Genomic DNA, 56,847 nt, shown 5'->3' with positions numbered 1-56,847 from the left:
GGCGGCGAGCGCGGCGTGATCATCAATACCGCGTCGGTGGCGGCGCAGGACGGCCAGATGGGCCAGGCCGCGTACTCGGCATCGAAGGCCGGCGTGGTCGGCATGACGCTGCCGATCGCGCGCGACCTGGCGGGCGAAGGCATTCGCGTCAACACCATCCTGCCGGGCATCTTCAATACCCCGCTGCTGCAGGGCGCGGCAGAGAACGTCAAGGCCGCGCTGGCGGCTTCGGTGCCGTTCCCCAAGCGCCTGGGGCAGCCGGAAGAGTTCGCCTCGCTGGCCGTCGAGATGTGTCGCAACGGCTATTTCAACGGCGAGTCGGTGCGCCTCGACGGCGCCATCCGCATGGCGCCGCGCTGAGCGTAGCGCCAGCACATCGTCGTGTCCGGGCCCCGCGCACCGCTGGTCCGGACACTCTCAAAATCAGGAGACGCGGATGGACTTCAGCTATCTGACGACACTGCCCCACGCGGTACGCCACTTCGCGCGCCTGCGGCCCGAGGCGGTGGCGTATGCGTTCGAAGGCCGGCAGACCACCTATGCCGGGTTCGAGCGGAACACCAATCGCGTGGCCCAGGCCCTGCTGGCTGAAGGCGCCGGGGTCGGCGAGCGCATTGGCTATATCGGCAAGAACAGCGACCACTATTTCGAGCTGCTGCTTGGCGCGTCCAAGATCGGCGCGGTGATGACGCCGGCCAGCTGGCGCCTGGCGCCGCCCGAGGTGGAATTCATCCTCGGCCATTGCGATGCCGTGGTGCTCTTCGTCGGGGCGGAATCGGCGGCAATGGTCCGGAACCTGCTGCCCGCGCTGCCGATGGTGCGCAAGGTGGTGGTGATGGAGCCGTGCGCCGGGCAAGGCGAGTGGCAGTGCTACACCGATTGGCGCGACGCGCAGCCGGACACGCCGCCCGCGCACCAGCCAGCCGCGCATGACGTGCTGCTGCAGCTGTACACATCCGGCACCACCGGCCGGCCCAAGGGCGCGATGCTCACGCACCGCAACCTGACCATCGGCACCGAAGTCAGCGAGCGCGAGAACCTGCTCTGGTCGCACTGGGTCGCCGACGATGTTTCGCTGGTGGCGATGCCGGTGGCGCATATCGGCGGCTCCGGCTGGGGCCTGCGCAACCTGCTGTCCGGTGCCAAGGGCGTGGTCGCGCGCGAGTTCGATCCGCGCGCGGTGCTCGACTTTATCGAGAAGGAACGCATCAGCAAGCTGTTCCTGGTGCCGGCCGCGATGCAGATCGTGCTGCGCGACCCGCGCGCGCGCCAGGTGGACTACTCGCGCCTGAAGTACCTGCTGTACGGCGCCGCGCCGATTCCCGCGGCGCTGCTGCGCGAGGGCATCGAGGTGTTCGGCTGCGGCTTCGTGCAGCAGTACGGCATGACCGAGACCACCGGCACCATCGTGGCGCTGCCGCCCGAGGACCACACCACCGAGGAAGTGCCGCGCATGCGTGCCGCGGGCAAGCCGCTGCCTGGCGTGGAGATCAAGGTGGTCGACTATGAAGGCCGCCAGCTCGCGCCCGGCGAGGTCGGCGAGCTCGTGGTGCGCTCGCAGCACAACATGGCCGGCTACTGGAAGCAGCCCGAAGAGACCGCGCGCACCATCGACGCCGAAGGCTGGCTGCGCACCGGCGACGCGGGCTACTTGGATGCCGAGGGCTACCTGTACATCCATGACCGCGTCAAGGACATGATCATCAGCGGCGGCGAGAACGTCTATCCGGCCGAGGTCGAAAGCGCGATCTACGGCCACCCGCAGGTGGCCGACGTGGCGGTGGTTGGTGTGCCGGACGAGAAGTGGGGCGAGGCGGTCAAGGCCATCGTCGTGCTCAAGCCGGGACAGGCGCCGGACCAGGCCGGCATCATCGCGTGGACGCGCCAGCGGCTGGCGGGCTTCAAGGTGCCCAAGAGCATCGAGTTTGTCGAGGCGTTGCCGCGCAACCCATCGGGCAAGCTGCTGCGGCGCAAGCTGCGCGAGCCGTTCTGGGAAGGGATGAACCGGCGGGTGAACTGACGCCGGCAAGCAGCAAGCACGAGCCCGCCGTCACTGGCGGGCTTTTGCATTGGCGGGCAGGGAGCGGGGCGCCCGCTATAATCCGCGCAGGCACTGTGCCGCCTCACCACGTCCACTCGCAATATTGCGCGACCACATCCCCCAGCCATGTCCAAGGACCCCGCGCAAGCCCGCCTGACCCGCCGCTATGTCGAAAAGCGCGAGGCCATCCTGGACGCCGCCGCGCGGCGCTTCAATCACCAGGGCGTACGGGGCACCACCTTGTCGGATGTGGCGGAGGACGTGGGCCTGAGCACCAACAGCATCACGTACTACTACCGCAAGAAGGAAGACCTGGTGGTGGCGTGCCTGCTGCGCGCCATCGGCGAGATGGTGGACATCGCCAGTGCGGCCCAGCAGCAGCCGGCGCCGCGCGAACGGGTAAAGGCCTTCATCGCGCTGTTTTTCGAGCGCCTGGCGCGCACCGCCACCGGCGAGCGGCCTGAACTGATGAGTTTTCGCGAGATCCGGGCGCTGCCGGACAGCCATGCCGATATCGCATTCGACGCCTACACCGACATGTTCCGCCGCATCCGCCAGCTGCTGCGCGAGCGCCCGCCGGCCGATCCGGCGCAGCGCAGTGCGCTGAGCGCGCGCGCTCACCTGCTGCTGTCGCTGGCGACCGGCGCGATGTCGTGGGTGGAGCGCTATGAGCCCGAGGACTATCCGAAGGTGGCGCAGACCGTGGTCGACGTGCTGCTGCACGGCATTGCCGCGCCGTCGGCCCGCTGGCATGCGCAGATGGACGTATCCGCGCTGCTGCCTGCGCCGGACAGGCCCGAGACCACGCAGGAGGCGTTCCTGCGCGCCGCGACCGAGCTGCTCAACGAGCAGGGCTATCGCGGCGCGTCGGCCGACCGCATCTCGGCGCGGCTGAACCTGACCAAGGGCGCGTTCTATCACCACAACGAGAACAAGGACGACCTGATCTCGGCCTGCGTCGACCGCATGTTTGCAGTGATCCGCAATACCCAGACGCTGGTGGAGAACGGCCCGGGCACTGGCTGGGACAAGCTGTGCGCGGTGTCGCGGGCGCTGGTGCAATACCAGTTCTCCAGCCAGGGGCCGCTGCTGCGCCTGACCATCTATGGCGCGCTGCCCGAGGACATGCGCAAGGAGAAGATGCTGACCATGAGCCGGCTGTCGGCGCGGATCGTGCGCTTCCTGGTGCTGGGCATGCAGGATGGCTCGATCCGGGCACTGGACCAGTCCATTGCCGCGCTGCAGGTCAACGGCATGATCAATGCCGCGGTGGAGTTGTCCCGCTGGGTGCGCGATGCCCATGCGGACAACGCCGCTGACCTGTTCGTGCGGCCGTTGCTGATGGGGATCCTCTCGGAGCCCTGAGCGCTAGCACACGCTCAAGTGTAGAGGTGGCAGGCCACCATCTGGCCATCCGGCTGCGCCAGCAGCGCCGGGTCTTCGCTGCGGCAACGCGCCATCGCCACCGGGCAGCGGGTATGGAAGCGGCATCCCGACGGCGGATTCATCGGGCTCGGCACCTCGCCCTGCAGCACGATGCGCTTGCGGCTGCGCTCGCCTTCCACGCTGGCCACCGGCACCGCCGACAGCAGCGCCTGGGTGTAGGGATGGCGGGGGCGGGCGTAGAGCGCCTCGCGGCTCGCGATCTCGACGATGCGGCCCAGGTACATCACCGCGATGCGGTCGCTGATATGCCGCACCACGGCCAGGTCGTGCGCGATGAACAGGTAGGACAGGCCAAGCCGCCGCTGCAGCGACATCAGCACGTTGACCACCTGCGCCTGGATCGACACGTCGAGCGCCGACACCGGCTCATCGCAGACGATGACGCTGGGCCCGAGCGCCAGCGCGCGGGCGATGCCGATGCGCTGGCGCTGCCCGCCGGAGAACTCGTGCGGGTAGCGGTCCGCCATATAGGGCAGCAGCCCGACCATGTCCAGCAACTCCGCCACGCGCGCGCGGCGGGCGCTGCGACCGCCGGGGAAATCATGCACCTCCAGCGGTTCGCTGATGATGTCGCTGACCTTCATGCGCGGGTTCAGGGAGCCGAAGGGATCCTGGTAGACCATCTGCACGCTGCGCCGGAATTGCTGCTCCTGCGCCCGCGTGAAGCTGGCCAGGTCGGCGCCGCGGAAGGCGATGCGTCCGGCGCTGGCGGCCAGCATCTTGAGGATGGCAAGCCCGGTGGTGGACTTGCCGCAGCCGCTTTCGCCGACCAGGCCCAGGGTCTCGCCACGGCGCAGCGTGAATGACACGCCGTCGACCGCCCTGACCGAGCCCACCTGGCGCTTGAGCAGCACGCCGCGCGTGACCGGGAAATGCACCTTGAGGTCGTCGACGCGCAGGATCTCATCGCCACTCTGCACGTCGGCCCGCACGTCATGCTGCATGCCCGCCTGCACACCGCCGTTGCCCGTTGCCGGCTCCGCTATCGCTTCAATGGAGTTCATGGAGGAAGCACGCCTTGAAATGTTGGTCGGAAAGCTGCCGCGTGGCCGCGTCCGGCACGCCGAGCAACGGTGGCCGGGCGCTGCGGCACTGGTCGATCGCCTGCTTGCAGCGCGGCAGGAAGGCGCAGCCCGGGCCCAGCGCAGTCAGGTCGGGCGGCTGGCCTTCGATGGGAACCAGCGGCTCCCGGGTGTCGCCGTCAATGCGCGGCACGGAGGCCATCAGCCCGCGTGTGTAAGGGTGGGCGGGCTGCCGGTACAGGGCCTCGGCGGAGGCGGTTTCCACCAGCCTGCCGCCGTACATCACGGCAACCCGGTCGGCATAGCGCGCCACCACGCCCAGGTCATGCGTGATCAGGATCAGTGCCGTGCCCATGCGCTCGGCCAGGTCCTTCAGCAGGTCCAGGATCTGGGCCTGCACGGTGACGTCGAGCGCGGTGGTGGGCTCGTCGGCGATGATCAGCCGCGGCTCGCAGGCCAGCGCCATGGCAATCATCGCGCGCTGCCGCATGCCGCCCGAAAACTGGTGCGGATAGGCTGAAAGCCGGCTCTGGGGCTCGGGGATCTGGACCTTGTCGAGCAGCTCGCCGGCCATCCCCAGCGCGGTCTTCCAGGGCAGTCCGCGATGCAGGTGGATGGGCTCGGCAATCTGCTTGCCGATGGTGAGCGCCGGGTTCATCGATGACATCGGCTCCTGGAAGATCATCGCGATCCGGTTGCCGCGGATGGCACGCATGCCGCGGGGGCCGAGCCTGAGCAAGTCCTGGCCCTCGAACACGATCTCGCCGGAGTCGATCGAACCGCCCGGGGCGGGGATCAGGCCCAGTATCGACAGCGCCGTCACGCTCTTGCCCGAGCCGGATTCGCCGACGATGGCCAGGGTCTCGCCCGGGGCCACGTCGAACGAGACCTGGTCGACCGCGGTCACCACGCCGCGATCGGTGCGAAAGCGCGTGGTGAGGTCCCTGACCTGCAGGATGGGCTGCGTCATGCGTGTCTCCTCGGGTGGCGCGGCTCAGAAGCCAAGCTTCTTCTTCATGTCCTGGTCGATCCACATGCGTGCATAGATCGGCCCGGGCCGCACCGCGCCCGCGCGCAGCTCGCCGCCGTAGTTGCGCACCCATGGCCACCAGGCGGTGTACATGTAGGGCGTGGGCAGCCAGATATAAGGCGCCTCGGCCAGGATGTCGCGCGTCAGCCCGCGCAGCGCTTCCTGCCGCTTGCCGAGATCGCGCAGCTCAAAGGCGGCTTCGACCCGCTTCGTGTAAGCGTCGTTGCCCCACTGCGCGGCGTTCCATACCTGTCCCGGCACGAAGCTCTTGCGGATCGTGGTGGTGGGATTGGTATGGCCGTTGGCCATCATGTAGCCGGGCGCATTGGTCCGCGTCGTCATCGCGGACAGGAATGCGCCGTACTCCATCGGCTGGATCTCGATGCGCACATTGACCTGTTCCAGGTACGCGGCAATCAGCGGCAGCAGCTCCATATGGTCCGGCGCGCAGGCGCATACCTGCACCTTGAACTTGAAGCCCTTGGGGTAGCCGGCCTCGGCCAGCAGCTTGCGGGCCTTGTCGGGGTTGTAGGTGAAGAGCTCCTTCACGTTCTCAGGCATGGCGCTGAGCGGCTCGAAGTAGCCCTCGTAGTCCGGGTGCTGCGGATAGGCAAACAGCTCCGCGTTGCCGCCGTAGTACTGCTTGACGATCTCCTGCTTGTTGACCGCCATGTTGAGCGCGCGGCGCACGCGGATATCGTTGAAGGGCTTGGTGTCCACGCGCATGGCCAGGTATTGCCCGGTGAAGGACAGCCAGCGCGACCACTGCAGCTGCGGCGCGCTCTTCTTCAGCTCTTCCACCGAGGTCCAGCGTATGCCTTCCATGACGTCGAGCTTGCCCGTGCGCAGCATGGTGTTGCGCGTGGCTTCATCCTTGATGGTGCGCAGTACCATCTTGTCGACGAAGGGCAGCTTGAAATCCTTGCTGCCCACCTTCTCGGTATCCCAGTACAAGGCGTTGCGCGTATAGGTGCTGGCGTTGCCCTGCACGAACTGGGTCAGCTGGAACGGGCCGCTGCCATTGACGTGCTTCCAGTTGCCGGCGCCGGCGGTGGCCACCTCCTTCGGCATGATGCCGGAGTAGTAGCCCCAGCCGAAGCGGTAGTCCCACTCGGCGTTGTACTTGCTGAAGCGGAACAGCACCGTATGCTTGTCCTTCGCTTCCACCTTGGCCAGGTGGTCGAAATAGGTGGGGATCTTCTTCGCGCTTTCGGCCTGGCGCGTGTAGCTGAAGACCACGTCGTCCGCCACCAGTTCGCGCTCTTCCATCACGCCGGGCTTGGCCGGGAACCTGACGCCCTTGCGCAGCCTGACTTCCAGCGTCTGCGGATCGAGCCACTTCCAGCTTTCGGCCAGTTCGCCGCGGATGGCGTCCTCGGGCAGCCACGCGTCGGCCTGGAAGCTGTACTTGCCGCCGAGGCGCCTGGACTTGGACAGGTCGGCCACGAACAGCTGCTCGTAGACCTGGCCGGTGTCGTAGTTCTGCTTCCAGTTCCAGTCGGCGAGGTCCCATGACAGTGCCGAGATGGTCGGGTAGACCGAGCCGATCTCCAGCGTGCCGCCGTATTTGGGCGCGTCGCTCTGCGCGTTGGCCGTGGCCGCGCACAATGCGAGCACCACGCCCGCCAACATCGAGGATGCCTGTGTGTTCAAACCGAAGCCCTCCGTGGTCGACTGCCGTTGGCCCGGCGGCATCGCCGCCGGGAGATTCCGTGCCCCACCGCGCTAGCGGCAGGGGACTGCAATTCGGGACAGGTGCTAGCGTGTGCCGCGCATGCGCGGGTCCAGCAGGTCGCGCAGGGCGTCGCCGTAGATGTTGATCGCGTAGACCACGATGGTGAGGCAGATGCCCGGCGCCAGCGCCAGCCAGGGGCCCTGGAACATGAAGGTGCGCCCATCGCCGGACAGCATGCCGCCCCAGGTCGGCGCGGGCGGCGGCACGCCCAGGCCCAGGAAGGACAGGCCCGATTCCGCCAGGATTGCCGTGCCGACCCGGGTGGTGAACAGCACGATCACCGGGGGCAGCACATTGGGCAGGATATGGCGCCACAGGATGCGCGTGGTGGACGCGCCCATCGACTGCGCGGCGTGGACATACATGTTCTCGCGCACCGAGACCACCGCGCTGCGCACGATGCGCGAGCCGCCGATGCCAAGCAGCAGCCCCAGCGTGCAGACGATCTGCCAGCTGCCCGGGCCCAGCACCGAGACCACCACGATCAGGATCACGAGGTCCGGGAAGCTCATCCAGGCATCGACCATGCGCTGCACGATCAGGTCCAGCTTGCCGCCGAGGTAGCCGGTCAGGATGCCGAGCAGCACCGAGATCGCCGTGGCCAGCGTGGCCGCGCTCAGGCCGATCACCACCGACAGCTGCGCGCCGTACAGGCAGCGCGACAGCATGTCGCGGCCAAGGTTGTCGGTGCCGAACGGATGCGCCCAGGAGGGCGCCTGCAGCCGCTGCAGCATGCTGATCTCGTTCATGCCGTACGGCGCCAGCAGGTCGGCGAACACGCCGCAGAACAGGAAGATGGCGCAGATGACGGCGCCGGCGGCGCCCAGCGGCTTGTCGCGGAACAGCCGCCTGAGCAGCCCGCGGCCGGGCACGGCGCGCCGGACCGGTGCGGCAGCGGCCGCGGGGGCGGCGGGATTGGGGTGCAGGGCGGGCTTGGCCATCAGCGGTGCCTCACTTTCGGATCGAACAGCCCGTAGCTCAGGTCGACGAGCAGGTTGATCAGCATCACCGCGACACCCACCACCAGGAATACGCCGGTGATGACCGGATAGTCGCGCTGGTGCACGGCGTCGAGCAGCAGCAGGCCCATGCCGGGCAGCGCGAAGATCTGCTCGATGATGACCGCGCCGCCGATCAGCAGCGGCGCCTGCAGCCCGATCAGCGTCACCACCGGGATCAGCGCATTGCGCAAGGCGTGGCGCAGCACCACCAGGCGCTCGCTCAGGCCCTTGGCCCAGGCCGTGCGGATATAGTCCTGGCGCAGCACCTCCAGCATCATGGTGCGCGTCATGCGCATGGTGATGGCGGACAGCGCCATGCCCAGCACGATGGCGGGGATCAGCATGTTGCGCACATGCTGCACCGGGTCTTCATGGAAGGGCACGTAGCGGGCCTCGGGCGACCAGCCCCACCAGACCGACGGGAACACCATCACCATGGTGCCTAGCCAGAAGCTGGGGATGGCCAGCATCAGGATGGAGAACGAGCGCGCGATATAGTCGGCGGCGCTGTCCTGGCGGATGGCCGACAGCACGCCGATCGGCAGCGCCACCGACAGCGCCACCACCAGCGCGATCACGCCCAGCGAGAAGGTGGCGGGAATGCGCGCGGTCACCATCGACAGCACCGGCTCGCCCTGCCACAGCGACTGGCCCAGGTCGCCGCGCAGCACGATGCCGCCGACCCAGTGCACATACTGCTGCCACATCGGGCGGTCCATGCCGAGGGCGCGGACCAGGTCTTCACGGGTACGGGTATCGGCGCTGATGTCGTTCTGGCTCAGCATCAGGTCGACCACATCGCCCGGCACCATGCGCACGATGGTGAAGACGATCAGGCTGGCAAACAAGAGCGTGGGAATCAGCGCCAGCAGCCGGCGCAGCACGTAGGCGCTCATCGCAGCCCTGCCTTGGCGCGGCTAGCCGAAACGGAAGATACCGGCAACACGAATCTGCATGATGCTTGGTACATGTCGTCTCCTGTCTCCCGATCCCCTTGCATCCGCCAGCACCGGATCATGCTGCTGAGGGGGGGTGATTTCTTGATATTGCGCCAGTGGCGAAATACCGTTGCGGGTGGTCTTGCGAGGCCGTGATCCCAGCATACTGATCGTTCGAAACGAAAACAACCCGATTGCCGCGCGGAAAAGCTAGTGGTTTTCCATGGTCCCGCGGCGGTGTGCGGGACGCGCCGGCTAGTAGCCGCGCAGCGTCGCCCAGCGCTGCAACTGGACGTTGGTATCGCCGAGCAGTTCCTGGGCGGTGCGTGCCCGCTTCATGAAGAAGCCGATCTCCAGCGCGTCGGTCATGCCGATGCCGCCATGCATCTGCACGCCCTCCTGCACGGCCAGAGTCGCGGTGGTGCCAGCGCGCCTTGGCCACGCAGACCAGGCCGGCGGTGTCGTCCGTGCCGGCATCGAGCCGCTGCTGGCACTGCAGCACGGCGGCGCGGGTGATCTCGATCTCGGTGAACAGGTGCGCGGCGCGGTGCTGCAGCGCCTGGTACTCCCCGATGATGCGGCCGAACTGGCGGCGCTCCTTCAGGTAGGCAAGCGTGCGGTCGAAGGTTTCGTCGGCGATGCCGAGCAGTTCGGATGCCAGCACGGCGCGGCCCACGTCCAGCACGCGCTCCAGCATGGCGGCGCCATTGCCGGGGGTGCCCAGCACAGCGGCGGCCGGCAGCCGGACCTCGCGCAGGGTCACGCGCGCCGCATTGGTGGCGTCGGCCATGACCGTGCGCTCGATCGAGAGGCCGGCGCTGCCGGCGGGCACCAGGAAGAGCGTGATGCCGTCGCGGTCGTCGCGCGCGCCGGCGGTGCGCGCCGCCACGATCAGGGTGTCGGCGACGTGGCCATCGACGACAAAGACCTTGTCGCCATCGAGGCGGAAGCCGTCGCCGTCGGCGCTTGCGCGCAGGGCATGGCGCGTGGGCCGGTGCCTGGCGCTCTCTTCCAGTGCCAGCGCGGTCAGGTGCTGGCCGGCGGCGATGGCGGGCAGCATCGCCGTGCGCTGCGCATCGCTGCCGTAGTGGCTGAGCAGCGCCGCGCCCAGCACGGCGGTGGACAGGAATGGCGAGGGCGCCAGCGTGCGCCCGATCGCTTCCATGATGACGCCGGCCTCCACTACGCCCAGGCCGCTGCCGCCATATTGCTCGGGCACCAGCACGCCGGCGAAGCCGAGTTCAGCGAGCTGCTGCCACAAGGCGCGGGAGAAGCCGGTCTCGTCGCGGGTATCGCGCAGCGTGCGCAGCGCGGAGATCGGGGCGGATTCGCGCAGGAAGGTCAGGGCGCTGTCGCGCAGCATTTCCTGCGTCTGGTTCAGTACGATGGGCATGGGCGGACTCGTGTCTGGGTACGGGGCAGCGGGGGAAGCGCACGGGGCCGGGCTCAGGCGCCCGGCAGGCCGAGCAGGCGCTTGGCGACGATGTTGAGCTGGACCTCGCTGGTGCCGCCCTCGATCGAGTTCGCCTTGCTGCGCAGCCACGCGCGTGCCAGCGCGCCCTGCTGGCTGCGCTCGCTTTCCCATTCCAGCGCGTCGCTGCCGCCGATCGACATCAGCAGCTCGTAGCGGCGCTTGTTCAGTTCCGCGCCGTAGTACTTGAGCACCGACGAGAACGCCGCGATGCCCTCGCCCTGGCGGGCCAGGTCGCGCACCCGCTCGCCGGCCGCGGCAAAGGCGGCTTCGTCGATCTCGAGCTGTGCGACGTGTGCGCGCAGCATCGGCTCGTCGAGCCGGCCGGCGGCGTCCAGCCCGATGGCCTTTGCCGCATGCGCGCCAAGCGGCTGCCGCATGCCGCGGCTGCCGATGGCGCTGATCATCTCGCGCTCGTGGGTGAGCAGGTACTTGGCAATCTCCCAGCCGCCGTTGAGCTCGCCGACCAGCTGTGCGCGCGGCACCGCGACGTCGTCGAAGAAGGTCTCGCAGAAGGGGGATTTGCCGGAGATCAGCAGGATGGGCCGGGTCGTCACACCCGGCGTTTCCATGTCGAACAGCAGGAAGCTGATGCCGGTGTGCTTTTGCGCCGCAGCATCGGTGCGCACCAGGCAGAAGATCCAGTCGGCCTGGTCGGCATAGGACGTCCACACCTTCTGGCCGTTGACCAGGAAATGATCGCCGCGGTCCTCGGCGCGGGTCTGCAGCGCGGCCAGGTCGGAACCGGCGTTGGGCTCGGAGTAGCCCTGGCACCAGCGGATTTCGCCGCGGGCGATGCGGGGCAGGTGCTCGCGCTTCTGGGCTTCGGTGCCGTACCTGAGCAGGGCGGGGCCAAGCATGGAGATGCCGAAACTCTGCAGCGGCACGCGGCAGCCGAGCCGGGCCATTTCCTCGCGCAGCACCTTGGCCTGCTCGCGCGCCAGGCCGGCGCCGCCGTATTCCGTGGGCCATTCGGGCACGGTCCAGCCCTTGTCGGCCATGCGGCCAAGCCACTGTCGCTGGGCCTCGGACTGGAAGCGGAACCTGCGCCCGCCCCAGCAGATGTCGTCTTCGTTGCGCACCGGCTGCCGCATCTCGGCCGGACAGTTCTGCTCCAGCCAGGCGCGCGCTTGCTGCCGGAAGGTCTCCAACTCGTCCACGCGTGTCTCCTTGTGCTCAGGTGCCTTTCGCTGGACGCCTCTTTCTCTGGCGCGCTGCCGGTGAGGTCGCCCGCACCTGGCTGGTCGGCCAGGCGGCGTATCCCGTTATACAAGTCGCATCTGGCAGCGTCAATACTCAATTACCTAAAATGGATGTGGCGGGAGCAGCGGCCGGATCTCCGATGTGCGTGCATTGCAGGCCATGGGTCATGTCTGAGGTTGCGCTGCAGCACGAAAAATCCGGGGAAATAAGCGGTAAATCGACGTAGTCACCCAGTGAAAGGAAGGCCGGTCGTTGAAGATGTTTCCTGTGGTAGCATCCATTCAAAACATACTGTTATCACTAAAAAACGGGATGCGCCGGTTGCGTGCGATGCCGGACAGGCAGCTTGCCAACGCAGACCGGTGCCATAGGGAGACCAAGCCGTGCCCGTCGTCATGCCTTCGCTCGACCAGCGAACCGTTTCGTATCCCGGTGCCCGGGCGCCGGACCGCGTGCGCTGGGTGGATTCAGGCGGCACAGGTCTCGGCGCATGACAGGCGAGCGGACCCCCGAGCGGGTAGCCGGCCCCGACGAGGGGCCTGACCTGAGCGCGCATGAACAGGCTGAGCGGTGCTATCTCCAGCATGTCGACCAGCACCTGCCGCGCAACGCCCGCGCGTACCTGGCGCACGGCATGCTGGGCATGACCGGGTTCCGGCTGGTGACCGCGCCCACCTTCGTGCCGGCCTACCTGTACCTGCTGTCCGGCTCCAAGCTGACTGTCGGCATCGTGCTGTCCGCGCAATATGCGGGCATGGCCGCGTCGTCGATCTGGGGCGCCACGCTGATCGAGCACCGCCCGCGCGTCTTGCCGCTGATCTATCTGGTGGGCTGGCTGGTGCGCGCGCAGATCCTGGGGCTGGCGCTGTCGGCGCTGTGGCTGTCGGGCGAGGCGGCGCTGGTCGCGGCGGGCATCTTCCTGCTGCTGTTCGGGCTGCTCAACGGCGTGCAGAACGTCAGCTTCAACTACCTGACCTCCAAGATCATCCCACTGGCGCGCCGCGGCCGGCTGACCGCGCTGCGCAATTTCTGCGGCGGGCTCACCGCGGCCGCGGTGGCGTGGCTGGGCGGGCGCTACCTGGTGGGCAACCAGGTGCTGGGCAACGGCTATGCCGCCACCTTCCTGGCGGCCTTTGTGCTGACCAGCATCGGCATTTCAGCGCTCACGCAGATGCGCGAGCCGACCCTGCACGACGTGCGCCTGCCGGCGGGCTTCCTGCGCCGCCTGGCCGAGGTGCCGGCGCTGCTGCGTGCGGACCGCGATTTCGTGCGCTTTTTCGTGGCGCGCGCGCTGGTGGCGTCCGGCATGATGGCGATGCCGTTCTATGCGATCTATGCCGGCACCCATATCGACCTGTCCGGTGCGGTGCTGGGCTACATGAGCCTGGCCTACCTGCTGGCGCAGACCACCAGCAGCCTGGCCTGGGGCCGCATCGCCGACCGCCACGGCTACCGGCTGGTGTTCCTGGCCAGCATCGCGCTGTGGGTGGCGGCAACGCTGCTGCTGTTGTGCGGCACCACGCTGCCCGGCTTCCTGCTTGCCTTCTGTGGGCTGGGGGCCGCCTTTGGCGGCTTCTTCATCTCGGCTGACAACCTCGTGATGGAGTTCGGCAGCCGCAAGGACCGGCCCATGCTGCTGGCGGTGTCCGATACCGCCACCTACGCGATGATGGCCATCGGCCCGGTCTGCGGCGGCCTGCTGGCCCAGGGCGTGCGCTTCTGGGTGGTGTTCGCGCTCGCCATCGTGGTCAAGTGCGCCGCCTTCGTGCTGGCCCTGCGCATTGTCGACCCGCGCCGGCGCAGGGCGGCGCTTGAGCATCCGCCGGGCCTGCACCGGCACCCCACACCGATTCAATCCAGGAGAACCGATCCATGACCGCCATCAACGCCGTGACCGACCTCACGGTGGACGCCGATATCGCCGTCCTGAGCCTCGACTCGCCCCCCGTCAATGCACTGTCCGCCGCCGTGCGCAGCGGCATCCGCGACGGCATGGCGCGCGCGCTCGCCGACGATGCCGTCAAGGCCGTGGTGCTGATCTGCGCCGGCAAGACCTTTGTCGCGGGCGCGGACATCACCGAGTTTGGCAAGCCGCCGGCGGGCCCGTCGCTGGCGGAGGTGCAGGCCATGATCGAGGACGCGCCCAAGCCGGTGGTGGCTGCCATCCACGGCACCGCGCTCGGCGGCGGGCTGGAGCTGGCGCTGGTGTGCCACTACCGCATTGCCACGCGCTCGGCAAAGTGCGGGCTGCCGGAAGTCAATCTCGGCCTGCTGCCGGGGGCGGGCGGCACCCAGCGGCTGCCGCGTATCGTGGGCCCGGAACAGGCGCTGGAGATGGTCACCTCGGGCACGCACGTGGCGGCCAGCGCAGCGGCGGAGATGGGTCTGGTCGACCTGCTGACCGATGGCGCCTCGTTGCGTGCCGACGCGGTGGCGTTCGCACGCAAGGTGGTGGCCGAGAAGCGGCCCCTGCGCAAGGTGCGCGAATCCGATGACAAGGTGGCGGCCGCGCGCGGCAAGCCGGAACTGTTCGCAGTCTTCCGCAAGGCCAATGCGCGGCGCTTTCGCGGCCTCGATGCGCCCGAGTTCAATATCCGCTGCATCGAGGCGGCGGTGGAGCTGCCATTCGAAGCCGGCCTGAAGCGCGAGCGCGAGCTGTTCACCGAACTGCTCAACGGCACGCAGTCGGCGGCCCAGCGCTACTACTTCTTTGCCTCGCGCCAGGTATGGAACGTGCCGGATGTGGGAGCCGACACGCCCGCCCTTGCGGTCAGGCGCATCGGCATCGTCGGCGCGGGCACCATGGGCGGCGGCATCGCCATGAACTTCCTCAACGCCGGCTATCCGGTGACCATCGTCGAGTCCTCGCAGCAGGCGCTGGACCGCGGCCTGAAGACGATCCGGGCCAACTACGACAACACCGCGCGCAAGGGGCGCCTGAGCGCGGCCGATGTCGAGGCCCGCATGGCGCTGCTCACGCCCACGCTGGACCTGCAGCTGCTGGCCGATGCCGACCTGATCATCGAAGCGGTGTTCGAGAACATGGAGGTCAAGCAGGAGCTGTTCGGCAAGCTGGACCGGATCGCCAAAGCGGGCGCCATCCTTGCCACCAATACCTCGGCGCTGGACGTGAACGTGATCGCGGCCGCGAGCTCGCGCCCGGAGGCGGTCATCGGCCTGCATTTCTTCTCGCCCGCCAACGTGATGAAGCTGCTGGAAGTGGTGCGCGGCGACAAGACCGCAAAGCCGGTGATCCGCACCGCGATGGAACTCGCGCGCAAGATCGGCAAGGTCGCGGCGCTGGTCGGGGTATGCCCGGGTTTTGTCGGCAACCGCATGCTGGCCCAGCGCCAGCGCGAGGCCCAGAAGCTGGTGCTGGACGGGGCGCTGCCGTGGGACGTGGACCGCGTGCTGTACGACTTCGGCTTTCCGATGGGCCCCTTCGCCATGAGCGATCTCGCCGGGCTTGACCTTGGCTGGGTGCGCGAGAAGTCCAGCGGCTCGACGCTGCGCGAGGTGCTGTGCGAGATGGACCGCCGCGGGCAGAAGGCCGGCGCCGGCTACTACGACTACGACGAACAGCGCAACGCGAAGCCGTCGCCGGTGGTCGAGCAGGTCATTCGCGACTTCGCCGCGAAACAGGGCAGGAACAGCCGCGTGGTGTCGGAGCAGGAGATCCTGGAGCGCTGCATCTATCCGATGATCAACGAAGGCGCGAAGATCCTGCAGGAAGGCAAGGCGATCCGCGCCTCGGACATCGACGTGATCTGGGTGAACGGCTACGGCTGGCCGGTGTATCGCGGCGGCCCGATGTTCTATGCCGACACCATCGGGCTGGACAAGGTGCTGGCGGCGATGCGGCGCTATGAGGCGCTGTATGGCGCGGACTTCGCGCCGGCGCCACTGCTGGAGGAACTGGCGGCGCAGGGGCGCAGGTTCGCCGATCTCTAAGGCAGCAAGGGCTGCCTCGGCCGGCCGGTGCCATGCGCCGGCCAGGCGCTTACTTCTTCTTGACCACGCTGACCTTGCCGTCGGCCTCCAGGTACAGCGCCTTGACCTCGTCGATCGATTCCAGGCCCTCCTGCCGGTACTTGGCTTCGAGCTCTTCGTCGGTGATGGATTCGCGCCGCATGTTCTCGCGCAGCTTGGTGCCATTGCGCACCAGCAGCACCTTCCTGGGTTCGGCAAAGCGCTGGAAAGCGGGGGAGTGGTAGGCCAGCAGGTCGATCAGCCGGTTCCAGGCGATCAGCGTGACCACCAGCAGCACGGCATCGGCGACGCTCTCGCCGTTGCCTGCCATGCCGTTCTGCGCGGCGTCGGCGACGATCACCACCAACAGCAGGTCGGCGATGCCCAGCGAGCCGATGTCGCGCCGGACCACGAAGCGGAACAGCAGGAACAGCACCCAGTACATCAACGTGCCGCGCACGATGATCTCGAGCGGGGACAGGGTCAGGAGGAGGGTTTCGCGCCAGTCGAACGACAGGTCCATGCGCGCTACCCAGCAACTTCCGGGCCACTTTGCAACGATGGCGGCTGTGGCGCGGGAGTCGCCGCGCCGCGGGTAATTCTTACACCTGGTGCGTACGGTTTGCTGCGCTGAAAGCCAGGCGTCCCGCACGCGGCGGGGACGCCTGGCGGTCCGGCCTCAGGCTAGTCCGCCTGGATGCCGAACTCCTTGACCACCTTGGTGTAGCGGGCGGTGTCGGCGGCGATCAGCTTCGACAGCACCGCCGGCTCGCCGCCCGCAGGCGTGACCGCGATGGTGGCCATGCGCGCCACCACGTCGGGCATCTTCAGGATCTCGTTGACGTGCGTGTTGAGCGTGCGCACCAGGTCGGCCGGCATGCCCTTGGGTCCGAGCAGGGCCTGCCAGGCGCCGATTTCCACGTCCTTGTAGCCCAGCTCGGCCAGCGTCGGCACGTTGGGCGCGAACGGCGAGCGCTTCTGGTCCGCAACCGCCAGCGGCACCAGGCTGCCGTTGCCGACATACTGCGAGATTGCGCCATAGGTGACGTAGGTCACCGGCACCTGCCCGCCGATCACGTCGACGATGGCCGGCGCCAAGCCGCGGTAGGGCACCTGGCTGATCTTGATGCCGGCGGACTTGTTGAACATTTCGCCCATGATGTGCATCGGCGAGCCATTGCCGGGCGTGGCATAGGTTTCCACCTTGCCGGCCTTGGCGCGCGCGACCAGCTCGCTGACCTTGGTGATGCCGCTGCCCTTGTTGACGACCACGAACAGCGACTGCGTGCCGATCTGGCTGATGGGAGTGAGGTCGTGCTGCACGTCATAGCTGGCGCCGGTGCCGGCCTTGAGCACCAGCGGCGCGAGGGCGACGGTGTTGGGGGCCAGCAGCAGGGTGTAGCCGTCCGGGTTGGCGCGCGCCACGTAGGCGCTGCCGATGGTGCCGGCGGCGCCGGTGCGGTTTTCCACCACCACCGACTGCTTCAGGCGCGGGGCGAGCTTTTCCGCGAACAGGCGCGCCAGCACGTCGACGTCGCCGCCGGCCGGATAGGCTACAACGATGGTGATGGGCTTGTTCGGGTACGCACCCTGGGCCAGGGCGGTGCCGCCGGTGGCAGCGACCAGGGCGGTCGCGGCGGCCAGCGTGGCGAGTACTTTGCGGCGTACGGACTTCATGATGTTCAGACCTCTGTAAGACGTGGCGCCCGGACGGGCCGGGGCCAATGGCTGTGTTGGCGTGCGGCGCCTTGCATGCGCCGGACGGTACCGCCGGGGGGCGCGGAGGAAATCAGAAAACGTGCTTGATGCCGATCATCGAGCCCCACTGGTTCTCGCCCGGGCGCGGGTTCGAGCCAGGCGAGCCGCCGCTGACCGACATGGCCAGCTGGCCGCCGTTGTTGATGAAGCCGGCGGTGGCGTACACCGAGGTGCGCTTGCTGAAGCTGTACATCGCGCGCAGCGTATACAGCATGGCCTGGTTGTCGCTGCCGTGGTAGTTCAGGAAGTAGACCTGGCCGGCCAGGTTGACCGCGGGGGTGATGTCGTAGGACGCGCCGGCGTAGTACAGGTCGCTGATCGGGGTGGGGCTGCCCTCGTTGTCGCGGCGGATCCAGCCGGCGCCGATCTTGGTGCGCTGGAACAGCATGTAGCCGCCGAGAGACAGGCGGTCGTCGGTCAGGTTGCTGTTGGTCAGGCCGCCGAAGGCGCCCGGGCCGCCGCGCTGCGAGTCATACGCGGCGGTGACGCCCCAGGTCTTGTTGTCGTAGCCGAGCATGGCCGACCACTGGCGGCACGCCTTCTTGTCGGTGGCGTTCTCGCCGGCGCAGTTGGTGCCCGAGGGGCTGGGGCCGGCGTTGACCGCATCGCGCCCGAAGCTGTAGGTGGCGCCCACCACGAAACCGCTGAAGTTGGCCTTGTACGACACCGCGTTGTCGGCGCGCGTATTGGGCAGGTAGCTGTCGAGCGAGCCCGAGCCGTACACGTTGGGCCCCAGGACATCGCTGTCGAGCGTGGCCCAGAACAGCATGGTGTACTGGCGGCCGAACGACAGCTGCCCGTACTGGTTGCTCAGCCCGACCAGCGCCTGGCGCCCGAACAGGCGGCCGCCCTGGTTGGAGGTGCCCGAATCCGGCGAGAAGCCCGACTCCAGCACGAAGATGCTCTTCAGGCCGCCGCCAAGGTCTTCAGTGCCGCGGATGCCCCAGCGCGAGGGCACGGTCGCGGTCAGGTTGGGCATGCGCACCAGGCCGTCGCCGTTGGCGCCGACATTGCTCACATACTCGACGCCCGTGTCGATGACCCCGTACAGGGTGACCGAGGATTGTGCCGAGGCCAGCAGGGGGAAAGCCGCGGCCAGGCCTGCGGCGATTCGTGCAAGTTTCATCTACCAGTTTCCTTCCGTTTTCCGTTTTCCGTTTTGTCGTCTTGTAGTCCGCTGCCACTGCGGATGGCGGCTGCGGATGCTGTTTCGGTCTCTTTTGTGTTTTATATATGAAACATCAAACAACATAAGAAACGTCAAGCAAAATATAGCTGCGAGTTTCCACAAGATGTGAGGAGGGTTATCCCTAGTGAGGCGACGCCGCGACGGCTAACGCCGGCTCTGCGCGGAGGTTTCCGATCTTTCTATCGTTAACCCTCATCCCGGCTGGGCTCCGACACGCCTATGCTTTAAAAGTTTTATTCTCAAACCTAAGTTTTATATATGGAACAAAATCAGCCCCACATCCTGGCCGAGCCAGACCGGCAGTTGCTGGAAGCCCTCGACAGCGGGTTTGCCCAGCGCGTGGTGCAGGTGGGCGCGGACGGCGAGCGCGTGGCTTACCGCAGCGGCGGGAGCACGGGCCCTGCGGTCGTGCTGCTGCACGGCATCAGTTCCGGGGCGGCGTCGTGGCTGCCGTGCGCGAGCCTGCTGGCCGCGCACGCGCGGGTGATCGCCTGGGATGCGCCGGGCTATGGCGATTCGTCGCCGCTGCCGCAGGCGCGGCCGCTGGCGTCGGACTACGCGCAGCGGCTGGACCGGCTGCTGCAGGCACTGGGCGTGCAGCCGGCGTTGATCGTCGGGCATTCGCTGGGCGCGCTGATGGCGGCGGCCTATGTTGCCAACGCGCGCCAGCTGCCCGCGCGCCTGCTGTTGCTCAGCGTGGCGCAAGGCTACGGCGGCGCGGGCAGGGAGGCGCAGGCAAGGGAAGTGGCGCGGCAGCGGCTGGAGGCGCTGGAATCCCTGGGCGTCGATGGCCTGGCGCAACGCGGCCCGGCCCGGCTGCTGAGCGAGGAAGCCGACCCCGGCGCCCAGGCATGGGTGCGCTGGAACATGCAGCGGCTGAACCCGGACGGCTACCGCCAGGCGGTGGCGATGCTGTGCGGCGACGACATCCACGCCTACCTGGCGCGGCGCCCCGATGCCTTGCCCACGCAGATCGCCTGCGGCAGCCGCGATGTCGTCACCACGCCGCCAGCCTGCGGCACGCTGGCCGAACGCTTCGGCCTGCCGTTCTCGCTGATCCCCGATGCCGGCCACGCCTGCTATATCGACCAGGCCGCCGCCACCGCGCGGCTGATCCGCTCGGTGCTGGACGACGCCACCTGAAGCCACCGCGGCGGCGCCTGCCGCCGCATCCCGAGCGGTGTCGCGCAGCTTGCGCCACCCGTTCCAGATTTCGTATGCCGATCGCGGGTTAACCCCAGTCAATTTTTGCGGCCGCGTTGTCTATAGTCGTACCTGTGTTCAATATCTAAACCAGTGTTTCATTAGTAAAACGTAGCCAGGCGATCGCAAGACCGGTCGGCGAGGCACGCGGAACACGGTCCCCCCGCTGCAAGACATGGAGCAAAGCGCAATGGAAAGCCTCTCGTACAACCCGAACCTGGTGCCCTGGGAGCGTCCGGCGCCGAACAACGTGGCAGGCAAGGGCCATATCGAGCAGCCCGGCAAGGTCGCCAACATCGTCTGGCAGACCCGCGCCGCCGCGCCGACCGCCTATGAGAACGCGCTGGGCGATGCCCTCGAAGCCGCGTTCGAAGGCGGCGCGCAGAACCCGCAGGACATCGTGCGCGCCTTCAATGACGCCGGCTTCCTGGGCGTGGACGGCCAGCCCTGGACCGAAGAGCGCTTCCTGTCCGAAATGCGCCGGCTGGGTGCCTGAGCCCGCCCCAGTCCAAGTCCAGCCTCGAAGCGAGAAAACCATGGAATCGAACAAGCAAGCCCGCACCGAAGCCCGCCTGAACACCGGCCTGCGCAACTACTGGTACCCGGTCGCCGCCTCGTGGGCGGTGTCCCATGCCCCGATCGGCATTACCCGCCTGAGCCAGAACATCGTGCTGTGGCGCGACGGCGAAGGCCAGGTCCACGCCCTGGAAGACCGCTGCCCGCACCGCGGCGCGCGCCTGTCGATGGGCTGGAACCTGGGCGACCGCGTTGCCTGCTGGTACCACGGCGTCGAGGTCGGCGGCGATGGCCAGGTCAAGAGCGTGCCGGCGGTGGAAAGCTGCCCGCTGGAAGGCCGCACCTGCGTGCGCAGCTACCCGGTGCAGGAGAAGGCCGGCGCCATCTTCCTGTGGTTCGGGGACCAGGCCCCGCAAGGCGAGGGCAGCCCCGACGAACTGCGCCTGCCGGAAGAACTGGTCAGCGAGGAACACAGCAACTTCCTGTGCGTGGCGCACTGGGACTGCAACTACCGCTACGCCATCGACAACGTGATGGACCCGATGCACGGCGCCTACCTGCATGCGGTGTCGCACTCGATGGCCAGCGGCGAGAAGTCCGCCGTGATGCAGGTGCGCGAGACCGAGCACGGCCTGGTGTTCGAGAAGACCGGCCAGCGCGGCGTCAATTTCGACTGGGTGGAATTTGGCGAGACCGGCACGCTGTGGCTGCGCCTGGCGATTCCGTACCGCGCCAGCGTCGGCCCCGGCGGCCCGTTCGGCATCGTCGGCATGGCCACGCCGGTGGATGAAGACCACTGCATGGTGTTCTTCTGGCGTACCCGCCATGTGCAGGGCTGGGAGCGCGACGTGTGGCGCTTCCTGTACCGCAACCGCCTGGAGCAGCTGCACTGGGACGTGCTGGAGCAGGACCGCGTGGTGCTGGAAATGATGGCCCCGAACGCGCGCGACCACGAGATGCTGTACCAGCACGACGCCGGCATTACCCGCGTGCGCCGCCTGCTCAAGCGCCGCGCCGAGCAGGAAGTGGCCGACGAGCCCGTCGCCATGCTGCAACCCGCCGGAGCCGCCAGCCATGCCTGAGGCAAACACCAACAACACGCTGCTGGCCGGGCGCAAGGTGCTGGTCACCGGCGCCGCGCGCGGACTGGGCCTGGCCTTCGCCAAGGCGCTGGCCGAAGCCGGCGCCACCGTGGCCATGGCCGACATCCTGGCCGAGCGCCTGCAGCAGGAAGCCGACGCCCTGCGCGCCCGCGGCCTGAAGGTGGTGCCGGTCACGCTGGACCTGTCCGATCCGGCCTCGGTGCAGGCTTGCGCCGAGGCCGCGGTCAAGGCGCTGGGCGGGCTCGACGGCCTGGTCAACAACGCCGCCGTGACGGATTCCGGCGGCCGTGACGCCGCCGCCATCGACATCGCCACCTGGGACCGCGTGATGAACGTCAACGTGCGCGGCACCTGGCTGATGACCACCGCCTGCCTGCCGGCGCTGCGCGCCAGCGGCCGCGGCGCCATCGTCAACCTGGCTTCGGACACGCCGCTGTGGGGCGCGCCCAACCTGCTTGCCTACGTGGCGAGCAAGAGCGCCATCATCGGCATGACCCGTTCGCTGGCGCGTGAACTGGGCAAGGACCAGATCACGGTGAACGCCGTGGCCCCGGGCCTGACGCTGGTGGAAGCCACCGAATACGTGCCGCAGCACCGGCACGACCTGTACCGCGAGCAGCGCGCGATCACGCGCGAGCAACTGCCCGACGATGTTTGCGGCGCGGTGCTGTTTGCACTGTCCGACCTCGCCCGTTTCGTGACCGGCCAGACGCTGGCGGTCAACGGCGGCTTTGTCATGCATTGATCCAACCGATCCACTGAAAACAGAAGGAATCCAAATGAGCGATCTTTCTCAACCGCAAAACATCAAGCGTTCCTGGGACCAGCCGGAGAACGCTTCGTTCGACCAATGGATGGAAAGCCGCGTGGCGCGCTTCTCCACGCGCAAGTACGACTGGGACGCGCTGAAGTTCCAGGCCGACTACGACCCCAAGTACCGCCGCGCGCAGATGCGCTACCTGGGCACCGGCGGCACCGGCGTGGCCGCCGACACCAACACCGTGCCGAGCGAGCATTTCACCTTCTCCACCATGATCATCCCGGCCGGCCATGAAGGCCCGTCGCATATCCACACCGACGTGGAAGAGGTGTTCTTCATCCTGCGCGGCAAGGTCAAGCTGATCCTGGAAAAGGACGGCGAGCGCTACGAGACCATCCTGACCGACCGCGACCTGGTCTCGGTGCCGCCGGGCGTCTACCGCGAGGAAATCAACATCGGCGAGGAAGACGCGCTGATGTGCGTGATGCTGGGCGCGAAGAAGCCGATCACGCCGACCTACCCGCCCGAGCATCCGCTGACGAAGATCAAGCGCTGATGCCGGCGAACGTCCGTCAGCACGCATCCACCGAAGCCATGAGTAGCAACCCCATCCCGGCCACGTCCGCCGCCAGCGAAACCCCGGACAAGTACATCGTCCCGGGCCTGGAGCGCGGCCTGCGCCTGCTGAGCGAGTTCAGCAGCAAGGACCGCACCATGTCGGCAGCGGAACTGGCGCGCCGCCTGAAGGTGCCGCGCTCGACCGTGTTCCGCCTGCTGGCCACGCTGGAAATGCTGGGCTTTGTCGAGCGCGCCGATGGCGGCCGGGATTTCCGGCTGGGCATGGCCGTGCTGCGCCTGGGGTTTGAATACCTGGCGTCGCTGGAGCTGACCGAGCTGGGCCGCCCGCTGCTGGAGCGGCTGCGCGACGAGATCGGCTATCCCAGCAACCTGGTGGTGCGCGACGGGCGTTCGATCGTCTACGTGGCCAAGGCGGTGTCGCCGCGGCCGTTTGCCAGCTCGGTCAACGTCGGCACGCGCCTGCCCGCGCATGCCACGGTGCTGGGGCGCGTGCTGCTGGAAGACCTGTCGCTGGCGGAGCTGCGCACGCTGTACCCGGAGACGCAGCTTGCGGTGTTTTCCGAGAGCACGCCGCGCACCGTCGACGAGCTGCACGAGATCGTGCAGCGCGACCGCGAGCGCGGCTACGTGCTGCAGGAAGGCTTTTTCGAAGCCAGCATTTCCACCATCGCCGCGCCCGTGCGCGACCGCACCGGCAAGGTGGTGGCGGCGTTGGGCGCCACCATCCCCGCCGCGCATATCGATCCGGCGCAACTGGATGCGATGGTGGAGAAGGTCAGGGATACCGCGGGCGAGTTGTCGCGCCTGCTCGACTACCGCCCGTCGCTGCGCAGCAGCGGCGCCAAGGTGGTGAATCTGTATCGGGAGTGAGGACAATGTCCATGATTGAACTCGGCGGCAAGGTTGCCGTCGTCACCGGCGGGTCCTCCGGCATCGGGCTGGCGACCGTCGAGCTGCTGCTCGAAGCGGGCGCCGCCGTGGCCATGTGCGGCCGCGACGAGAACCGACTGCGCAGCGCCGAAGCGCAGCTGCGCGAGAAATTCCCCGGGTGCCGGCTCCATGCCGCCACCTGCGACGTGCTCAAGCCTGAACAGGTCGCCGCCTTTGCCGCTGCCGTGCAGGCCACGCTGGGCAACGTCGACATGCTGGTCAACAACGCCGGCCAGGGCCGTGTCTCCACCTTCGCCAACACCGAGGACGCGGCCTGGATGGAAGAACTGCAGCTCAAGTTCTTCTCCGTGATCCACCCGACGCGCGCGTTCCTGCCGCAGCTTGAGAAGTCAGGCCAGGGCGCCATCGTCTGCGTCAACTCGCTGCTGGCGCAGCAGCCGGAGCCGCACATGGTGGCGACTTCCGCCGCGCGTGCCGGCGTGCTTAACCTGGTGCGCTCGATGGCCACCGAGTTTGCGCCCAAGGGCGTCCGCGTCAACGGCATCCTGATCGGCCTGGTCGAATCGGGCCAGTGGCGCCGCCGCTTCGAGGCGCGCCCTGAAGCAGACCGCCACCTGGACTGGGCCGCATGGACCGCGCGCCTGGCCCAGCAGAAACATATTCCCCTTGGCCGCCTGGGCCTGCCGGTCGAGGCAGCCCGCGCCATCCTGTTCCTTGCCTCGCCGTTGTCTTCGTACACCACGGGCAGCCATATCGATATCTCCGGAGGACACTCCCGTCATGCCTAATCAACAACAGTACGAGCAACAGCAGGTCACCGTCGGTTGCGCCATCACGGCGTTTCTCGAGCAGTGCGGCGTCAAGGCCGCCTTCGGCGTGATCTCGATCCACAATATGCCGATCCTCGACGCCATGGGCGAGCGCGGCAAGATCCGCTTCGTGCCGGCGCGCGGCGAAGCGGGCGGCACCAATATGGCCGATGCCTATGCCCGCACCACCGGTGGCCTGGGCGTGTGCCTGACCAGCACCGGCACCGCCGCGGGCAACGCCGCCGGCGCCATGGTCGAAGCGCTGACCGCCGGCACGCCGATGCTGCATATCACCGGCCAGATCGAAACGCCTTACCTGGACCAGAGCCTCGCCTACATCCACGAAGCGCCGGACCAGCTCACCATGCTCAAGGCCGTGTCCAAGGCCGCCTTCCGCATCCGCAGCGCCGACACCGCCATCAGCACCATCAAGCTGGCCGTGCAGACCGCGCTGACGGCGCCGACCGGCCCGGTCAGCGTGGAGATCCCCATCGACATCCAGGCCGCGCTGATCGAGATGCCGGCCGACCTGCAGCCGCTGCCGGTGCCGCAGCACGTGCCGTCGGCACATGCGCTGGACGCGCTGGCCGAGCGCCTGGCCAAGGCCAAGCGCCCGCTGCTGTGGCTGGGCGGCGGTGCGCGCCACGCCAGCAAGCAGGTGCAGCGCCTGCTGGACCTGGGCTTCGGCGTGGTCACCAGCACGCAAGGCCGCGGCATCGTGCCGGAAGACGATCCCCGTTCGCTGGGCGCCTACAACCTGCATAAGCCGGTCGAGGCCTTCTACCAGACCTGCGACGCGATGCTGGTGGTGGGCTCGCGCCTGCGCGGCAATGAAACCCTGAAGTACGAACTGAAGCTGCCGCGCCCGCTGCTGCGCATCGACGCCGACCCGGCCGCCGAAGGCCGCTGCTACCTGAGCGACTACTTTGTCAGCGGCGACGCCGCGCTGGCGCTGGACGCCCTGGCGGATCGGCTTGAAAAGCGCATGCAGATCGACCCGGCCTTCGCCGCCGACCTGCGCCGCGCCCATGACACCGCCGTCAACAGCCTGGTCGACGGCCTGGGCCCGTACTCGGCGCTGGTGCAGGCGCTGCAGGGCGCGGTCGGCCGCAGCTTCAACTGGGTGCGCGACGTGACCGTGTCGAACAGCACCTGGGGCAACCGCCATCTGCGCATCTTCGATTCGCGTGCCGGCGTGCATGCGCTGGGCGGCGGCATCGGCCAGGGCCTGGCGATGGGCATCGGCGCCGCGATCGGTGCTGCGGCGACCGCTTCGGGCAAGAAGACCTTCACACTGGCCGGCGACGGCGGTTTTATCCTGAACCTGGGCGAACTGGCCACCGCGGTGCAGGAACGCGCCGACATGGTGATCGTGCTGATGAACGACAAGGGCTACGGCGTGATCAAGAACATCCAGGACGCCCAGTACGGCGGCCGCCGCCACTACGTGGACCTGCATACCCCGGACTACGCCACGCTGGCCAAGTCGCTGTCGCTGCGCCATGCGCGCGTGAGCAACCTGGCCGAGGTCGGCGCCGCGCTGGAAGCGGCCACGGTCGAGTCGGGCCCGTTCCTGCTGGAGATCGACATGCTGTCGATCGGTTCCTTCAAGACCATCTTCGCCGGCCCTCCGGTGAACAAGGACAACGAAGAGCCGGCGCGCGAACAAACCACTGTCACCGCCTGAGGGAGACCGGAGATGCTGCATGTGTCCATGGTTGGCTGCGGCGCGATCGGCCGCGGCGTGATGGAATTGCTCAAGAGCGATCCCGAGGTGGTGTTCGACGTGGTGATCGTGCCGGAGCACACGATGGACGAGGCCCGCGACGCGGTCACCGCGCTGGCGCCGGGCGCCCGCGTGGCGACGCACCTGGACGACCAGCGTCCCGACCTGCTGGTCGAGTGCGCCGGCCACCATGCGCTGGAAGAGCACATCGTGCCGGCGCTGGAACGCGGCATTCCGTGCATGGTGGTGTCGGTGGGCGCGCTGTCCGAGCCCGGCATGGCCGAGCGGCTGGAAGCGGCCGCGCGCCGCGGCGGCACCCAGGTGCAGCTGTTGTCAGGTGCGATCGGCGCGATCGATGCGCTGGCCGCGGCGCGTGTCGGCGGGCTGGACGAAGTCATCTACACCGGCCGCAAGCCGGCTCGCGCCTGGGCCGGCACGCCGGCCGAGCAGCTCTTCGACCTGGATGCGCTGACCGAGGCGACCGTGATCTTCGAAGGCACGGCCCGCGACGCGGCGCGTCTGTATCCCAAGAACGCCAACGTGGCCGCCACGGTGTCGCTGGCAGGCTTGGGGCTGGACCGCACCTCGGTCAAACTGCTGGCCGACCCGCATGCGGTGGAGAACGTGCACCACGTGGAAGCGCGCGGCGCCTTCGGCGGCTTCGAGCTGACGATGCGCGGCAAGCCGCTGGCGGCCAATCCCAAGACTTCCGCGCTGACCGTGTTCAGCGTGGTGCGCGCACTGGGAAACCGGGCGCACGCGGTATCGATCTAGTCCCGGCAGCCAACGCCCCACAGACTTAGCAGGCAACGACAATGAAGACGCAAGAAGTACTCCCCATCTGCATCGCGGGCGAATGGCGCCTGGGGACCGGCGACCGCTATGGCACCCGCTATCCGGCTACCGGCGAAGTGGTGGCAGAACTGAACGCCGCCAGCCTGGCGGACGTGGAAGAAGCGGTGCGGGGCGCCCATCAGGCCTTCCTCACCAGCGGCTGGGCCCAACGCAAGCCGCATGAGCGCGCCGCCGTGCTGTACCGCGTGGCCGGGCTGATCCGCGCCCAGGGCGAGCAGCTGGCCCAGCGCCAGCGCCTGGACAACGGCAAGCCGATCAGCGAGACGCGCGCCCTGGTGGCCAGCGCCGCCGGCACCTTCCAGTTCTTTGCCGCCGCCTGCGAGACGCTGGAAGAAACCATCACGCCGCAGCGCGGCGACTGCCTGACCATGAGCGTGTACGAGCCGATGGGCGTGGTTGCGGCGATCACGCCGTGGAACTCGCCGATCGCCAGCGAGGCGCAGAAGATGGCGCCCGCGCTCGCCGCCGGCAACGCCGTGGTGGTCAAGCCCGCCGAGGTCACGCCGCTGATGGCGCTGGAGCTGGCGCGCATCTGCGAAGAGGCCGGCGTGCCCAAGGGCCTGCTCAGCGTGCTGCCCGGCAAGGGTTCGGTCATCGGCGACGCCATCACCAAGCATCCGCTGGTGCGCCGCGTGTCGTTCACCGGCGGCACCACCACCGGCAAGCACATCGCCCATATCGCCGCCGACAAGATGATGCCGGTGTCGCTGGAACTGGGCGGCAAGTCGCCGACCATGGTGTTCGACGATGCCGACCTGGACCACGCGGTCAACGGCGTGCTGTACGGCATCTTCAGCTCGTCGGGCGAGTCGTGCATCGCCGGCTCGCGCCTGTTCGTGGCGCGCTCGCAGTACGAGGCCTTTATCGACCGCCTGGCCGCGGGCGCCGCGCACCTGCGCGTGGGCGACCCCGCCGACGAGCGTACCCAGATGGGCCCGCTGATTACCGACCGCCACCGCGACAGCATCGAGTCGTACGTGGCCGCCGGCGTGGAAGAGGGCGGCCAGCTGCGCACCGGCGGCCTGCGCCCAGACGTGGCCGGCCTGCCCAACGGCTATTTCTACACGCCGACCATCATCGAAGGGCTGGATAACAACGCCCGCATCTGCCAGGAAGAGATCTTCGGGCCGGTGCTGGTCGCAATCCCGTTCGACGACGAGGATGACCTGATCGCGCAGGCCAACGACAGCGTCTATGCGCTTGCCGCGGGCATCTGGACGCGCGACTACAAGCGCGCCTGGCGCGTGGCACGCGCCGTGCAGGCGGGCAATGTGTGGATCAACACCTACAAGCAATTCTCGATCGCGACGCCGTTCGGCGGCTGGCGCGACAGCGGCCTGGGCCGCGAGAAGGGGCGGCTTGGCATCCTGCAGTACATGGAGCAGAAGAGCGTGTACTGGGGCCTGAACGAACAACCGCTGCCGTGGGCCAACCACTGAACCCGGCAGGCTGGAGAGAAGCAATGATCAAGGTATTGGGGATCGACGAGATCGTCTACGGCGCGGATGACTTTGACGCCTGCCGTGGCTTTTTCACCGACTGGGGCCTGGCCATCAAGCGCGACGATGCGCAGGGCCTGGATTTTGAAACGCTGAACGGCTGCCGCGTGCTGGTGCGCCGCATCGACGATGCCACGCTGCCGCCCGCGATCGAGGCCGGCCCGACGCTGCGCGAAGTGGTGTGGGGCGTCGAGTCACAGGCCTCGCTGGACCAGCTCGCCAAGGCAATCGCTGATGCACCGGGCTTCGTGAAGCAAGGCGAGGGCGATACGCTGCGCGTGGGCTGCACCGATCCGAACGGCCTGGCCGTGCGTTTCCAGGTCACCCGCAAGCATGACGTGCAGGTCGAATGCGCGCTGATGAACACGTGGAACGACAAGCCGCGCCTGAACCAGCGCAGCCCGATCTACGACCATGCCACCCCGATCGAAGTGGGCCACGTGGTGTTCTTCGTCAAGGACGTCAAGGCCACTGAGCGCTTCTATGTCGAGAAGTTCGGCTTCGTGCCGTCGGACCGCTACCCGGACCGCGGCGCCTTCCTGCGCTGCACGCCCGAAGGCGGCCACCACGACCTGTTCCTGCTGCAGCTGCCGGAACCGAAGAGCGGCCTGAATCACGTCGCCTTCACCGTGCGCGACATCCACGAAGTCTTCGGCGGCGGCATGCATGTCTCGCGCAAGGGCTGGGATACGCAGCTCGGCCCGGGCCGGCACCCGATCTCGTCGGCCTACTTCTGGTACTTCAAGAACCCGGCCGGCGGCCTGATCGAGTACTACGCCGACGAAGACCAGCTCGACGAACACTGGGAGCCGCGCGCTTTCGAGCCGGGCCCGACCATGTTCGCCGAATGGGCGATCGAAGGCGGCATCGACGGCAACACCCGCCGCCAGAAGAACGCGGGCGGACCGGCAGGCAAGTTCCTGACCGAGAAGCGGTAAGTCAGCAGCAATCGAAGGAAGCAGCAATGAGTGCCCACCAGTCCCTGACCCTGCGCGTCCACGCCATGCGCTATGAAGCGCGCGGCGTGGTCAGCATCGAACTGCAAGATCCCGAAGGGAAGACCCTGCCCGAGTACAGCCCGGGCGCCCATATCGACCTGCACCTGGGCAACGGCCTGGTGCGCAGCTACTCGCTGTGCGGCGCGCCCGAAGCGCGCCGGCGCTATACCGTGGGCGTGCTGCTGGACCGCGGCAGCCGCGGCGGTTCGCGCTACGTGCATGAGCAGCTGCGCGTGGGCGCCACGCTGACCGTGGGGGCGCCGCGCAACAACTTCGAGCTGGACGAAAGCGCCGCGCACACCGTGCTGGTCGCCGGCGGCATCGGCGTCACGCCGATCGTCTGCATGGCGCGCCGCCTGGCCGAGCTGGGCAGGTCGTTCACGCTGATCTACTGCGCCCGTTCGCGTGCCGAGGCCGCATTCGTCGAACAGCTGTCGGCCCATGGCGATGCCGTGCACTTTCACTTCGACGACGAGGCCGGCGTGCCGCCGGACCTGAACGCGATGCTGGCCGGCCAGGAGGTGCAGACGCACTTCTACTGCTGCGGCCCCGGTCCGATGCTGAAGGCGTTCGAGGCTGCCTGCGAAGCGCATGGCTACCCGAACGTGCATATCGAGCGCTTTGCCGCCGACCCCTCGACCGAGGCGGTGCAGGAGGGCGAGTACACCGTGTCGCTGTCGCGCACCGGCACCACCGTCAAGGTGCCGTCCGGCAAGTCGCTGCTGGACGCACTGCTCGATGCCGGCGTGCAGATCGACTACAGCTGCCGCGAAGGCGTGTGCGGCTCGTGCGAGACCGCGGTGCTGGAAGGTTGCCCCGACCATCGCGACAGCGTGCTCAGCAACAGCGAGCGCGCCAGCAACAAGACCATGATGGTGTGCGTGTCGGGGTGCAAGGGCAGCAAGCTGGTGCTGGACTTGTAATTTCGCGATTGTGTTCTCCCCTCTCCCGCGCGCGGGAGAGGGGCGGGAGAGAGGGCCAGCGCACGCCGTAGCCGATGCGCTGTCGAATCCCGACTGCCTCTTCCCAGGCCGCCGGGCAAGCCGCGGCATCTGCCGTTATCAAGTGCCTGCCCTCTCCCCCGGCCCCTCTCCCGCAAGCGGGAGAGGGGAGCAACCCCCGAAGAATCAAACCGAGAAGCCCCGTGTTAACCCAGAGACAAGACGCAGCGTCCCCCGGCGCACCGGTGACCGCCACCGCAGGTATCGTGACCACGGCCGACAGCGCCGGCCAGAGCGCGGCGGCGGCCCGCAGCGGCCCGCTCACGCGCGGCAATATCGTTGCCCGCATCGAACGCATGCCGGGCAACGCCATGCATATCCGCGCCCGGCTGCTGATCGGCCTGGCCACCTTCTTCGATGGCTTCGACGTCATCGCCATCGCAGCCACGCTGCCGCTGCTGATCGCGCAGTGGTCGCTGACGCCGGGCCAGATCGGCGTGCTGATCGCTGCGCCTTCGGTCGGCCAGCTGGTCGGCGCGCTGCTGTTCCCGGGGCTGGCCGAGCGCTTCGGCCGGCTGCGCTCGATCGGCTGGAGCGCGGGCATCATCGGCCTGATGAGCATTGCCTGCGGCTTCGCGCCGTCGTTCGAGATCTTCTTGCTGCTGCGCATCGTGCAGGGCCTCGGCCTTGGCGGTGAGCTGCCGGTGGCCGCCACCTATATCAACGAAGTCACGCGCGCGCATGGCCGTGGGCGCTTCGTGCTGCTGTACGAGGTGGTGTTCCCGATCGGCCTGATGGTGTCCAACGGCGTTGGCGCCTGGCTGGTGCCGCACTACGGCTGGGAGGTGATGTACTTCATCGGCGGCGTGCCGCTGGTGCTGTTCTTCATCCTGCGCCGCGTGATCCCGGAATCGCCACGCTGGCTGGCGGAGAAAGGCCGTCTTGAAGAAGCCGATGCCGCACTGCGTGCGTTCGAGGCGCGCGCCAAGGATCCGCTGCCGCCGCCGGTCAATGCCGGCAGCTACGACCGCATGACCCAGCACCCGCGCCGGCGCGTGCGTGACCTGGTCAGCAAGGCCTACCTCGGCCGCACGCTGGCGGTATGGATGCTGTGGGCAACCTGCGGCTTTATCCAGTACGGGCTGTCGACGTGGCTGCCCACGGTCTACAAGACCGTCTACCACGCGCCGCTGCAGCTGGCGCTGAACCTTGCCGCCGGCGCCTCGGTGCTGGGCGTGGTCGGCTCGCTGGTGTGCGCGATGATTGTCGACAAGGTGGGCCGCAAGCCGGTGATCAACGTGTCGTTCCTGCTGTGCGCGCTGTCGCTGGTGCTGGCGGGGGTGTTCCACGCTTCGAACGTGTATGTGGTAGCGACCTTCTGCGCGCTGGCGATGGGCTTCCTGGCCAGCGGCTTTATCACCGCCTATGTTTACACGCCCGAGTTGTACCCGACCAGCGTCCGCGCGATGGGCTGCGGCCTGGGCGGCGCCTGGCTGAAGCTGGCGGCGATCTTCGCGCCTGGCCTGATCGCCAGCACCATTGGCAGCGGCAACCTCAGCGTCGCCTTCTTCGCGCTGTCCGTGGTGCCGGCGCTGGCGGCTGTCACCGTGCATTTCCTTGGCATCGAGACCAAGGGGCGGGTGCTGGAAGAACTGGAGGTCTGAACGGGCGTGCTGGTCCCGTTCCCTTCGGGCCGCCCCGCAATCCGGGTGCGGCCCTTTTTCTTTATTCCTGCGTGCGCAACAGCTTGCGCAGCCCCTGGTAAACCGCTTCCCGCTCCTCCGGCGACAACTGCCGGATCACCTGCGCCTGCCCCCGCCGCGCCAGCGGCATCACCTGGTCGTGCAGCGCGGCACCGGCTTCACTGATCGCGCAGATCAGCTTCTTGCGCGGCGTGTTGCCGGCTGAGGTCAGCCGCACCAATCCCCGATCCTCCAGCAGCCGCAGCGTGCGGCTCACCAGCGCCTTGTCCGAGGTCGACTGGGTCACCAGCTCGGCAAACGGCAGTTCGCGCGCGTGCGCCAGCAGCGCCAGGATGCGCCACTCCGGCACGGTCAGGCCGAACTGTTCCGCATAGGGCTTGGTCACCGTGCTGCGCAGCGCGGTGACCAGCTGGCTCAGCATCGTGGTCAGGAAATTGTCGACGGTCAGGCCGCTGCCGGCCTCGTCGAGGTCGGTCCACGGGCTGGTGTTGTCGGTGTCTGGCGCGGGCTGGCCGTTGGCGGGCGCGGCGTCACGGGGCATGCGTTCCTCTTGGTCAGGGTCTGCCGGCCGCGGAGTTCGGGCCGGTTGGCGGGCCCGATTGTCTCACAGGCGCTCGCCAATTCCGCCACCGGGTGTCGCTTTCGTGTCATGCAAGAGAATTAAACAAACTAAATAATGTCAATAGGTGTTTAACGTAAGTTGAGTTGTCAATATTTGCGACCTAGGATTACCAATGTTCCTGGTATGAACGTACGTTTTACTAATAAAACAACCGAAAGTGTTGTAACCCGAGCCAACCCTGTTTTCGCGGTGCGCACAACAGCCCACTCCAACCGCGAATGCGCCCCCACAGGAGCTGTTGATGAGACACGAACGCCCCCGCCGCCTTTTCCTTGCAGCCACTGCCATGGCCGCGCTTGCGCTTGCCGCGGGCAGCGCGCTGGCCACCGCCGCGTATCCGGCCAAGACCGTGACCATGGTCGTGGCCTATCCGCCCGGCGGCGACACCGACGCCATGGCCCGGCTCTATGCCGACAAGCTGTCGGCGCGCCTGAAGCAGCCGGTCATCGTCGAGAACCGCCCCGGTGCCGGCGGCGTGGTCGGCGCCAGCTTCGTCAGCCGCGCGCCGGCGGACGGCTACACGCTGCTGTACACGCCCAACCCTTTCACGCTGGCGCCGATGGTGCTCAAGCTGGCGCCGTCGGCCAGCTATGACCCGCTGCACGGCTTCACCCCCGTGATCCAGACCGCGGTGCAGGCGGTGCTGCTGGTGGCCAACCCGCAGGCCGGCATCAAGACCGTCGGCGAGATGATTGCCGTGGCCAGGGGCGGCAAGACGCTGACCTATGGCAGCCCGGGCGCGGGTTCGCCGATGCACATCGCCGGCGAGATGCTCAACCGCGCCGCGGGCGTGAAGATCCAGCACGTGCCGTACAAGGGCGTGGCGCCGGCGGTCAACGACGTGGTGGCGGGGCACGTGAACTTTGCCTACGTCACGCTGGGTCCGGTGGCGCAGTACATCAACACCGGCCGGCTGATCCCGCTGGCGATCACGGACGCAAAGCGCTCGCCGCTGCTGCCCAACGTGCCGACGCTGGCCGAGCTCGGCTACAAGGACGTGGTGGTCGGCGCCTGGCATGGCGTGATGGCGCCCAAGGGCACGCCGCCCGAGGTGGTCAAGGTGCTGAACCAGCAGCTCAACGACGTGCTGCGCCTGCCCGACGTGACCGAGAAGATGGCCACCTTCGGCGCCAGCCCGGTGGGCGGCGCCCCGGCCGCGCTGGAAAAGGTCAACGCGGCCGACTACGAGCGGCTGGGCAAGGTGATCCGCGACCTCGCGATCACGGCGGAATGACGCAGGGCAGCGCATCGCATTCATGCAACCAGACAAGCAGGAGGCCGGCATGAGCAAGGCCATCGTGGGAAGCTCCACGCCGCAGGTGACCGCGCGGGAAAAGGTCATGGGGCGCGCGCAGTATGCCGGCGACATCAAGTTGCCCGGCATGCTGCACGCCAAGGTGCTGCGCAGCCCGCACCCGCATGCGCGCATCGTGCGCATCGACACCTCCGCGGCGAAGGCGCTGCCCGGCGTCAAGCTGGTGGTGACCGGGCACGATGTGCCCGCCCGCAACTGGGGCCCGCACCGCAAGGAGCAGCGCATCCTGGCCTGCGGCGTGGTGCGCCACGTCGGCGAGGAAGTGGCCGCGGTGGTGGCGGTCAGCGAGGAGATCGCGCGTGATGCGCTGGACCTGGTCCGCATCGAGTACCAGGCGCTGCCCGCGCTGCTGACGCCGGAAGCGGCGCTGGCCGATGGCGCGCCCGAGATCCATGCCGGCACGCGCAATATCGGCCATGAGATGCACATCGTGCGGGGCGACGTGGATGCCGCGTTCGAAGCCTGCGCCGCGGTGCATGAGGCCACCTACGACATGCACTCGCAGTACCCGGGCTACCTTGAGCCGATGGCCTCGGTGGCAGCGCAGGACGGCAACGGGCGGCTCACGCTGTGGGCCTCGACCCAGTCCGTGTTCCTGGCGCGCGCGCGGCTGGCCGAGGCGCTGAACCGGCCGGTCTCGACCATCCGCGTGGTGCAGGCGACCACCGGCGGCGGCTTCGGCGCCAAGATCGTCGAGGAGAACAACAGCCTGATCTGCGCCTTCCTGGCCAGCCGGCTGGAGCGCCCGGTGCGGCTGGTCAACAACCGGCTGGAAGACTTCCAGGGCGCGCGCGCCAGCGTGCCGATGAAAGTGTGGCTGCGCATGGGGCTGTCCGCAGACGGCGTGATCCTGGCCAAGGATGTGCGCATCACGGCCGAATGCGGCGCCTACTCCGGGCTTGCCGGTGATGTGATGCACGTCACCGCCATGCGCAGCGACAACATGCACCGCGTGCAGAACGTGCGCTCGCATGCGGTCATGGCCTATACCAACAATCCGCCGCGCGGCGCCTTCCGCGGCTTTGGCGGGCAGCAGATGCAGTTTCCGCTGAACTGCCACCTGACCGTGCTGGCCGGCATGCTCGGCATGGACCCGGTGGAGGTGCACAAGCGCAATGCGATCGGCGCGGGCGAGACCAGCGTGCATGGCTGGAAGATCAGCAGCACCGGCATGGCCGAGTGCCTGGACATGACCCGCAAGGCCATCGGCTGGGACGAGAAGCGCGCCGCGCCGCGCGGCACCGGCACGCGCCGGCGCGGCGTGGGCATTGCCGCGGCCATGCACGTCAGCGGCAACCGCACGCTGGGCAACTGGGACGGCTCGACCATCCTGCTCAAGATCAACGAGGACGGGCGCGCGATGCTTCAGACCAGCGAGTGCGACATGGGGCAGGGCGCCAACACCATGCTCAGCCAGATCTGCGCGCAGGAGCTCGGCATCCCGCTGTCGCACGTGACCGTGATGGCGCCGGATACCGATACCGCGCCGTTCTGCCTGGGCTCGCTGGCGTCGCGCGTGACCATCATCGCCGGCAATGCGGTGCTGCGTGCCGCGCGCGAGGCGCGCCAGAAACTGCTGGCACTCGCGGCGGAGAAGCTTGGCGTGGACGCGGAACAACTGGCGATTGCCGATGGCCGCATCGCCGCGCCGGGCCGGCCCGATAAGTCCGCCACGCTGGCGGAGATCGCGCGGCTGCATATCTTCCGCCACGGCGGCGAGGGCATCCACGTGCGCGCCACCTATGACGCGCCCACGGTGATGCACGACGCCGACTACTACGGCAACGTCGCGCCCGCGCACTCCTTCGCGGCACAGGCGGTGGAAGTGGAAGTCGACACTGGCACCGGCCAGGTCACCGTGATCGACAGCTTTGTCGCCGACGACTGCGGCAAGGCCATCAACCCGCTCGCCGTGCACGGCCAGACCCACGGCGCGACCGTGCAGGCGATCGGCTGGACCCTGTACGAGAACCTGCAATACGAGGATGGCCGCCTGATGAACGGCAACTTTGCCGACTACACCATGCCGACCGCCGACGCGGTGCCGATGCTGCGCACCGACGTGGTGGAATCGAACGACCCCAACGGCCCCTATGGCGCCAAGGGCGCCAGCGAAACCGCGATCCTGCCGGGCGCGGCGGCGATCGCCAATGCCGTCTTCGACGCCGTGGGCGTGCGCATCCAGTCGCTGCCGATCACGCCGGAGAAGGTGCTGGCGGGCCTGCGCGAACTGAAGCAGAAGGACGCCGTCCATGCGTGACTTTGCCTTCCTTGAGCCGGCCACCGTGGCCGAGGCCAGCCAGATGCTGGCCGAGCTGGGCGACAGTTGCCGCATCCTTGCCGGCGGCACCGCGCTGATGCTCGGCATGCGCCAGCGCATGCTGACGCCTGGCCACCTGGTCTCGCTGGGCCGGCTCAAGGCGCTGCGCGGCATCACCTTCGATGCGCGCGAGGGCCTGCGTATCGGCGCGCTGACGCTGCATGCCGAGGTAGCGCGCTCGCCGCTGGTGCAGGCGCACTACCCGATGCTGGCCAGCATGGCCTCGCGCGTGGCCAATCCGCAGGTGCGCAACCAGGGCACCATCGGCGGCAACCTCTGCTATGCCGACCCCGCCACCGATCCGCCCGGCTGCCTGATGGCGCTGGGCGCGCGGATCGTGGTCAGCGGCCGAGGCGGCGAGCGCGAGATCGATATCGAGGACTTCCTGGTCGACTACTACGTCACGGCACTGGCGCCGGACGAGATCGTCACGCAGATCCGCGTGCCGGCGCCGGGTGCCGGCGCCGATGGCCGCTATGCGCGCTTCCTGCGCACCGCCGCCGAGCACCGGCCGCTCGCCAGCGTGGCACTGGCGGTGCGGCGCGAGGGCGCGTTCTGCGTCGAGGCGCGGCTGGCGGTGGGCGCGTCCACGCCGATCCCGGCCCGGCTGCGCCGCGCCGAAGCGCTGCTGGCCGGCAAGGCCGTCACCGCGGAACTAGCCGAGGAGACGGCCGCCATTGTCGCCGCGGACATCAACGCGGTCTCGGACATGCGCGGGTCCGAAAGCTACCGGCGCGAGATGGTGCGGGTAGTCGCGCGCCGCACCATTGCCGAGCTGTTCGGCGTGGCATCGGAGTAAGGAATCCCCATGAACCAAGTCAGCATCGAACTCACCGTCAACGGCGAGGAACACCAGGTGGAGGTGCCGGCGCGGCGCCTGCTGTCCGACCTGCTGCGCGACGACCTGAACCTGACCGGCACCAAGCGCGGCTGCGAGACCGGCATCTGCGGCGCCTGCTCCGTGCTGGTCGACGGCGAGGTGGTCAAGTCCTGCCTGATGCTCGCCGTGCAGGCGCGCGGGCGCCATGTGATGACGGTGGAGGGGCTGGCCGCCGACGGCCAGCTGCATCCGCTGCAGCAGTGCTTCATGGACAACGGCGGGCTGCAGTGCGGCTATTGCACGCCGGGCTTCCTGATGGCCTCGTGCGCGCTGCTTGCCAATAACCCCAACCCGACCGAAGACGAAGTCCGCCACGGCCTGAACGGCAACCTGTGCCGCTGCACCGGCTATGTCGGCATCGTTGAATCGGTCCTGTCCGCCGCGGAGAAAATGCGTGGAAATTGAAAAGACCCTGGTCACCGCGGCGCCGCCGGCGCGCGTGTGGGAGCTGCTGCTCGACCCCAACGTGATGGGCGCGTGCGTGCCCGGCATGGAATCGATCGAAGTGCTGAGCGATGTCGAGTACATCGCCCATATGGCGGTCAAGATCGCCTTCATCAACGCGCGCTTCCGGCTGCATACGAAGATCGTCGAGACGCGCGCGCCGCATTACCTGCGCACCGAGGGCACCGGCGAGGACGACTCGGTGGCCAGCTCGCTGCGCCAGTCGAGCGAGCTCTTCCTGACCGCCCTGGACGATGGCGGCACGCAGCTGCGCATCAGGGTGGAGGTGGACGTGCTGGGCCGGCTGGGCACTTTCGGCCTGAGCGTGATGAAGACCAAGGCCGATCGCATGTGGGACGAGTTTGGCGCCAACCTGCTGGCGCGGCTGTCGCCGCAGGGGGCGCAGGCAGCGCCCGAGCCGGCGGCGAAGTCCGCACCTGCGGCACCGGTTGCATCGGCCGCGGCTGCCAACGGCCATGCGGTGCTGCCGACACGGTCCGCGCCCGCACCCGCCGCCGGCGGGCTGTTCTCGCGGCTGTTCGGGCGCGGCGAGGCCGCGCGCGGGCCGCTGTCGGACATCTGCGTTGAGCTGCGCCGCAGCGACGAGACCATCGTGGTGCGGTGGCCCGCCGCCCAGGGCGAGCAATGCGCGGCCTGGCTGCGCGACTACCTGCGCCCAGGGGCATAGGCGGAGCCAGGGCGGGGTCTGCCGGCAATACGGGTACCCTACGGGGTGCAGGCGTGATATATGAGAGCGTTACGCCAAGACCGAATATTGCAGAGACAGACCATGACGACCGATTCGCCGCAGGAAGACACGCAGGAAAGCGGCCAGGAGGGCGCCCCGGAGAGCGCCCAGGAGAAGTACATCGTGCCGGGGCTGGAGCGCGGCCTGCGGCTGCTGGCCGAATTCAGCAGCCGTGAGCGCACCTTGTCGGCGGCCGAGCTGGCGCGCCGGCTCAAGGTGCCGCGTTCGACCGTGTTCCGGCTGCTGGCCACGCTGGAAATGATGGGCTTTGTCGAGCGCACCGACGGCGGGCGCGAGTTTCGCCTGGGCATGGCGGTGCTGCGGCTGGGCTTTGACTACCTGGCCTCGCTGGAGCTGACCGAGCTGGGCCGCCCGCTGCTGGACCGGCTGCGCGACGAGATCCACTATCCGTGCAACCTGGTGGTGCGCGACGGGCGCTCCATCGTCTATGTGGCCAAGTCGGTGGCCTCGCGCCCGTTTGCCAGCACCGTCAACGTTGGCACCCGGCTGCCGGCGCATGCGACCGTGCTGGGCCGCGTGCTGCTGGAAGACCTGTCGCTGGCGGAACTGCGCACGCTGTATCCGGAAGAACGCCTGGAGGTGTATTCCGAAAGCACGCCGCGCACTGTCGAAGAGCTGTACGACATGGTCCAGCGCGACCGCCAGCGCGGCTATGTGCTGCATGAAGGGTTCTTCGAGGCCAGCATCTCCACCATCGCGGCGCCGGTGCGCGACCGCAGCGGCAAGGTTGTGGCGGCGCTGGGCGCGACCATCCCGGCCTCGCGCATCGATCCGGACCAGCTCGACAATGTGGTGGAACAGGTCAGGCGGGCGGCGGCCGAGCTGTCGAGCCTGCTCGACTACCGGCCGGAGGTGCCGAAACCGTTCGCGTGACGGCAGCGCGCGCCGCCAGCCATCCATTGGGAAGCAATATGCAGCAACGCAAGACATACAACAGGCCGCCGCGCCGGCGGCAATGGCTGGCCGGCACGGCGCTGGCCGCTGCGCTGGCGGCGTGCGTGCCGTGGCAGGCGGCGCAAGCCGCCGGCTGCGCCAATGTGCGCATCGTGGTGCCGTTCCCGGCCGGCGGCCCGGCAGACCAGCTCGCGCGCACGCTGGCGCACGGGCTGCAGCAGCGGCGCGGCACGCCGTTCGTGGTAGACAACAAGCCTGGCGCCAACGGCAATATCGGCATCGACACGGTGCGGCGCGCGCCGGGCGACGGCTGCACGCTGCTGGTGGCCCCGGCCGGCAACCTGACCATCAACCCCACGCTGATGCCGGCGCTGAGCTACAACGTCGAGCGTGATTTCCGGCCGGTGTCGCTGCTGGCGGGCTCGCCCAACGTGCTGGCGGTGCATCCGTCAGTAAAGGCGAATTCCGTGCAGGACCTGGTCAGGCTGGCACAGCAGGCAGAGAAGTCCGGCAAGCCGCTGGGCTACGCCAGCCCGGGCGTCGGCAGCGGCCTGCACCTGGCCGGCGAGCTGTTCCGCAACAAGGCCGGCATCACGCTGCTGCACGTGCCCTACAAAGGCACCACGCAGGCGCTCAACGACGTGGTGGGCGGACAGGTGCCGATGCTGTTCGGCACGTGGCCGACGCTGGCGCCGTTTATCCAGTCCGGCGCGCTGCGCGCGCTGGCGGTGACGCAGTCCAGGCGCTCGCCGGCCGCGCCGAACGTGCCGTCGCTGGCCGAGCAGGGCGTGCCCGGCATCGACGTCAGTTCCTGGTATGCGCTGCTGGTGCCCAGGGCCACGCCGCAGCTGGCGGCCGATGCGCTCAGCGCCGACGTGCGCGCGCTGCTGGCCACGCCCGCGGTGCGGGCCGAGCTGCAGCGCCAGGGCATGGAGCCGGTGGGCAGCACGCCGCAGGCGCTCGAGGCCCGCATCCGCGAGGAAACCGCGGCGTGGGCGAAGCTGATCAAGGCGTACGGGATTACCGCGGAGTAGCGGCGCTGCGGTATCCCATCAGGCCCGACAGGTCGCGCGCGGCCTGCCTGACTTCCTTCTCCACGCGCTCGCGCAGCGCGCCATCGGCTTCAAAGCGCTGCTGCGGTCCCGCCACGCTGATCGCGGCGATCACGTCGCCGTCGGCGCCGCGCACCGGTGCCGCGCAGGAATCGATGCCCGGTTCATAGGCGGAAAAGCTCCAGGCGCAGCCGCGTTCGCGATCGGCGGCAAGGATATCAGCCAGCCGCGCGTGCGTGGCCGGGCTCTGGCCGGTGACCGTCGGCAGGGGATCGGATCCCAGCAGCTCGCGCAGCGTCTCCGGCGGCAGCTCGGCAATCAGCATCCGCCCCGGCGTGGTCAGGTGCGCGGCCACGCGGCTGCCGACCTGGATATTGCTGACCAGCGAGGCCGCGGGCATCTGCCGCAGCAGGTAGAGTGCATCGCCGCCATCGCGCACGGCCAGGTAGGCCGACAGCTGCAGCGATGCGCTCAGCCGGGCCAGCACGCGTGTGGCAAAGCTGGTCAGGTCATTGCTGGCCAGCACGCGCGAGGCCAGCTTCAGGAAGTTGAAGCCGACCTGGTGCCCGCCTTGCGGCAGGCGTTCCACCATGCCCTCATGCTCCAGTGTATCCAGCAGCCGCATCACGGTGACGCGGTTCACGTCGATGCGCCGGCCCACTTCGCTCAGGTTGGCGGTGGCGCCGCCCTCGGCGATGAAGCGCAGCAGGCGCAGGCCGCGGATCACCGGCGAGACCAGCTGGGCTTCGCGGGCGTCTTCGGTATCGCCATCGTCGGCAAGGTCAGGCTGTGGGCGGGATTTGGGCATGGTGGTGTCTGCTGTCAACGGAAAACGGCCGCGCAGGCGGCCGTGCTGGCGGAAACGATCGGCGCGGCTTCAGCCGAGGGCGACGTTCCAAGCGTCGTAATCGTACACCCAGTCGGCATTGCCGCCTTCCTTCAGCCAGGCATTGCCGCGCGAGCCGATCTGGATGCGGCTGGTGCGTTCGTGGCGCGCGGCCTGGTAGCGTGCCAGCGCGGCGGGCACGCCTGCGGCACCGCCGGGTGCGGCATCGGCAAGGCAGCGCGCCAGCACCACGCCGTCTTCAATCGCCATGCCGGCGCCTTGTGCCATGAACGGCATCATCGGGTGGCAGGCGTCGCCCATCAGCGTGACCGGGCCGGCGCACCATGCCGGCAGCGGGTCGCGCACGTACAGCGCGGAGATCAGCACCTCGTCGCAGGCATCGAGCAGTGCGCGCGCCTCGGGGTGGAAGCCGGCATAGGCGCTGCGCAGGTCTTGCACGCGGCCCGGCGTGGTCCAGGACTCATGGCGCCAGGCTTCCTGTGCGACGGTGGCGAAGATAAAGATGTCGCGGCCGCGGTTGAGCGGGAAGGTGACGATCTGTGTGGCGGCGTCGGGGCCCCACCATTTGGTGAAGGCGCCCAGGTTGGGCACGCCGGCGAGGCGCTCGGCGGGAACGACCGCGCGGTAGGCCACCACGCCGGTGAAGATCGGGCTTTCCTGGCCGAACAGGGCGGTGCGCACGGTCGAGTGGATGCCGTCGGCGCCGACCAGCACATCGACGCGCTCCTCTGCGCCACTGGCGAAGCGCAGCGTGGCGCTATCGGCATGCGGCTCGATCGCCACGGCCTTGTGGCCAAGGCGCACGCATTCGGCCGGCACGGCGGCTTCCAGTGCGGTCATCAGGTCGGCGCGGTGCATGGTCAGTTGCGGGGCGCCGTAGCGGCGCTCGGCGTCTTTCTGCATCGGCAGGCGGGAAGTTTCTTCGCCGGTGTCCCACGTGCGGCTGATGCGGTGGCTGGGGCGTGCGGCGGTTTCGCGCAGGGCGTCGCCGATGCCTAGCCCGTCGAGCGCGCATACGGCGTTGGGGGTCAGGTTGATGTCGGCGCCTACGCGGGCGAAGCGGGGGGCTTGTTCGTAGACGATTGCGTCCATGCCGAGCTTGCGCAGTGCGATGGCTGCGGCGAGGCCGCCGATGCCGGCGCCGTTGATTCCGATCTTGAGGGGCATTTTGTCTGCCTGCTGGTTGTTGGTGTATGTTCAAAAATGAACTATATGTTCATAAAAATATATGAGCGTGAGGGTGAACAGTCAATTAAGGGTGAACCCTAGGAAGGTGGTTTGGTGAGGGGGCTGGGGCAATGCGGTCGGTTAGTGGCTTCTGGCAGCGTGGCTGTTTCGCCGGCGTAGCCGGCGAGTCACTTTTTGTCCGAGCGACAAAAAGTAACCAAAAAGCGCGTCGCCTATGCGGCTGGCAATCAATTCCACGGCGTTGGTGGTTCGCACGGTGGTGCTTGCCGTTTGGGCGTGGGTGCCCGTTCGACCCTGCTACGCCATGTGAGTGTGGGACAGTGCCTGCGATAACCCACTATTGAACGATCCCCATGCAGGGCGTAGGCCGCCTGCTGCAAACGGCATTGCGGGGACGCCTACGGCTGCTGCGCAGGCTCAAGATGCGTTGACGGTCATTGGGCGCTTGCGCGGAGCGCAGCCGAAGGCGTTGATGCGATATCGCCAAGCCCCAAAAAAAACAGCCGCACACGGCGGCTGCTCTTGAAACCATCGCCGGTACACAAACGCTCAAAGCCCCAACACGAGCTTGGCAATGATATTGCGCTGGATCTCGTTAGATCCCCCGTAAATCGACGCTTTGCGATAGTTGAAATAACGCGGCGCCAGCACAGCCGCATATTCAGGCCCGACACGCGGCGCGGCCTCGCGTCCCTGCAATTGAGCCCAGGTGTCCTGCACGAACGGCAACGCCGCCGGGCCTGCAGCTTCCACCGCAAGTTCGCTGGCGGCCTGCAGAGTCTCAGTGCCCGTGAGCTTCAGCATGCTCGACGCGGCCCCGATCGAGGTCCCGGATTCCACGCCTGAGAACACCCGCAACTCAACCGCTTCCAGCGCGGCAGCACGCAGGTGCAGCGCCGCCAGCTTGCGGCGGAAGGCGGGATCGTCCAGCAGGCGGCCACCGTCGTCGGCAGGCTGCTCCGCGGCAATCTCCGCGATCTTCGACAGTTGCTTGCGCAGCATCGGGCTATATGTACCGCCGCGCTCGAACTCCAGCAGGTACTTGGCGTAGGTCCAGCCCTTGCCTTCCTCCCCGATGCGGTTTGCCACCGGCACGCGCACGTTCTCGAAGAAGACCTGGTTCACTTCCTGCTGCCCGGTCATGGGACCGTCCAGCGTCGGCAGCGCCGACACCGTGATGCCGGGCGTATGCATGTCGAGCAGCAGGAACGAAATCCCTTCCTGGCGCTTCGATTCGCGGCTGGTGCGCACCAGGCAGAACATCCAGTCGGCCCACTGCGCATGCGTGGTCCAGATCTTGGAGCCGTTCAGGATGTAGTGCTCGCCGTCGCTGTCGGTGCCGTGGTCGGCGCGCATCTGCAGCGAGGCCAGGTCGGAGCCGGAGTTGGGTTCGGAATAGCCCTGGCACCACCACACGTCCGAGCTCAGGATCGGCGGCAGGAAGCGCTGCTTCTGCTCGGGCGTGCCGTACTTCATGATCACCGGCGCCACCATCTTCAGGCCCATTGGCGACACTGGCGGGCAGCCGGCGGCGGCCAGTTCCGACTGGAAGATAAAGCGCTCGGTCGGGGTCCAGCCCGGCCCGCCGTATTCCTTGGGCCAGTTCGGCGCGGCCCAGCCGCGCGCGTGCAGCGCCTTCTGCCAGCGCAGCTGCGCGGCCTTGTCGAGGTAGCCGTTCTTGGACTGCGCCATCATCGCGCGCAGGTCGGCGTCATAGGCCTGGGCGATCCAGGCGCGCACGTCTTCACGGAACTGCTGATCTTGCGGGGAGAAATCGAGATTCATCGACGGGCCTCGCTGGGTAATCGTCTGGGTTCGGGGATGCCGGCTTCAGGCCGCGGCCAGGGCGGGGTAGAGCAGGTCGGCGTAGCGGCGCAGGTGGTGCTCGGCCGAGCCCAGCTGCAGGTCGATCGCGGTGACGCGCTTGAAGTAGTGGCCCACGGCCAGCTCTTCGGTGACGCCCATGCCGCCGTGGATCTGCACCGCCGCCTGGCCGACAAAGGCACCGGCCTGGCCGGCCTGGATCTTGGCCGCGCACGCCGCCTGGGCGCGTGCCTGCGGCGCGCTGGCAGCCTGCATCGCCGCCACCTGGGTCAGCGCCACGGATTGCTCCAGCTGCACGTACATGTCGGCCATGCGGTGCTGCAGCACCTGGAAGGTGCCGATCGGCACGCCGAACTGCTTGCGCTGGCGCGCATAGTCGATGGTGTCGGCCAGCATGCGCGCCATCGCGCCATTGGCTTCGGCACAGAGCGCGACCATGGCTTCGTCGCACAGCTGTTCGATCAGGGCAAAGGCTTCGCCTTCCGCGTCGATGCGCTGGCTCGCCGGCACCTGCACGTTGTCGAGCAGCACCTCGGCAGCACGCAGGCCGTCGAAGGTCGGGTACTCGCGCAGCGTCACGCCCGGCGTGTCGCGCGCAATCCAGAACAGGCTGATGCCGTCCCGGTCGCGGCGCGCGCCGGAGGTGCGGGCGCTGACCACCAGGTGGGTGGCGAACGGCGCGCCGACCACGGCGTGCTTGTGCCCGCTCAGCTTGTAGCCGTTGCCCTGGCGCGTGGCGCCGGCCTGCACGTCGTGGCGGCAGTAGCGGCTGGCGGGTTCGGCGTGGGCCCAGGCGGCGGTGGCTTCGCCGCCGATGATGGCCGGCACCCACTGCGCGGCCAGCTCGGGGCTGCCGTGCATCAGCGCGCCCCCGCCCAGCACCACGGTGCCCAGGTAGGGCTCCAGCGCCAGGTGGCGGCCCAGTTGTTCCATCACGATCATGTGCTCGGCCGCGCCGCCGCCCAGGCCACCGAGCGTCTCGGGGTAGGCCGCGCCGAGAATGCCGAGCTCGCGGGCGAATGCGCGCCAGCAGTCCGGGCGCCAGCCCGCGGCGGACTGCACGGCAGCGCGGCGGGCTTCGAAATCATAGTGGTCGGCCAGGTAACGCGCGAGCGTGTCGCGCAGCATCGACTGTTCTTCGCTGAACTGGAAATCCACCTTGGCTCCTTCGGAATGGGGGGGAGGCGTGATTGCAGTAGCCTGGCGGGCATCATCCTGCCAGGCTGCCCGGTGGCGCATCGTCGCATCGGACGAAGCTGTTCCGGCGCGAACGCAGCCCTTTTTTGTGGCACTGCGGCAAAACGGTGGCGGTGCCGCTTCGTCGCTTCCGACGATGGTTGAACCGGCTGGGGTTCCGAGAATGCGGTACCGGCATCCGCCAACACACCGACACCCTCGAGGAGTCCAACGCCATGCATCCGCACATCCACGCGCAGCGCACACCCGAAAAACCAGCCGTCATCATGGGTGGCAGCGGCGCAGTCGTCACCTACCGCGAACTGGACGAACGCTCGAACCAGGTCGCCCACCTGTTCCGCAGCCAGGGACTGCAGCCCGGTGACCGCGTGGCGTTCATGGTCGAGAATCATCCGCGCCTGTTCGAACTGTGCTGGGGCGCGCAGCGCAGCGGCATTGTCTATGTCTGCCTGAGCACGCGGCTGAACGTGGCCGATGCCGCCCACATCATCAATGACAGCGGCGCCAGGCTGCTGGTCACCACGCACGCGCAGGCCGAGGTCGCGGCAGCCCTGGCCGGGCAGACGCCGGCCTTGCGCGGCAGGCTGATGCTGGACGGCACAATGCCGGGCTATGACGCGTACGAGACCGCGCTGGCGCGCTGCCCGGCAACGCGCATCGATGACGAAGTGACCGGCGGCGACATGCTGTATTCGTCCGGCACCACGGGCCGGCCCAAGGGAGTGTATGCGCCGCCGTCGAGCCCGAATATCGACGATCCCACGACCCTGACCAGCCTGTGCCAGCGGCTCTATGGCTTCGATGCCGAGACGCGCTACCTGTCGCCCGCGCCGCTGTACCACGCGGCGCCGCTGCGCTACAACATGACCGTGCAGGCGCTGGGCGGGACCGCGGTGGTGATGGAGCATTTCGATGCCGAGCACTATCTGCAGCTGGTGCAGCAGCACCGCATCACGCATACGCAGCTGGTGCCGACGATGTTCTCGCGCATGCTCAAGCTGCCCGAGGCGCAGCGCCAGGCCTATGATGTGTCGTCGCTGCGCGTGGCGATCCACGCGGCCGCGCCGTGCCCGGTGCAGGTCAAGGAAGCCATGATCGCGTGGTGGGGGCCGGTGATCTGGGAGTACTACGCCGGGACGGAGGGCAACGGCGTGACCGTGGTCAGCACGCCGGAGTGGCTGGAGCGCAAGGGCACGGTGGGCCGGGCCATGGTCGGCAAGCTGCGCATCTGCGGGCCGGACGGCGCGCTGCTGCCGCCGGGCGAATCGGGCACGATCTACTTTGCCGAAGGCCGCGACTTTTCGTACCACAACGACGAGGCCAAGACCGCGGAGTCGCGCCACCCGCAGCAGCCGGACTGGAGCACCATCGGCGATGTCGGCTACGTGGATGCGGACGGCTACCTGTACCTGACCGACCGCAAGGCCAACATGATCATCTCCGGCGGCGTCAACATCTACCCGCAGGAGGCCGAGAACCTGCTGATGACGCATCCCAAGGTGATGGACGTGGCCGTGATCGGCGTGCCCAACGAGGACTTCGGCGAAGAGGTCAAGGCCGTGGTGCAGCCCGTCGACATGAGCCAGGCCGGTCCCGAGCTGGCCGCGGAACTGATCGCGTTCTGCCGCGCCAACCTGTCGGCCATCAAGTGCCCGCGCTCGGTCGACTTCGCGTCCGAGCTGCCGCGCCTGCCGACCGGTAAGCTGCTCAAGCGGCTGCTGCGCGACCGCTACTGGGGCGGCCACGCCAACAAGCTGGTGTAGGGCCGCCTGCCGCTGCCCGCATTTTCGCGAGTGCGGCGGTTTACGTCATAATCCTCCGTTACATCACAGCCACGGCCCGCCTGCCTGCATCCGCAGCGCGGGCGGGCGCATCGCGCGGCCTGCAACGGCAGCGATGTGCGGGAGACGACAACAGCCAATGGCAAGTATCGAGGAGACCGGACGGCGCGCGCCGCCGCCCGCCGGCGCCGCATCGCTGGCGGCCAAACTGCGTCCGCCGCTGCTGACCCCGTTCCAGGTCGAGCGCGCGGCGATCTGCGAGACCGTGTGCGCGGCCGGTTTCGTCAAGCTTGTGCTGGTGCGTGCACCGGCGGGCTTCGGCAAGACCACGGCCATGCTCCAGTGTCGCGCGCGCCTGGAGGCCGCGGGCGGGCGCACCGCCTGGCTGACGCTGGATCGGTCGGACAATGATGCCTCGCGCTTTCTGGGGTCGGTCGAAGCTGCCATCGCGCAGGGCCTGGGCGGCGGCGGCCCCGGCCGGTCCGCGCACGCGACGCTGGCACAGGATCCCGGCGAGCAGGCGCTCGCGCTGATCGACCGCCTGGCCAGCCATAACGGCGCCTTCACGCTGTTCCTCGATGATTTCGAAGCGATCCAGAACGCCGCCGTGACCGGGCTGGTCTGGCAACTGGTGGAAAGCCTGCCGCCCGGCTGCCGCGTGGTGATCGGCACGCGCTGGGTGCCGGAATCCGGCCTGGGCCGCCTGCGCGCGCGCGGCGAGCTGCTTGAGATCGAACCCGCGCAGCTGCGTTTTTCCGCCAGCGAAACTGCATCCTTCCTGCGCCATGCGCGCGGGCTGAAGCTGGAGCAGGCGGCCATCAGTGTGCTGCACCGGCGTACCGAGGGCTGGGCCACGGCATTGTGGCTGGCGTCAGTCGCGCTGGAGCGGCGCAGCCAGCCAGAGGGTTTTATCGCCGGCTTCTCCGGCTCCAACGCGGCGATTGCCGACTACCTGGTCGAAGACGTATTCCTGCACCTGCCCGAGGCGGTGCGCGACTTCCTGCTGCGCACCTCGATCCTGGACCAGTTGTGCGGACCGCTGTGCGACGCCGTGTGCGAGCCCGCGACAGCTGGCAGCAGCGACGAGATCCTGGCCTGGCTGGAGCGCGCCAACCTGTTCCTGCTGCCGCTGGAGAGCGAACGCTATGGCGAGCGTGGCTCCGGTGCGGCATCGGAGCAGTGGTACCGCTATCACAGCCTCTTTTCCGGCTTCCTGCGCGGCCAGCTGGCGCAGGCCATGCCTGACGCCGTGCCGCAGCTGCACCTGTCGGCATCGCGCTGGTATGAGTCGCAGGGGCGCCCGGTGCCCGCCATCGAGCATGCCTTCGCGGCCGGTGCGCTGGCGCGCGCGCTGCCGTTGCTGGACGGCGCCGCGGACGACCTGCTGGCGCAGGGCCGCATGCGCCTGCTGACGCGCTGGCTGGAGGCGGTGCCGGCGGAAGAACTGGCGCGCTGGCCCAAGCTGCAGATCGCGCGCGTGTGGGCGGTGTCGTTCACGCGCGGCCCGGCCGAAGCCATCGCCCTGCTGCAGCAGATCCCCACCGAGGGCGCGGCCGGCGACCTGCTGGCGCATATCCGCGCGCTGCGCCACATGCTGCTGAACATGATGGACCGCTTCGACGATGCGCGCGCCTTCGCCCGCAATGAGCTGCCGCCGTTGCCGATGGGCTATGCCTTCCCCGATGCGATCCTGGGCACGTCGATGGCACGCCTGGCTGCGGTCGCCGGCGACTACCCGGAGGCGCGCCGGCTGCTGCAGGTGGCACGGCACGCGGTGCGAGGCTCGGACAGCAATTTCAACAAGATTTTCTCGGAATCGGTCGAAGGGCTGATCGACCTGCGCCAGGGGCGGCTGCAGCAGGCGCTGGCGCGGTTTCGCATCGCCGCCAGCACGATGCTGCCGAACCGCTTCGGGCCCACCAACGGCAATGCCATGGCCGGCATCCTGCTGGCCGAAGGCCTGTACGAGAGCGGTGATTCCGAGCGCGCCAGCCGATTGCTCAACGTCTACCTGCCGCTGTCGCGCGACCTCGGGCTGCCTGACCAGATCATCACCGGGCACACGGTGCTGGCCCGCATTGCGTTCGAGCGCGGCGAAGCCGACCAGGCGCATGAATGGCTGGCGCAACTGGAAGCGCTGGGGCACCACCGCGGGCTGACGCGGCTGGTGATGGCGGCAATGCTGGAGCGCGCACGGCTGGCACTGCGCCAGGGCAATGTTCACGCGGCGCAGGAGGCGATCGAACGCGCCGCCGATCCGGCGCTGTGGCGCACGCGGCCCGGGGTCAGCTCCTTTGCCAGCGATGTCGAGGACATCACCCTTGGCCGGCTGCGGCTGGACTTGTATGCGCGCCCGGGCACGCCGGTGCGCGAGGTCATCGAGCGCGAGCTGGCGGCTGCCGCCGGCAACCAGCTGATGCGCCGCGCGCTCAAGCTGCGCATCCTGCTGGCGCAGGCGTGCCAGCGCGCTGGCGACGGCGCGCACGCGCTGGTGGTGATGGGCGAGGCGCTGCGTTTCGGCGCTGCCGAAGGCTTTGTCCGCATCTTTGCCGACGAGGGCGACGATGTGCGCAGGCTGGTGGCCGATGCCTGCTCGCGCCAGTCGGCCAGCCTGCCTGCCCCCTATGTGGAAAGGCTGCTGCAGGCCTGCGGCCAGGCCGGGAGCGAGCAGGCCGCCGGGCGCGGGCGGCGCTGGTGGAGCCGCTGACGCCCAAGGAGCAGAAGGTGCTGCAACTGCTGGCCGAGGGCTATTCCAATGTGGCCATGGCCGAGCGCCTGTTCGTGTCCGAAACCACGGTGCGCACGCACCTGCGCAATATCAGCGCCAAGCTGCATGCCAGCAACCGCACCCAGGCGGTGGCCATTGCACGCCAGCTCGGGCTGCTCTGAGGCCGCGCGCGCAGGTCAGCCCGCGCGCGCTTGCGGCTCAGATGCCGATGAACTCCGTGAATTCCTCCAGCGGTGCGCGCACGGAACGCAGCTGGTTGGCGGGCGCCTCGGGGTCTTCGTAGCCGATCGCCATGCCGGTGAACAGCATCCGTTCGGCCGGCAGCGACAGGAACTTGCCGAGGGTCTGCGGGTACATCGCCCAGCATTCCTGCGCGCAGCTGTCCAGCCCTTCTTCACGCAGCAGCAGCATCACCGTCTGCAGGTACATGCCCAGGTCCGACCATTGCGGCGGGCCCATGCGGCGGTCGACGGTGCAGAACAGCGCCAGCGGCGCGCCGAAGAAGGTGAAGTTGTTGGCAAACTGCGCCAGCCGCCGCGCCTTGTCCTCGCGCGGGATGCCGAGGTAGTGGTAGAGCGCCTCGCCCACCTGGAAGCGGCGGTCGCGGTAGGGCGAGACCAGCTCGCGCGGGTAGATGTCGTACTCGCGCTCTTCACCCGCGGGCGCCTGGGCGATGCGCTCGCGCATGATGGCGCGCAGCCCCTCCAGGGCCTCGCCGCCGATGACATGGATATGCCAGGGCTGCAGGTTGCCCCCCGAGGGGGCGCGCGCGGCGGCGTCGAGCACGCGGCGGATGGTGTCGGGCGCAACGGCCCGGGGCAGGAAGCCGCGGACGGACTTGCGGCTGGCGACGGCTTGGCTGACTTTCATGCGAATTCCGGAAAAGTTGATCGACGGGCGCGCTTCAGATGAAGGGCGGCTCGCTGGTCCAGTCGAAGAAGTCCGGCATGTCGTGCGACACGGTTTCCGGGAAGGCGGCGGGACGCTTCTCCAGGAAGGCGCTGACGCCTTCCTTGACGTCGGCGGAGCGCCCGCGCGACTGGATCGCGCGGCTGTCGAGCTTGTGCGCTTCCATCGGGTGGCTGGCGCCGGCCATGCGCCAGATCAGCTGGCGCGAGATCGCTACCGAAACCGGCGCGGCATTGGCGGCGATCTCGCGGGCAATGGCCTGGGCGGCAGGCAGCAGGTCTTCGGGCGCGTGCAGCGAGCGCACCAGGCCGCGCTCATGCGCTTCCTGGGCCGAGAACACGCGGCCGGTATAGCACCATTCCAGCGCGGTCGAGATGCCGACCACGCGCGACAGGAACCACGACGACGCCGCTTCGGGCGTGATGCCCCGGCGCGCAAAGACAAAGCCGAACTTGGCGTCGGTCGACGCCAGCCGGATATCCATCGGCAGCTGCATGGTCACGCCCACGCCGACCGCGGCGCCGTTGACCGCGGCGATCACCGGCTTGAGGCTGCGGAAGATGCGCAGCGACACGCGCCCGCCACCGTCGCGGTGCGCGCTGTCGGGGCTGGCGCCATAACGCTTCTCGAAGTCGAAGGTGGAACTGCCGCCGGACAGGTCGGCGCCGGCGCAGAAGGCGCGGCCCGAGCCCGTGACGATCACGGCACGCACGTTGTCGTCGGCATCGGTGGCGTCGAACGCGGCGATCAGTTCATGCATCATCTGCGCGGTGAACGCATTGAGCTGGTCCGGGCGGTGCAGGGTGATGGTGGCGACACCGTCTGCAACGGCGTAGCGCAGGGTTTCGAACGAAGGCGTGGCTTGCGTCATGGGGGGCTCCTGCCGGGATTGCTGCGAATATGGGAGGAAGTGTGCCGGGGCGGGGCGCCGGCACGGGGCTCGGTCAACACTAGTGCAGAATGCGCCGCCCGCAATCGTCGCTTCCGACGAGGCTCGGAATCGGCACCTGGCCGTAGACTGACCCCGATCAAGCGGCAGGGCCGGCACTACCGCGCGCCTGCCGGCGCAGACAGCAAAGGGACAACCATGAAGACACGAATCACCGAACTGCTTGGCATCCGCTACCCGATTATCCAGGGTGGCATGCAATGGGTTGGCTACGCCGAGATGGCCTCCGCCGTTTCCAACGCCGGCGGGCTGGGCATCCTCACGGCGCTGACGCAACCCACGCCCGAGGCGCTGGCCGAAGAGATCCGCCGCTGCCGCGAGATGACCGACAAGCCGTTCGGCGTGAACCTGACCCTGCTGCCGTCGATCAACCCGCCGCCGTACGCGCGCTACCTCGACGTCATCATCGAAAGCGGCATCAAGGTGCTGGAAACCGCCGGCAACAACCCCAAGGAACATATCGCGCGCGCCAAGGCCGCCGGCATCAAGGTGATCCACAAGTGCGTGGCGGTGCGCCATGCGCTGTCGGCCGAGCGCCTGGGCGTGGACGCGGTGTCGATCGACGGCTTCGAGTGCGCCGGCCACCCCGGCGAGGACGACGTGCCCGGCATGGTGCTGATCCCGCAGGCGGTGCGCAAGCTGTCGATCCCGGTGATCGCCTCCGGCGGCATCGCCGACGGACGCGGCATGGCAGCGGCACTGGTGCTGGGCGCCGAGGGCGTCAACATGGGCACGCGCTTCTGCGCCACGCGCGAGGCGCCGATCCACGACAACGTCAAGAAGGCGCTGGTGCAGGCCAGCGAGCGCGATACCAACCTGATCTTCCGCACGCTGCACAACACCGCGCGCGTGCTCAAGAACGCCGTGTCGGACGAGGTGGTGAGCATTGAACGCCGCCCGGGCGGCGCGCAGTTCGAGGACGTCAAGCACCTGGTCGCCGGCGTGCGCGGCAAGGCGGCGCTCAAGGCGGGCGAGACCGACAGTGGCATCATCAGCGCCGGCCAGTGCGTGGGCCTGATCGACGACGTGCCCAGCTGCGAAGAACTGATCACGCGCATGGTGGCCGATTGCCGAGAGCACCTCAGCGTGGCCTCGCGCTTCTTTGCCTGACGCCATGGCCGAGGCTGAAATCGAGCGGGCGATGACCCAGGCCATCGCCGCGCCGGGCGAAGCTGCCGGCGGGGACGTGCCGGAGGGCTTCGTCCCGCTGCGCAGCATGAGCGGCTACATGGCAGGTTTCGGCCAGCTCTACCTGCATGCGGAGCGCCGCACGCTGGCGGTGCGCATCGACGAGAGTCACCTGAATAACCTGGGCATCCCGCACGGCGGCATGCTGGCGACGCTGGCCGATACCGCCATCGGCATGATGATGTCGCTGGAAACCGGGCGCTCCAAAAGCGCGGTGACCGTCAACCTGAGCCTGGACTACCTGGATTCCGCGCGCCTGGGCGACTGGGTCGAGGCCCGCGTGGAGTTCGACAAGCTCGGCTCGCGCCTGCGCTATGGCACCTGCCGGCTGGTCAGTGGCGAGCGCTGCCTGCTGCGCGCGACCGCAATCTTTGCAGTGCTGGCGCCGCGCACCTGAGGCCTGCGGCAAACTTCGTCGCTTCCGACGACGCTTGCCACCACCCGCGGCGCAACAATGCAAAGCGACACTGCCGGCGCCAGATGCCGGCACTCCGGACAACACCATGGCTGCCCCGGCAGCCTGCACCGAACCAAGGAGATCACATGGCAGAGGCATATATCGTCGCGGCGGTCCGTACCGCCGGCGGCCGCAAGGGCGGCAAGCTGTCGGGCTGGCATCCGGCCGACCTGGCCGCACAGGTGCTGGACGCACTGGTGGAACGCACCGGCGCCGACCCGGCGCTGGTCGAAGACGTCATCATGGGCTGCGTGAGCCAGGTCGGCGAGCAGGCCGGCAACGTGGCGCGCAATGCCATCCTGGCCTCGCGCCTGCCTGAAAGCGTGCCCGGCACCTCGGTGGACCGCCAGTGCGGTTCGTCGCAGCAGGCACTGCACTTTGCCGCGCAGGCAGTGATGTCGGGCGCGATGGACATCGTCATCGCCGCCGGCGTGGAAAGCATGACGCGCGTGCCGATGGGCCTGTCGTCGCAGCTGCCGGCCAAGAACGGTTTCGGTGTGCCCAAGAGCCCCGGCATCGAGGCGCGCTATCCCGGCGTGCAGTTCAGCCAGTTCACCGGCGCCGAAATGATTGCGCGCAAGTACGACCTGTCGCGCGAGCAGCTGGATGCCTACGCCCTGCAGAGCCACCAGCGCGCCATCGCCGCCACCAAGTCGGGCCGCTTCACCGCCGAAATCCTGCCGGTGGAAGTGCGCACGGCCGACGGTGCCAACGGTGAAATGCACACCACTGACGAAGGCATCCGCTATGACGCCACGCTGGAAAGCATCGGCAGCGTCAAGCTGATCGCCGAAGGCGGCCGCGTGACTGCCGCTTCTGCCAGCCAGATCTGCGACGGCGCCGCCGGCCTGATGGTGGTCAACGAGGCCGGACTGAAGAAGCTTGGCGTCAAGCCGCTGGCGCGCGTGCACGCCATGACGGTGATCGGCCATGATCCGGTCGTGATGCTGGAAGCGCCGCTGCCGGCCACGGAAGTCGCGCTGAAGAAGGCGGGCCTGCGCATCGGCGATATCGACCTGTTCGAAGTCAACGAAGCCTTCGCCCCGGTGCCGCTGGCCTGGCTGAAGGCCACCGGCGCCGATCCGGCGCGCCTGAACGTGCATGGCGGCGCGATCGCGCTGGGCCATCCGCTGGGCGGCTCGGGCGCCAAGCTGATGACCACGCTGGTACATGCGCTGCATACGCACGGCAAGCGCTACGGCCTGCAGACGATGTGCGAAGGCGGCGGGCTGGCCAACGTGACCATCGTCGAGCGCCTGTAAAGCTGTGAGAGTCGCTGCGTGCCGCACAGGCACGCAGCGCATGGATCGCCGCAGCAAGGAGTAGTAAAGGGAGAAGGACCGGCGGCGCGGGCATGTCAGAGTGCCCGCGCCAGCAGCCGGAAAAGGGGGCCGCGATTTTCGCGGCTTTTCTTGTTTGCGGTGTGTCGCGCGCGTCAGGCGAACGTCACTGCGCTGCGCCGGTCGGCGCGTTCCAGGTGCGGCACGTTGTTGAAGCTCAGCAGCCGCTGCACGCCGCGGCCGACGATGATCTCGCAGAACGCCGTATTGCGGAATTGCAGGTTCATCTCGATGGCGGCCTGTGCAGGTGCGCCAAGCAGGTCGGCCGTGGCGCGGCCGATGGCGCCACCGGAGCTCACCACCAGGATGGCATCCTCGCGCGTCATGCCTTCGCTTGCGTGCGCCAGGGCGCCGGTAATGCGGGCGCCGAAATCGGCCCAGCTCTCGGGCATCTCGGCCAGCCCGTCCTGGGTCCATGCGGCGTAGGCCGCGCGGAAGGTGCGCCAGTAGTCGTTGTAGTCGCCGTTCTGGTGCGCGCGGTGGTCGGCGCCGCCGGTGTGGCAACGGTACAGCGCCTCGCCGTCGTATTCGTTCAGGCCCGCGTGCGAGACGATCGCTGTCTGCGGCTGACCCATGCCGGCCAGGATCTCGCTGGCGGTGTCCTGCTGGCGCACCAGCGTGCCGGACACCACGCGGCTGAAGCTGACGCCGCGCTCCTGGAAATACTCGCCCAGCCAGCGCGCCTGCTGGCGGCCGGTCGGCGACAGGCAATCGTAGTTGGCGGCGCCAAACGAGGCTTGTCCGTGCCGGACGAGGAAAAGCGTGGCCATGAGCGGTCCCGGTAAACGTGAGGCGGATAGGGCTGCGCCCGGCGCGTCGTTTTGCGGCAGGCCGGGGGCGCCGGGCACGGCGCCCGGCGTGGGCACATTCTAGGGAGGTCCGGCGCGCCAGCCAAGCAAGCGCTGCGCAATTCATGGCAGCCATGGCCTGGCTGCATTACCGCGGGTGGCGCGGGCCGGTGGTGTGCTCAGGCCGGCTCTGCGCAGGGGACGCCGAGATAGCCGGCCATCAGGCGGTTGAGTTCCGGGATCATCTGTTCGTCGTCGAGGTGCAGTGGGCCGGAATCATTGAGCACGGCATTGACCAGCACGCTGAACACCGCCTGCATGGCAAAGCGCACGCGCACCTCGGCGGTGTCGGCAGGCATCGCCAGCCGCGGCACCAGCAACTGCACCATGCGCTCCACGATGGCTTCGCCGCTCTGGCGGTGGGGCACCCATTCCTCGGGCCGCGTGGACGCATGCCGCAGCGATGCCCGGATCACGCCGCGGTTGGCCAGCGTGCCGAGCACCATGAAGCGCGTGGCCTTTTCCAGCAGCACCGGTGTCGGCACGTCCTCCCAGCGCTCCTGCGCCAGGTAGCGCTCAGTCGACGCGGCGGTTTCTTCCATGACCAGCGCACGCAAGGCCTCGAAATAGGCCATCTTGTCGCGGAAGCGCCCATAGAAGGCACCCACCGATACCTGGCATGCCGCGGCGATCTGGGCCACGGAAACGGCGGCAAAGTCACGCGAGGCAAGCAGTTCGCGGCCCGCGCCCAGCAAGGCCTGTTCGGTCTCGCGCGCACGGCGCTGGCGCGGCGGCTGCAGGATCGAGGGGGTATCGATACGGGGAAAGGAGGCGTTGGCGGTGAAGCCGGATTGGGTCGCTGACATTGGCACTCCGTATTCGAATTCTGATTCGAATTTGAAAATACCGGTGCGTGCCGCGACGCGTCAAGGATTTTGTCGGGTGGCAGCCCGGCGTGGCGGGTGGGTG

Annotated in this window: 48 protein-coding genes and 1 pseudogene (1 of these 49 only partly in view); 30 read left to right on the top strand and 19 right to left on the bottom strand. The window is 68.4% G+C overall.

Annotated elements, in window-relative coordinates; translation table 11 throughout:
* From AC3WRR_RS18585 to AC3WRR_RS18575, 3 genes are all read left to right on the top strand, one after another.
* Positions 1–360: the 3' end of an SDR family NAD(P)-dependent oxidoreductase gene (locus AC3WRR_RS18585; RefSeq protein ID WP_011616767.1), read on the top strand. 423 nt of this gene lie to the left of the window's left edge; only the last 360 of its 783 coding nucleotides appear in the window; its start codon lies beyond the left edge, outside the window; the stop codon is at positions 358–360.
* Positions 361–436: 76 nt separating this feature from the next.
* On the top strand, positions 437–2,020 hold the full coding sequence (locus tag AC3WRR_RS18580; protein WP_010811704.1) for a fatty acid--CoA ligase: 1,584 nt from the start codon (positions 437–439) through the stop codon (positions 2,018–2,020).
* A gap of 147 nt (positions 2,021–2,167) precedes the next feature.
* The gene (locus AC3WRR_RS18575) at positions 2,168–3,406 is read left to right on the top strand and encodes a TetR/AcrR family transcriptional regulator (RefSeq protein ID WP_010811703.1); all 1,239 of its coding nucleotides are present in this window, start codon (positions 2,168–2,170) and stop codon (positions 3,404–3,406) included.
* A 14-nt stretch (positions 3,407–3,420) separates the two neighbouring features.
* On the opposite strand, the gene AC3WRR_RS18570 is transcribed toward AC3WRR_RS18575, so the two are convergent.
* The 7 genes from AC3WRR_RS18570 to AC3WRR_RS18540 form a co-directional block, all read right to left on the bottom strand.
* Entirely contained in the window at positions 3,421–4,431 is a 1,011-nt protein-coding gene (locus tag AC3WRR_RS18570; RefSeq protein WP_492297796.1) for an ABC transporter ATP-binding protein, read from the bottom strand.
* Between the two features lie 46 nt (positions 4,432–4,477).
* Positions 4,478–5,479: an ABC transporter ATP-binding protein gene (locus AC3WRR_RS18565; protein ID WP_492297774.1), complete on the bottom strand. Its 1,002-nt coding sequence runs from the start codon at positions 5,477–5,479 to the stop codon at positions 4,478–4,480.
* Positions 5,480–5,503: 24 nt separating this feature from the next.
* On the bottom strand, positions 5,504–7,171 hold the full coding sequence (locus tag AC3WRR_RS18560) for an ABC transporter substrate-binding protein (protein WP_010811700.1): 1,668 nt from the start codon (positions 7,169–7,171) through the stop codon (positions 5,504–5,506).
* A gap of 126 nt (positions 7,172–7,297) precedes the next feature.
* A complete protein-coding gene (locus tag AC3WRR_RS18555; protein WP_010811699.1) occupies positions 7,298–8,215 on the bottom strand; it encodes an ABC transporter permease in 918 nt (305 codons plus the stop codon).
* Positions 8,215–9,171, bottom strand: a complete 957-nt coding sequence (locus tag AC3WRR_RS18550; protein WP_011616772.1) for an ABC transporter permease — start codon at positions 9,169–9,171, stop codon at positions 8,215–8,217. The genes AC3WRR_RS18555 and AC3WRR_RS18550 overlap by 1 nt, the downstream gene beginning before the upstream one ends.
* A gap of 118 nt (positions 9,172–9,289) precedes the next feature.
* A complete protein-coding gene (locus AC3WRR_RS18545; protein ID WP_492297772.1) occupies positions 9,290–10,606 on the bottom strand; it encodes an acyl-CoA dehydrogenase family protein in 1,317 nt (438 codons plus the stop codon).
* 53 nt (positions 10,607–10,659) lie between these two features.
* On the bottom strand, positions 10,660–11,844 hold the full coding sequence (locus tag AC3WRR_RS18540; RefSeq protein WP_492297771.1) for an acyl-CoA dehydrogenase family protein: 1,185 nt from the start codon (positions 11,842–11,844) through the stop codon (positions 10,660–10,662).
* A gap of 533 nt (positions 11,845–12,377) precedes the next feature.
* Between AC3WRR_RS18540 and AC3WRR_RS18535 the strand changes: the two genes are divergently transcribed.
* Positions 12,378–13,763 carry an MFS transporter gene (locus AC3WRR_RS18535; protein ID WP_439669771.1) on the top strand — a complete coding sequence of 462 codons (1,386 nt, stop codon included), beginning with the start codon at positions 12,378–12,380 and terminating at the stop codon, positions 13,761–13,763.
* Positions 13,760–15,838: a 3-hydroxyacyl-CoA dehydrogenase NAD-binding domain-containing protein gene (locus tag AC3WRR_RS18530; protein ID WP_439672507.1), complete on the top strand. Its 2,079-nt coding sequence runs from the start codon at positions 13,760–13,762 to the stop codon at positions 15,836–15,838. Before AC3WRR_RS18535 ends, AC3WRR_RS18530 begins: the two co-directional genes overlap by 4 nt.
* Before the next feature lie 49 nt (positions 15,839–15,887).
* Here AC3WRR_RS18530 and AC3WRR_RS18525 read toward each other — a convergent pair whose 3' ends face one another.
* The 3 genes from AC3WRR_RS18525 to AC3WRR_RS18515 all read right to left on the bottom strand — a co-directional run bounded on the left by AC3WRR_RS18525 (position 15,888) and on the right by AC3WRR_RS18515 (position 18,740).
* Positions 15,888–16,379: a DUF421 domain-containing protein gene (locus AC3WRR_RS18525; protein ID WP_439672508.1), complete on the bottom strand. Its 492-nt coding sequence runs from the start codon at positions 16,377–16,379 to the stop codon at positions 15,888–15,890.
* Positions 16,380–16,540: 161 nt separating this feature from the next.
* On the bottom strand, positions 16,541–17,533 hold the full coding sequence (locus AC3WRR_RS18520; RefSeq protein ID WP_492297768.1) for a Bug family tripartite tricarboxylate transporter substrate binding protein: 993 nt from the start codon (positions 17,531–17,533) through the stop codon (positions 16,541–16,543).
* A gap of 112 nt (positions 17,534–17,645) precedes the next feature.
* On the bottom strand, positions 17,646–18,740 hold the full coding sequence (locus tag AC3WRR_RS18515; protein ID WP_010811691.1) for a porin: 1,095 nt from the start codon (positions 18,738–18,740) through the stop codon (positions 17,646–17,648).
* A 321-nt stretch (positions 18,741–19,061) separates the two neighbouring features.
* Between AC3WRR_RS18515 and AC3WRR_RS18510 the strand changes: the two genes are divergently transcribed.
* The 13 genes from AC3WRR_RS18510 to AC3WRR_RS18450 all read left to right on the top strand — a co-directional run bounded on the left by AC3WRR_RS18510 (position 19,062) and on the right by AC3WRR_RS18450 (position 32,347).
* The gene (locus AC3WRR_RS18510) at positions 19,062–19,946 is read left to right on the top strand and encodes an alpha/beta fold hydrolase (RefSeq protein ID WP_010811690.1); all 885 of its coding nucleotides are present in this window, start codon (positions 19,062–19,064) and stop codon (positions 19,944–19,946) included.
* Between the two features lie 250 nt (positions 19,947–20,196).
* Positions 20,197–20,502, top strand: a complete 306-nt coding sequence (locus tag AC3WRR_RS18505; protein ID WP_010811689.1) for a recombinase-like helix-turn-helix domain-containing protein — start codon at positions 20,197–20,199, stop codon at positions 20,500–20,502.
* Positions 20,503–20,542: 40 nt separating this feature from the next.
* The gene (locus AC3WRR_RS18500) at positions 20,543–21,604 is read left to right on the top strand and encodes an aromatic ring-hydroxylating dioxygenase subunit alpha (RefSeq protein ID WP_011616776.1); all 1,062 of its coding nucleotides are present in this window, start codon (positions 20,543–20,545) and stop codon (positions 21,602–21,604) included.
* Entirely contained in the window at positions 21,597–22,370 is a 774-nt protein-coding gene (locus tag AC3WRR_RS18495) for an SDR family oxidoreductase (RefSeq protein ID WP_454749282.1), read from the top strand. Before AC3WRR_RS18500 ends, AC3WRR_RS18495 begins: the two co-directional genes overlap by 8 nt.
* Before the next feature lie 34 nt (positions 22,371–22,404).
* Positions 22,405–22,941 carry a cupin domain-containing protein gene (locus tag AC3WRR_RS18490; RefSeq protein ID WP_010811686.1) on the top strand — a complete coding sequence of 179 codons (537 nt, stop codon included), beginning with the start codon at positions 22,405–22,407 and terminating at the stop codon, positions 22,939–22,941.
* Positions 22,942–22,979: 38 nt separating this feature from the next.
* A complete protein-coding gene (locus tag AC3WRR_RS18485; protein ID WP_041688341.1) occupies positions 22,980–23,834 on the top strand; it encodes an IclR family transcriptional regulator in 855 nt (284 codons plus the stop codon).
* Between the two features lie 5 nt (positions 23,835–23,839).
* The gene (locus tag AC3WRR_RS18480) at positions 23,840–24,643 is read left to right on the top strand and encodes an SDR family oxidoreductase (RefSeq protein ID WP_011616778.1); all 804 of its coding nucleotides are present in this window, start codon (positions 23,840–23,842) and stop codon (positions 24,641–24,643) included.
* On the top strand, positions 24,636–26,351 hold the full coding sequence (locus AC3WRR_RS18475; RefSeq protein WP_011616779.1) for a thiamine pyrophosphate-binding protein: 1,716 nt from the start codon (positions 24,636–24,638) through the stop codon (positions 26,349–26,351). The genes AC3WRR_RS18480 and AC3WRR_RS18475 overlap by 8 nt, the downstream gene beginning before the upstream one ends.
* Positions 26,352–26,363: 12 nt before the next feature.
* Entirely contained in the window at positions 26,364–27,164 is an 801-nt protein-coding gene (locus AC3WRR_RS18470; RefSeq protein WP_010811682.1) for an aspartate dehydrogenase, read from the top strand.
* Between the two features lie 41 nt (positions 27,165–27,205).
* Complete coding sequence (locus AC3WRR_RS18465; protein ID WP_492297766.1) at positions 27,206–28,684, top strand: aldehyde dehydrogenase; 1,479 nt, start codon at positions 27,206–27,208, stop codon at positions 28,682–28,684.
* 23 nt (positions 28,685–28,707) lie between these two features.
* Positions 28,708–29,682 (top strand): VOC family protein, encoded by a 975-nt coding sequence (locus AC3WRR_RS18460; RefSeq protein WP_011616780.1) that lies wholly within the window; start codon positions 28,708–28,710, stop codon positions 29,680–29,682.
* Between the two features lie 26 nt (positions 29,683–29,708).
* Positions 29,709–30,665 carry a PDR/VanB family oxidoreductase gene (locus AC3WRR_RS18455; RefSeq protein ID WP_492297764.1) on the top strand — a complete coding sequence of 319 codons (957 nt, stop codon included), beginning with the start codon at positions 29,709–29,711 and terminating at the stop codon, positions 30,663–30,665.
* 263 nt (positions 30,666–30,928) lie between these two features.
* Positions 30,929–32,347 (top strand): MFS transporter, encoded by a 1,419-nt coding sequence (locus AC3WRR_RS18450; RefSeq protein ID WP_492297762.1) that lies wholly within the window; start codon positions 30,929–30,931, stop codon positions 32,345–32,347.
* 61 nt (positions 32,348–32,408) lie between these two features.
* Here the strand turns inward: AC3WRR_RS18450 and AC3WRR_RS18445 are convergent, their stop codons facing one another.
* Positions 32,409–32,927 carry a MarR family winged helix-turn-helix transcriptional regulator gene (locus tag AC3WRR_RS18445; RefSeq protein WP_010811677.1) on the bottom strand — a complete coding sequence of 173 codons (519 nt, stop codon included), beginning with the start codon at positions 32,925–32,927 and terminating at the stop codon, positions 32,409–32,411.
* A 322-nt stretch (positions 32,928–33,249) separates the two neighbouring features.
* On the opposite strand from AC3WRR_RS18445, the gene AC3WRR_RS18440 reads away from it, so the two are divergent.
* From AC3WRR_RS18440 to AC3WRR_RS18410, 7 genes are all read left to right on the top strand, one after another.
* Entirely contained in the window at positions 33,250–34,242 is a 993-nt protein-coding gene (locus AC3WRR_RS18440) for a Bug family tripartite tricarboxylate transporter substrate binding protein (RefSeq protein WP_011616781.1), read from the top strand.
* A gap of 49 nt (positions 34,243–34,291) precedes the next feature.
* Complete coding sequence (locus AC3WRR_RS18435; protein WP_492297760.1) at positions 34,292–36,583, top strand: xanthine dehydrogenase family protein molybdopterin-binding subunit; 2,292 nt, start codon at positions 34,292–34,294, stop codon at positions 36,581–36,583.
* On the top strand, positions 36,576–37,442 hold the full coding sequence (locus tag AC3WRR_RS18430; protein ID WP_010811674.1) for an FAD binding domain-containing protein: 867 nt from the start codon (positions 36,576–36,578) through the stop codon (positions 37,440–37,442). Before AC3WRR_RS18435 ends, AC3WRR_RS18430 begins: the two co-directional genes overlap by 8 nt.
* 9 nt (positions 37,443–37,451) lie before the next feature.
* Positions 37,452–37,928, top strand: coding sequence for a (2Fe-2S)-binding protein (locus AC3WRR_RS18425; RefSeq protein WP_010811673.1), 477 nt, complete (start codon positions 37,452–37,454; stop codon positions 37,926–37,928).
* A complete protein-coding gene (locus AC3WRR_RS18420) occupies positions 37,918–38,655 on the top strand; it encodes an SRPBCC family protein (protein ID WP_010811672.1) in 738 nt (245 codons plus the stop codon). Before AC3WRR_RS18425 ends, AC3WRR_RS18420 begins: the two co-directional genes overlap by 11 nt.
* 102 nt (positions 38,656–38,757) lie before the next feature.
* Positions 38,758–39,609, top strand: a complete 852-nt coding sequence (locus AC3WRR_RS18415; RefSeq protein ID WP_010811671.1) for an IclR family transcriptional regulator — start codon at positions 38,758–38,760, stop codon at positions 39,607–39,609.
* Positions 39,610–39,647: 38 nt separating this feature from the next.
* Complete coding sequence (locus tag AC3WRR_RS18410) at positions 39,648–40,664, top strand: tripartite tricarboxylate transporter substrate binding protein (protein WP_492297759.1); 1,017 nt, start codon at positions 39,648–39,650, stop codon at positions 40,662–40,664.
* Here the strand turns inward: AC3WRR_RS18410 and AC3WRR_RS18405 are convergent.
* From AC3WRR_RS18405 to AC3WRR_RS18390, 4 genes are all read right to left on the bottom strand, one after another.
* The gene (locus AC3WRR_RS18405; RefSeq protein WP_492297757.1) at positions 40,651–41,490 is read right to left on the bottom strand and encodes an IclR family transcriptional regulator; all 840 of its coding nucleotides are present in this window, start codon (positions 41,488–41,490) and stop codon (positions 40,651–40,653) included. The genes AC3WRR_RS18410 and AC3WRR_RS18405 overlap by 14 nt on opposite strands.
* Positions 41,491–41,559: 69 nt before the next feature.
* Positions 41,560–42,696 (bottom strand): FAD-dependent monooxygenase, encoded by a 1,137-nt coding sequence (locus AC3WRR_RS18400; protein WP_454749276.1) that lies wholly within the window; start codon positions 42,694–42,696, stop codon positions 41,560–41,562.
* A gap of 570 nt (positions 42,697–43,266) precedes the next feature.
* On the bottom strand, positions 43,267–44,502 hold the full coding sequence (locus AC3WRR_RS18395; RefSeq protein ID WP_058697864.1) for an acyl-CoA dehydrogenase family protein: 1,236 nt from the start codon (positions 44,500–44,502) through the stop codon (positions 43,267–43,269).
* Positions 44,503–44,547: 45 nt separating this feature from the next.
* The gene (locus AC3WRR_RS18390) at positions 44,548–45,699 is read right to left on the bottom strand and encodes an acyl-CoA dehydrogenase family protein (protein ID WP_492297756.1); all 1,152 of its coding nucleotides are present in this window, start codon (positions 45,697–45,699) and stop codon (positions 44,548–44,550) included.
* A gap of 254 nt (positions 45,700–45,953) precedes the next feature.
* On the opposite strand from AC3WRR_RS18390, the gene AC3WRR_RS18385 reads away from it, so the two are divergent.
* On the top strand, positions 45,954–47,501 hold the full coding sequence (locus AC3WRR_RS18385) for an AMP-binding protein (RefSeq protein WP_011616785.1): 1,548 nt from the start codon (positions 45,954–45,956) through the stop codon (positions 47,499–47,501).
* Positions 47,502–47,658: 157 nt separating this feature from the next.
* A pseudogene (locus AC3WRR_RS18380) lies at positions 47,659–50,408 on the top strand (winged helix-turn-helix domain-containing protein).
* Between the two features lie 37 nt (positions 50,409–50,445).
* Here the strand turns inward: AC3WRR_RS18380 and AC3WRR_RS18375 are convergent.
* Both AC3WRR_RS18375 and AC3WRR_RS18370 read right to left on the bottom strand, forming a co-directional pair.
* Positions 50,446–51,117, bottom strand: coding sequence for a nitroreductase (locus tag AC3WRR_RS18375; protein ID WP_058697867.1), 672 nt, complete (start codon positions 51,115–51,117; stop codon positions 50,446–50,448).
* Positions 51,118–51,151: 34 nt separating this feature from the next.
* On the bottom strand, positions 51,152–52,027 hold the full coding sequence (locus tag AC3WRR_RS18370) for a crotonase/enoyl-CoA hydratase family protein (RefSeq protein WP_010811662.1): 876 nt from the start codon (positions 52,025–52,027) through the stop codon (positions 51,152–51,154).
* Positions 52,028–52,243: 216 nt separating this feature from the next.
* On the opposite strand from AC3WRR_RS18370, the gene AC3WRR_RS18365 reads away from it, so the two are divergent.
* From AC3WRR_RS18365 to AC3WRR_RS18355, 3 genes are all read left to right on the top strand, one after another.
* Positions 52,244–53,215 carry an NAD(P)H-dependent flavin oxidoreductase gene (locus tag AC3WRR_RS18365; RefSeq protein WP_010811661.1) on the top strand — a complete coding sequence of 324 codons (972 nt, stop codon included), beginning with the start codon at positions 52,244–52,246 and terminating at the stop codon, positions 53,213–53,215.
* 4 nt (positions 53,216–53,219) lie between these two features.
* A complete protein-coding gene (locus AC3WRR_RS18360; RefSeq protein ID WP_010811660.1) occupies positions 53,220–53,690 on the top strand; it encodes a PaaI family thioesterase in 471 nt (156 codons plus the stop codon).
* 146 nt (positions 53,691–53,836) lie between these two features.
* A complete protein-coding gene (locus AC3WRR_RS18355) occupies positions 53,837–55,012 on the top strand; it encodes an acetyl-CoA C-acetyltransferase (protein WP_058697868.1) in 1,176 nt (391 codons plus the stop codon).
* 173 nt (positions 55,013–55,185) lie between these two features.
* Here the strand turns inward: AC3WRR_RS18355 and AC3WRR_RS18350 are convergent, their stop codons facing one another.
* Both AC3WRR_RS18350 and AC3WRR_RS18345 read right to left on the bottom strand, forming a co-directional pair.
* Entirely contained in the window at positions 55,186–55,860 is a 675-nt protein-coding gene (locus tag AC3WRR_RS18350) for a histidine phosphatase family protein (RefSeq protein ID WP_010811658.1), read from the bottom strand.
* Positions 55,861–56,057: 197 nt separating this feature from the next.
* Positions 56,058–56,744, bottom strand: coding sequence for a TetR/AcrR family transcriptional regulator (locus AC3WRR_RS18345; RefSeq protein ID WP_010811657.1), 687 nt, complete (start codon positions 56,742–56,744; stop codon positions 56,058–56,060).
* Positions 56,745–56,847: the final 103 nt, after the last annotated feature.

The organism is Cupriavidus sp. FW305-3-2-15-C-LB2 (assembly GCF_058787575.1).
Note: the sequence above shows the minus strand (reverse complement) of the source record. Positions and strands in the feature narration are given on the sequence as shown.

Bases quoted from the DNA above. Each gene is read 5' to 3' on its own strand.
- AC3WRR_RS18370 (WP_010811662.1), bottom strand. From the start codon at position 52,027: ATGACGCAAGCCACGCCTTCGTTCGAAACCCTGCGCTACGCCGTTGCA.
- AC3WRR_RS18430 (WP_010811674.1), top strand. From the start codon at position 36,576: ATGCGTGACTTTGCCTTCCTTGAGCCGGCCACCGTGGCCGAGGCCAGC.
- AC3WRR_RS18440 (WP_011616781.1), top strand. From the start codon at position 33,250: ATGAGACACGAACGCCCCCGCCGCCTTTTCCTTGCAGCCACTGCCATG.
- AC3WRR_RS18465 (WP_492297766.1), top strand. From the start codon at position 27,206: ATGAAGACGCAAGAAGTACTCCCCATCTGCATCGCGGGCGAATGGCGC.
- AC3WRR_RS18360 (WP_010811660.1), top strand. From the start codon at position 53,220: ATGGCCGAGGCTGAAATCGAGCGGGCGATGACCCAGGCCATCGCCGCG.
- AC3WRR_RS18375 (WP_058697867.1), bottom strand. From the start codon at position 51,117: ATGAAAGTCAGCCAAGCCGTCGCCAGCCGCAAGTCCGTCCGCGGCTTC.
- AC3WRR_RS18480 (WP_011616778.1), top strand. From the start codon at position 23,840: ATGTCCATGATTGAACTCGGCGGCAAGGTTGCCGTCGTCACCGGCGGG.
- AC3WRR_RS18515 (WP_010811691.1), bottom strand. From the start codon at position 18,740: ATGAAACTTGCACGAATCGCCGCAGGCCTGGCCGCGGCTTTCCCCCTG.
- AC3WRR_RS18510 (WP_010811690.1), top strand. From the start codon at position 19,062: ATGGAACAAAATCAGCCCCACATCCTGGCCGAGCCAGACCGGCAGTTG.
- AC3WRR_RS18530 (WP_439672507.1), top strand. From the start codon at position 13,760: ATGACCGCCATCAACGCCGTGACCGACCTCACGGTGGACGCCGATATC.
- AC3WRR_RS18475 (WP_011616779.1), top strand. From the start codon at position 24,636: ATGCCTAATCAACAACAGTACGAGCAACAGCAGGTCACCGTCGGTTGC.
- AC3WRR_RS18555 (WP_010811699.1), bottom strand. From the start codon at position 8,215: ATGGCCAAGCCCGCCCTGCACCCCAATCCCGCCGCCCCCGCGGCCGCT.
- AC3WRR_RS18485 (WP_041688341.1), top strand. From the start codon at position 22,980: ATGAGTAGCAACCCCATCCCGGCCACGTCCGCCGCCAGCGAAACCCCG.
- AC3WRR_RS18400 (WP_454749276.1), bottom strand. From the start codon at position 42,696: ATGCCCCTCAAGATCGGAATCAACGGCGCCGGCATCGGCGGCCTCGCC.
- AC3WRR_RS18535 (WP_439669771.1), top strand. From the start codon at position 12,378: ATGACAGGCGAGCGGACCCCCGAGCGGGTAGCCGGCCCCGACGAGGGG.
- AC3WRR_RS18445 (WP_010811677.1), bottom strand. From the start codon at position 32,927: ATGCCCCGTGACGCCGCGCCCGCCAACGGCCAGCCCGCGCCAGACACC.
- AC3WRR_RS18560 (WP_010811700.1), bottom strand. From the start codon at position 7,171: ATGTTGGCGGGCGTGGTGCTCGCATTGTGCGCGGCCACGGCCAACGCG.
- AC3WRR_RS18435 (WP_492297760.1), top strand. From the start codon at position 34,292: ATGAGCAAGGCCATCGTGGGAAGCTCCACGCCGCAGGTGACCGCGCGG.
- AC3WRR_RS18520 (WP_492297768.1), bottom strand. From the start codon at position 17,533: ATGAAGTCCGTACGCCGCAAAGTACTCGCCACGCTGGCCGCCGCGACC.
- AC3WRR_RS18345 (WP_010811657.1), bottom strand. From the start codon at position 56,744: ATGTCAGCGACCCAATCCGGCTTCACCGCCAACGCCTCCTTTCCCCGT.
- AC3WRR_RS18525 (WP_439672508.1), bottom strand. From the start codon at position 16,379: ATGGACCTGTCGTTCGACTGGCGCGAAACCCTCCTCCTGACCCTGTCC.
- AC3WRR_RS18410 (WP_492297759.1), top strand. From the start codon at position 39,648: ATGCAGCAACGCAAGACATACAACAGGCCGCCGCGCCGGCGGCAATGG.
- AC3WRR_RS18500 (WP_011616776.1), top strand. From the start codon at position 20,543: ATGGAATCGAACAAGCAAGCCCGCACCGAAGCCCGCCTGAACACCGGC.
- AC3WRR_RS18395 (WP_058697864.1), bottom strand. From the start codon at position 44,502: ATGAATCTCGATTTCTCCCCGCAAGATCAGCAGTTCCGTGAAGACGTG.
- AC3WRR_RS18460 (WP_011616780.1), top strand. From the start codon at position 28,708: ATGATCAAGGTATTGGGGATCGACGAGATCGTCTACGGCGCGGATGAC.
- AC3WRR_RS18490 (WP_010811686.1), top strand. From the start codon at position 22,405: ATGAGCGATCTTTCTCAACCGCAAAACATCAAGCGTTCCTGGGACCAG.
- AC3WRR_RS18365 (WP_010811661.1), top strand. From the start codon at position 52,244: ATGAAGACACGAATCACCGAACTGCTTGGCATCCGCTACCCGATTATC.
- AC3WRR_RS18580 (WP_010811704.1), top strand. From the start codon at position 437: ATGGACTTCAGCTATCTGACGACACTGCCCCACGCGGTACGCCACTTC.
- AC3WRR_RS18405 (WP_492297757.1), bottom strand. From the start codon at position 41,490: ATGCCCAAATCCCGCCCACAGCCTGACCTTGCCGACGATGGCGATACC.
- AC3WRR_RS18455 (WP_492297764.1), top strand. From the start codon at position 29,709: ATGAGTGCCCACCAGTCCCTGACCCTGCGCGTCCACGCCATGCGCTAT.
- AC3WRR_RS18565 (WP_492297774.1), bottom strand. From the start codon at position 5,479: ATGACGCAGCCCATCCTGCAGGTCAGGGACCTCACCACGCGCTTTCGC.
- AC3WRR_RS18350 (WP_010811658.1), bottom strand. From the start codon at position 55,860: ATGGCCACGCTTTTCCTCGTCCGGCACGGACAAGCCTCGTTTGGCGCC.
- AC3WRR_RS18415 (WP_010811671.1), top strand. From the start codon at position 38,758: ATGACGACCGATTCGCCGCAGGAAGACACGCAGGAAAGCGGCCAGGAG.
- AC3WRR_RS18355 (WP_058697868.1), top strand. From the start codon at position 53,837: ATGGCAGAGGCATATATCGTCGCGGCGGTCCGTACCGCCGGCGGCCGC.
- AC3WRR_RS18385 (WP_011616785.1), top strand. From the start codon at position 45,954: ATGCATCCGCACATCCACGCGCAGCGCACACCCGAAAAACCAGCCGTC.
- AC3WRR_RS18425 (WP_010811673.1), top strand. From the start codon at position 37,452: ATGAACCAAGTCAGCATCGAACTCACCGTCAACGGCGAGGAACACCAG.
- AC3WRR_RS18575 (WP_010811703.1), top strand. From the start codon at position 2,168: ATGTCCAAGGACCCCGCGCAAGCCCGCCTGACCCGCCGCTATGTCGAA.
- AC3WRR_RS18505 (WP_010811689.1), top strand. From the start codon at position 20,197: ATGGAAAGCCTCTCGTACAACCCGAACCTGGTGCCCTGGGAGCGTCCG.
- AC3WRR_RS18550 (WP_011616772.1), bottom strand. From the start codon at position 9,171: ATGAGCGCCTACGTGCTGCGCCGGCTGCTGGCGCTGATTCCCACGCTC.
- AC3WRR_RS18570 (WP_492297796.1), bottom strand. From the start codon at position 4,431: ATGCAGCATGACGTGCGGGCCGACGTGCAGAGTGGCGATGAGATCCTG.
- AC3WRR_RS18470 (WP_010811682.1), top strand. From the start codon at position 26,364: ATGCTGCATGTGTCCATGGTTGGCTGCGGCGCGATCGGCCGCGGCGTG.
- AC3WRR_RS18495 (WP_454749282.1), top strand. From the start codon at position 21,597: ATGCCTGAGGCAAACACCAACAACACGCTGCTGGCCGGGCGCAAGGTG.
- AC3WRR_RS18545 (WP_492297772.1), bottom strand. From the start codon at position 10,606: ATGCCCATCGTACTGAACCAGACGCAGGAAATGCTGCGCGACAGCGCC.